The organism is Arthrobacter sp. GW460-12-1-14-TSB2 (genome assembly GCF_059423525.1).
Window position 1 is genome coordinate 29,986 of the sequence record NZ_JBWKYC010000001.1, and the last position, 56,347, is coordinate 86,332.

The 56,347-nt window shown below is 66.3% G+C and carries 54 protein-coding genes and 1 pseudogene (1 of these 55 cut by a window edge); 39 read left to right on the forward strand and 16 right to left on the reverse strand.

The genetic code is table 11. The features are described 5' to 3' along the window. Positions 1-80: 80 nt before the first annotated feature. Positions 81-752, reverse strand: a complete 672-nt coding sequence (locus tag AC07YR_RS00165) for an MSMEG_4193 family putative phosphomutase (RefSeq protein ID WP_436057528.1) — start codon at positions 750-752, stop codon at positions 81-83. 93 nt (positions 753-845) lie between these two features. Here AC07YR_RS00165 and AC07YR_RS00170 point away from each other — a divergent pair, with 93 nt between their 5' ends. The 4 genes from AC07YR_RS00170 to AC07YR_RS00185 all read left to right on the forward strand — a co-directional run bounded on the left by AC07YR_RS00170 (position 846) and on the right by AC07YR_RS00185 (position 6,204). After that, on the forward strand, positions 846-2,234 hold the full coding sequence (locus AC07YR_RS00170) for a sigma 54-interacting transcriptional regulator (RefSeq protein ID WP_494732723.1): 1,389 nt from the start codon (positions 846-848) through the stop codon (positions 2,232-2,234). A gap of 45 nt (positions 2,235-2,279) precedes the next feature. Further along, the gene (locus AC07YR_RS00175) at positions 2,280-4,283 is read left to right on the forward strand and encodes a vWA domain-containing protein (RefSeq protein ID WP_494732724.1); all 2,004 of its coding nucleotides are present in this window, start codon (positions 2,280-2,282) and stop codon (positions 4,281-4,283) included. 80 nt (positions 4,284-4,363) lie between these two features. Beyond that, positions 4,364-5,029 carry a GntR family transcriptional regulator gene (locus AC07YR_RS00180; RefSeq protein WP_494732725.1) on the forward strand — a complete coding sequence of 222 codons (666 nt, stop codon included), beginning with the start codon at positions 4,364-4,366 and terminating at the stop codon, positions 5,027-5,029. Next, positions 5,026-6,204, forward strand: a complete 1,179-nt coding sequence (locus AC07YR_RS00185) for an MFS transporter (RefSeq protein ID WP_494732726.1) — start codon at positions 5,026-5,028, stop codon at positions 6,202-6,204. The genes AC07YR_RS00180 and AC07YR_RS00185 overlap by 4 nt, the downstream gene beginning before the upstream one ends. 29 nt (positions 6,205-6,233) lie before the next feature. On the opposite strand, the gene AC07YR_RS00190 is transcribed toward AC07YR_RS00185, so the two are convergent. Then, positions 6,234-6,965 carry a GntR family transcriptional regulator gene (locus AC07YR_RS00190; protein ID WP_494732727.1) on the reverse strand — a complete coding sequence of 244 codons (732 nt, stop codon included), beginning with the start codon at positions 6,963-6,965 and terminating at the stop codon, positions 6,234-6,236. 147 nt (positions 6,966-7,112) lie between these two features. Between AC07YR_RS00190 and AC07YR_RS00195 the strand changes: the two genes are divergently transcribed. From AC07YR_RS00195 to eda, 6 genes are all read left to right on the forward strand, one after another. Further along, on the forward strand, positions 7,113-8,495 hold the full coding sequence (locus tag AC07YR_RS00195; RefSeq protein WP_494732728.1) for an MFS transporter: 1,383 nt from the start codon (positions 7,113-7,115) through the stop codon (positions 8,493-8,495). Further along, complete coding sequence (locus AC07YR_RS00200) at positions 8,492-9,526, forward strand: L-idonate 5-dehydrogenase (RefSeq protein ID WP_494732729.1); 1,035 nt, start codon at positions 8,492-8,494, stop codon at positions 9,524-9,526. Before AC07YR_RS00195 ends, AC07YR_RS00200 begins: the two co-directional genes overlap by 4 nt. Positions 9,527-9,608: 82 nt before the next feature. Then, complete coding sequence (gene manD, locus AC07YR_RS00205; RefSeq protein ID WP_055806210.1) at positions 9,609-10,820, forward strand: D-mannonate dehydratase ManD; 1,212 nt, start codon at positions 9,609-9,611, stop codon at positions 10,818-10,820. Positions 10,821-10,828: 8 nt separating this feature from the next. Further along, positions 10,829-11,797, forward strand: coding sequence for a sugar kinase (locus AC07YR_RS00210; RefSeq protein ID WP_494732730.1), 969 nt, complete (start codon positions 10,829-10,831; stop codon positions 11,795-11,797). 71 nt (positions 11,798-11,868) lie between these two features. Further along, a complete protein-coding gene (locus AC07YR_RS00215; protein ID WP_494733013.1) occupies positions 11,869-13,254 on the forward strand; it encodes a mannitol dehydrogenase family protein in 1,386 nt (461 codons plus the stop codon). Beyond that, entirely contained in the window at positions 13,247-13,882 is a 636-nt protein-coding gene (gene eda, locus AC07YR_RS00220) for a bifunctional 4-hydroxy-2-oxoglutarate aldolase/2-dehydro-3-deoxy-phosphogluconate aldolase (RefSeq protein WP_436057536.1), read from the forward strand. Before AC07YR_RS00215 ends, eda begins: the two co-directional genes overlap by 8 nt. Before the next feature lie 25 nt (positions 13,883-13,907). Here the strand turns inward: eda and AC07YR_RS00225 are convergent, their stop codons facing one another. Continuing rightward, on the reverse strand, positions 13,908-14,186 hold the full coding sequence (locus tag AC07YR_RS00225; protein WP_494732731.1) for a YciI family protein: 279 nt from the start codon (positions 14,184-14,186) through the stop codon (positions 13,908-13,910). Between the two features lie 41 nt (positions 14,187-14,227). After that, positions 14,228-14,473, reverse strand: a complete 246-nt coding sequence (locus AC07YR_RS00230) for a hypothetical protein (protein ID WP_494733027.1) — start codon at positions 14,471-14,473, stop codon at positions 14,228-14,230. Between AC07YR_RS00230 and AC07YR_RS00235 the strand changes: the two are divergent. The 5 genes and pseudogenes from AC07YR_RS00235 to AC07YR_RS00255 all read left to right on the forward strand — a co-directional run. After that, positions 14,445-14,781, forward strand: a pseudogene (locus AC07YR_RS00235) (3-oxoadipyl-CoA thiolase); the annotation flags it as partial. The gene AC07YR_RS00230 and the pseudogene AC07YR_RS00235 overlap by 29 nt on opposite strands. A gap of 185 nt (positions 14,782-14,966) precedes the next feature. Continuing rightward, complete coding sequence (locus AC07YR_RS00240; RefSeq protein ID WP_494732732.1) at positions 14,967-16,523, forward strand: Re/Si-specific NAD(P)(+) transhydrogenase subunit alpha; 1,557 nt, start codon at positions 14,967-14,969, stop codon at positions 16,521-16,523. A 32-nt stretch (positions 16,524-16,555) separates the two neighbouring features. Then, complete coding sequence (gene pntB, locus AC07YR_RS00245) at positions 16,556-17,995, forward strand: Re/Si-specific NAD(P)(+) transhydrogenase subunit beta (protein WP_494732733.1); 1,440 nt, start codon at positions 16,556-16,558, stop codon at positions 17,993-17,995. Positions 17,996-18,054: 59 nt separating this feature from the next. Next, positions 18,055-18,291, forward strand: a complete 237-nt coding sequence (locus AC07YR_RS00250; protein ID WP_436057540.1) for a hypothetical protein — start codon at positions 18,055-18,057, stop codon at positions 18,289-18,291. A gap of 225 nt (positions 18,292-18,516) precedes the next feature. After that, complete coding sequence (locus AC07YR_RS00255; protein ID WP_494733014.1) at positions 18,517-19,101, forward strand: adenylate kinase; 585 nt, start codon at positions 18,517-18,519, stop codon at positions 19,099-19,101. Between the two features lie 93 nt (positions 19,102-19,194). Here AC07YR_RS00255 and AC07YR_RS00260 read toward each other — a convergent pair whose 3' ends face one another. After that, positions 19,195-20,106: an SDR family oxidoreductase gene (locus AC07YR_RS00260; protein WP_494732734.1), complete on the reverse strand. Its 912-nt coding sequence runs from the start codon at positions 20,104-20,106 to the stop codon at positions 19,195-19,197. A gap of 182 nt (positions 20,107-20,288) precedes the next feature. On the opposite strand from AC07YR_RS00260, the gene AC07YR_RS00265 reads away from it, so the two are divergent. From AC07YR_RS00265 to AC07YR_RS00305, 9 genes are all read left to right on the forward strand, one after another. Continuing rightward, positions 20,289-21,083, forward strand: coding sequence for an IclR family transcriptional regulator (locus AC07YR_RS00265; RefSeq protein ID WP_494732735.1), 795 nt, complete (start codon positions 20,289-20,291; stop codon positions 21,081-21,083). Positions 21,084-21,235: 152 nt separating this feature from the next. Next, entirely contained in the window at positions 21,236-22,513 is a 1,278-nt protein-coding gene (locus AC07YR_RS00270) for a cytochrome P450 (RefSeq protein ID WP_494732736.1), read from the forward strand. A 5-nt stretch (positions 22,514-22,518) separates the two neighbouring features. Further along, on the forward strand, positions 22,519-23,595 hold the full coding sequence (locus tag AC07YR_RS00275) for a PEP/pyruvate-binding domain-containing protein (RefSeq protein WP_494732737.1): 1,077 nt from the start codon (positions 22,519-22,521) through the stop codon (positions 23,593-23,595). Positions 23,596-23,686: 91 nt separating this feature from the next. After that, the gene (locus AC07YR_RS00280) at positions 23,687-25,558 is read left to right on the forward strand and encodes a PEP-utilizing enzyme (RefSeq protein ID WP_494732738.1); all 1,872 of its coding nucleotides are present in this window, start codon (positions 23,687-23,689) and stop codon (positions 25,556-25,558) included. 7 nt (positions 25,559-25,565) lie between these two features. Beyond that, complete coding sequence (locus tag AC07YR_RS00285; RefSeq protein ID WP_494732739.1) at positions 25,566-26,315, forward strand: SDR family NAD(P)-dependent oxidoreductase; 750 nt, start codon at positions 25,566-25,568, stop codon at positions 26,313-26,315. Positions 26,316-26,361: 46 nt separating this feature from the next. After that, entirely contained in the window at positions 26,362-26,682 is a 321-nt protein-coding gene (locus tag AC07YR_RS00290; RefSeq protein WP_494732740.1) for a 2Fe-2S iron-sulfur cluster-binding protein, read from the forward strand. Between the two features lie 2 nt (positions 26,683-26,684). Next, positions 26,685-27,992 (forward strand): NAD(P)/FAD-dependent oxidoreductase, encoded by a 1,308-nt coding sequence (locus AC07YR_RS00295; RefSeq protein WP_494732741.1) that lies wholly within the window; start codon positions 26,685-26,687, stop codon positions 27,990-27,992. A 28-nt stretch (positions 27,993-28,020) separates the two neighbouring features. Then, the gene (locus tag AC07YR_RS00300; RefSeq protein ID WP_494732742.1) at positions 28,021-28,758 is read left to right on the forward strand and encodes an HD domain-containing protein; all 738 of its coding nucleotides are present in this window, start codon (positions 28,021-28,023) and stop codon (positions 28,756-28,758) included. Beyond that, positions 28,755-30,281 carry an aldehyde dehydrogenase family protein gene (locus AC07YR_RS00305; RefSeq protein ID WP_494732743.1) on the forward strand — a complete coding sequence of 509 codons (1,527 nt, stop codon included), beginning with the start codon at positions 28,755-28,757 and terminating at the stop codon, positions 30,279-30,281. Before AC07YR_RS00300 ends, AC07YR_RS00305 begins: the two co-directional genes overlap by 4 nt. Here AC07YR_RS00305 and AC07YR_RS00310 read toward each other — a convergent pair. Continuing rightward, a complete protein-coding gene (locus AC07YR_RS00310) occupies positions 30,278-31,258 on the reverse strand; it encodes a zinc-binding alcohol dehydrogenase family protein (protein ID WP_494732744.1) in 981 nt (326 codons plus the stop codon). The two genes, AC07YR_RS00305 and AC07YR_RS00310, sit on opposite strands and share 4 nt — an antisense overlap. Then, positions 31,255-31,755, reverse strand: a complete 501-nt coding sequence (locus tag AC07YR_RS00315; protein WP_494732745.1) for a MarR family winged helix-turn-helix transcriptional regulator — start codon at positions 31,753-31,755, stop codon at positions 31,255-31,257. The genes AC07YR_RS00310 and AC07YR_RS00315 overlap by 4 nt, the downstream gene beginning before the upstream one ends. A 145-nt stretch (positions 31,756-31,900) precedes the next feature. Between AC07YR_RS00315 and AC07YR_RS00320 the strand changes: the two genes are divergently transcribed. The 6 genes from AC07YR_RS00320 to AC07YR_RS00345 all read left to right on the forward strand — a co-directional run bounded on the left by AC07YR_RS00320 (position 31,901) and on the right by AC07YR_RS00345 (position 37,642). Beyond that, positions 31,901-33,070, forward strand: a complete 1,170-nt coding sequence (locus tag AC07YR_RS00320; protein WP_494733015.1) for an acyltransferase family protein — start codon at positions 31,901-31,903, stop codon at positions 33,068-33,070. 58 nt (positions 33,071-33,128) lie between these two features. Beyond that, complete coding sequence (locus tag AC07YR_RS00325) at positions 33,129-33,653, forward strand: hypothetical protein (RefSeq protein ID WP_494732746.1); 525 nt, start codon at positions 33,129-33,131, stop codon at positions 33,651-33,653. 110 nt (positions 33,654-33,763) lie between these two features. Beyond that, positions 33,764-35,818: a bifunctional polysaccharide deacetylase/glycosyltransferase family 2 protein gene (locus AC07YR_RS00330; protein WP_494732747.1), complete on the forward strand. Its 2,055-nt coding sequence runs from the start codon at positions 33,764-33,766 to the stop codon at positions 35,816-35,818. A gap of 64 nt (positions 35,819-35,882) precedes the next feature. Then, positions 35,883-36,086: a hypothetical protein gene (locus tag AC07YR_RS00335; RefSeq protein WP_055806157.1), complete on the forward strand. Its 204-nt coding sequence runs from the start codon at positions 35,883-35,885 to the stop codon at positions 36,084-36,086. A gap of 154 nt (positions 36,087-36,240) precedes the next feature. After that, positions 36,241-36,645 carry a GNAT family N-acetyltransferase gene (locus tag AC07YR_RS00340; protein WP_436059318.1) on the forward strand — a complete coding sequence of 135 codons (405 nt, stop codon included), beginning with the start codon at positions 36,241-36,243 and terminating at the stop codon, positions 36,643-36,645. Positions 36,646-36,703: 58 nt separating this feature from the next. Further along, entirely contained in the window at positions 36,704-37,642 is a 939-nt protein-coding gene (locus AC07YR_RS00345; RefSeq protein ID WP_494732748.1) for a 5'-3' exonuclease, read from the forward strand. Positions 37,643-37,668: 26 nt separating this feature from the next. Here the strand turns inward: AC07YR_RS00345 and AC07YR_RS00350 are convergent, their stop codons facing one another. Both AC07YR_RS00350 and AC07YR_RS00355 read right to left on the reverse strand, forming a co-directional pair. Then, positions 37,669-38,691 (reverse strand): LacI family DNA-binding transcriptional regulator, encoded by a 1,023-nt coding sequence (locus tag AC07YR_RS00350; protein WP_494732749.1) that lies wholly within the window; start codon positions 38,689-38,691, stop codon positions 37,669-37,671. Positions 38,692-38,752: 61 nt separating this feature from the next. Beyond that, positions 38,753-40,213 carry a sugar porter family MFS transporter gene (locus AC07YR_RS00355; RefSeq protein ID WP_494732750.1) on the reverse strand — a complete coding sequence of 487 codons (1,461 nt, stop codon included), beginning with the start codon at positions 40,211-40,213 and terminating at the stop codon, positions 38,753-38,755. 331 nt (positions 40,214-40,544) lie between these two features. Here AC07YR_RS00355 and AC07YR_RS00360 point away from each other — a divergent pair, with 331 nt between their 5' ends. The 6 genes from AC07YR_RS00360 to AC07YR_RS00385 all read left to right on the forward strand — a co-directional run bounded on the left by AC07YR_RS00360 (position 40,545) and on the right by AC07YR_RS00385 (position 46,410). Then, positions 40,545-41,009 carry a GatB/YqeY domain-containing protein gene (locus tag AC07YR_RS00360; protein WP_436057559.1) on the forward strand — a complete coding sequence of 155 codons (465 nt, stop codon included), beginning with the start codon at positions 40,545-40,547 and terminating at the stop codon, positions 41,007-41,009. 112 nt (positions 41,010-41,121) lie between these two features. Beyond that, positions 41,122-42,381, forward strand: a complete 1,260-nt coding sequence (locus AC07YR_RS00365; RefSeq protein WP_494733016.1) for an MFS transporter — start codon at positions 41,122-41,124, stop codon at positions 42,379-42,381. Further along, entirely contained in the window at positions 42,378-43,076 is a 699-nt protein-coding gene (locus AC07YR_RS00370; protein WP_494732751.1) for a VOC family protein, read from the forward strand. Before AC07YR_RS00365 ends, AC07YR_RS00370 begins: the two co-directional genes overlap by 4 nt. A gap of 93 nt (positions 43,077-43,169) precedes the next feature. Beyond that, positions 43,170-45,011 (forward strand): gamma-glutamyltransferase, encoded by a 1,842-nt coding sequence (gene ggt / locus AC07YR_RS00375; protein WP_494732752.1) that lies wholly within the window; start codon positions 43,170-43,172, stop codon positions 45,009-45,011. Between the two features lie 273 nt (positions 45,012-45,284). Continuing rightward, entirely contained in the window at positions 45,285-45,665 is a 381-nt protein-coding gene (locus AC07YR_RS00380; RefSeq protein ID WP_028269375.1) for a VOC family protein, read from the forward strand. Positions 45,666-45,804: 139 nt separating this feature from the next. After that, positions 45,805-46,410 carry a DUF1326 domain-containing protein gene (locus AC07YR_RS00385; protein ID WP_494732753.1) on the forward strand — a complete coding sequence of 202 codons (606 nt, stop codon included), beginning with the start codon at positions 45,805-45,807 and terminating at the stop codon, positions 46,408-46,410. Here the strand turns inward: AC07YR_RS00385 and AC07YR_RS00390 are convergent. Genes AC07YR_RS00390 through AC07YR_RS00400 form a run of 3 tightly spaced genes read right to left on the reverse strand, consistent with a single transcriptional unit; the run spans position 46,407 to position 48,432 of the window. Beyond that, a complete protein-coding gene (locus tag AC07YR_RS00390) occupies positions 46,407-47,123 on the reverse strand; it encodes a flavodoxin (protein WP_494732754.1) in 717 nt (238 codons plus the stop codon). The genes AC07YR_RS00385 and AC07YR_RS00390 overlap by 4 nt on opposite strands. A 12-nt stretch (positions 47,124-47,135) precedes the next feature. Then, complete coding sequence (locus AC07YR_RS00395; RefSeq protein ID WP_436057564.1) at positions 47,136-47,993, reverse strand: aldo/keto reductase; 858 nt, start codon at positions 47,991-47,993, stop codon at positions 47,136-47,138. A gap of 28 nt (positions 47,994-48,021) precedes the next feature. Then, entirely contained in the window at positions 48,022-48,432 is a 411-nt protein-coding gene (locus tag AC07YR_RS00400; protein ID WP_494732755.1) for a (R)-mandelonitrile lyase, read from the reverse strand. A 131-nt stretch (positions 48,433-48,563) separates the two neighbouring features. Here AC07YR_RS00400 and AC07YR_RS00405 point away from each other — a divergent pair, with 131 nt between their 5' ends. The 3 genes from AC07YR_RS00405 to AC07YR_RS00415 are packed head-to-tail and all read left to right on the forward strand — an operon-like array spanning position 48,564 to position 52,058. Next, positions 48,564-49,448, forward strand: coding sequence for a helix-turn-helix transcriptional regulator (locus AC07YR_RS00405; protein WP_494732756.1), 885 nt, complete (start codon positions 48,564-48,566; stop codon positions 49,446-49,448). A gap of 58 nt (positions 49,449-49,506) precedes the next feature. Continuing rightward, positions 49,507-50,469 (forward strand): D-2-hydroxyacid dehydrogenase family protein, encoded by a 963-nt coding sequence (locus tag AC07YR_RS00410; protein ID WP_494732757.1) that lies wholly within the window; start codon positions 49,507-49,509, stop codon positions 50,467-50,469. After that, the gene (locus tag AC07YR_RS00415; protein WP_494732758.1) at positions 50,469-52,058 is read left to right on the forward strand and encodes an SLC13 family permease; all 1,590 of its coding nucleotides are present in this window, start codon (positions 50,469-50,471) and stop codon (positions 52,056-52,058) included. Before AC07YR_RS00410 ends, AC07YR_RS00415 begins: the two co-directional genes overlap by 1 nt. Positions 52,059-52,082: 24 nt before the next feature. On the opposite strand, the gene AC07YR_RS00420 is transcribed toward AC07YR_RS00415, so the two are convergent. The 4 genes from AC07YR_RS00420 to AC07YR_RS00435 form a co-directional block, all read right to left on the reverse strand. After that, positions 52,083-53,237, reverse strand: coding sequence for a glycerate kinase (locus AC07YR_RS00420; RefSeq protein WP_494732759.1), 1,155 nt, complete (start codon positions 53,235-53,237; stop codon positions 52,083-52,085). 1 nt (position 53,238) lies between these two features. Continuing rightward, positions 53,239-54,726: a C4-dicarboxylate transporter DctA gene (gene dctA / locus AC07YR_RS00425; RefSeq protein ID WP_055806109.1), complete on the reverse strand. Its 1,488-nt coding sequence runs from the start codon at positions 54,724-54,726 to the stop codon at positions 53,239-53,241. A 145-nt stretch (positions 54,727-54,871) separates the two neighbouring features. Next, the gene (locus tag AC07YR_RS00430) at positions 54,872-55,969 is read right to left on the reverse strand and encodes a tartrate dehydrogenase (RefSeq protein WP_494732760.1); all 1,098 of its coding nucleotides are present in this window, start codon (positions 55,967-55,969) and stop codon (positions 54,872-54,874) included. Positions 55,970-56,085: 116 nt separating this feature from the next. Then, positions 56,086-56,347 carry the end of a LysR family transcriptional regulator gene (locus tag AC07YR_RS00435; RefSeq protein WP_494732761.1) on the reverse strand. 626 nt of this gene lie beyond the right edge of the window, so only the last 262 of its 888 coding nucleotides appear in the window; its start codon lies beyond the right edge, outside the window — the gene reads right to left on this strand; the stop codon is at positions 56,086-56,088.

Below are 56,347 nucleotides of genomic sequence, written 5' to 3' on the forward strand. Positions count from 1 at the left end.
TGGCCGCTCACACGAGCGGCCACGGGAAGCGCATGCCAGTGCGGGATTGTAGACCGCGCCCTGAGTCGACAGGCCCTGAGTCACGGCGCCCTCAGCCCGTTCAATGGTTCCAGGGTCGAATTCACCATGAGGACGGCAGGGGGCCGACCCTCGCCGTAGGAAATGACCGAGACCGAGCCCGGGCTGATGAGGATCCGCTGGAAGTGATCCAGTTGAGTACCCAAGGCGTGGGCCACGGCCGCCTTGATCGGGTCGGCATGCGAGAAACACACGACGACGCCCCCGGCGTGGGCGGAGCGCATCACCTCAAGTGCTCCGACTATCCGCGCCTGCATCTGCGCGAAGCTCTCGCCGTTCGGGAAACGGAAAGTTGACGGGCTGTTCTGTACGGTCTGCCAGTCCGGCAGGACCGCCAGGTCGGCGAGCGCGACGCCGGTCCACTCGCCGACGTCGCACTCGATCAAGCCGGCGTCCTGATTCACGTCACGCCCGGTGGAGGCGGCCGTGGGCTCTGCCGTCTCGCGGGCGCGTTCCAGTGGTGAGGAGTAGATGGCGTCGACGCCAAGACCCGTGAGCCGTTCCGCGACCCGTACTGCCTGGGCACGCCCGCGCTCGGAGAGATGCAGTCCCGGGGCCCTGCCCGGAAGCACCGTGCCCGTCGTCGGCGTCTCCCCGTGGCGCACCAGAAGGACGAGGGTGTCCTCCGGCCCCGGGGGTGGGGTGGACGGTGCCGAAGCCATTGCTGCAGTCATCAAAATCCAGCGTAGGCCGTGGCGCGGACCCGCAGGTGAAAAACCGGGGAAATTCCCTCGATTCCCCGGACCGTGGAGGTCTACGGTAGAGAGGTGAGTGATCGTCCCGATATCTTCACCGTTGGCGAACTGCATGCCGCCGGCCACGTCCACAAGGATTTGCGCCACGAGATCCGCGGCAACCTGCTCGCCGCCCTCGCCGCCGGACGTGATCCGTGGCCGGGGATGTACGGTTTCAGCCGGACCGTCCTTCCCCAGCTTGAGCGCGCCTTGATCGCCGGGCATGACGTCGTATTGCTCGGTGAGCGGGGACAAGGCAAGACACGGCTCCTGCGAACCCTGGTCGGGCTGCTTGACGAGTGGTCGCCGGTGATCGAGGGCTCGGAGCTGAACGAGCACCCCTTCGAACCGATCACGGAACACTCCCGCGCCCGCGTGCTCACCGAAGGCGACCGGCTGCGTGTTGCCTGGCGCCACCGCTCGGAACGTTACGTTGAGAAGCTCGCCACGCCGGATACCTCCGTTGCCGACCTCATCGGCGACGTCGACCCGATGCGGGTGGCCGAAGGCCGGCGGCTGGGGGACCCGGAAACCATCCACTACGGCCTGGTTCCGCGCTCCAACCGCGGCATCATCGCCATCAACGAACTGCCCGACCTCGCCGAGCGGATCCAGGTCGCAATGCTGAACGTCATGGAGGAACGCGACATCCAGATCCGCGGCTACGTGCTGCGGCTGCCCCTCGACGTGCTCGTCGTCGCGTCCGCGAACCCGGAGGACTACACCAACCGCGGCCGGATCATCACGCCCCTGAAGGACCGCTTCGGCGCCGAGATCCGTACCCACTACCCGATAGAGCTGGACGACGAGGTCTCCGTCATCCGGCAGGAGGGGCGGCTGGTGGCCGACGTCCCGCCCGTCATCCTCGAGATCCTTGCCCGCTACACCCGGGCGCTGCGGCTATCCCCGGCCATCAACCAGACCTCCGGAGTTTCGGCACGGTTCGCCATCGCGGGTGCCGAAACCGTCGCCGCCGCAGCGCTGCGCCGGGCGAGCGTGCGCGGTGAGGGCGAGGCGGTCGCGCGGATCATCGACCTCGAGCCCGCCGTCGAAGTCCTCACGGGCAAGATTGAGTTCGAATCGGGCGAGGAAGGGCGGGAACAAGCCGTCCTCGACCACCTCCTGCGGACTGCCACAGCTGAAGCCGTGCGGGCGCACTTTCATGGGATCGACCTCGGCCCGCTCGTTGCCGCGCTTGACGGTCACAGGACAGTGACCACGGGGGAACATGTCACCGCGCGGGAGTTCCTCGAAAACCTGCCGGCCCTTGACTCGTCCAGCCTCTACGACGAGATCAGCGGACGCCTCGACGCCAGGAACGACGGGCAGCGCGCCGCCGCAATCGAACTTGCCCTGGAAGGTCTCTACCTTGCCCGGCGGATCTCCAAGGAGTCCGACGACGAGGAGACGATTTACGGCTAGCAAGTAAGCCACAGTAAAAAATACGGCTAGGGGATAGGCGGCATCATGAACGCTCACAGCCGGTCCAAATACGGCCGGTACAGGGGAGGACCCGACCCGCTCGCACCGCCGGTCGACCTGGCTGAGGCGCTCGACGCGATAGCCGAGGACGTCATGGCAGGCTACTCGCCCCGGCACGCCCTGCAGGAGTTCCTCCGGCGAGGAGGCCGTCACCGGGAAGGCCTGGACGACCTCGCCGGCCGCGTACAACAGCGCCGGAAAGAACTCCTGAGCCGCCACCGGCTGGACGGCACCCTCAGCGAGGTCCAAAAGCTGCTCGACACCGCAGTGCTGGAGGAACGCAAGCAGCTGGCCCGCGACGCGATGATGGACAACACGGACCGCGCACTCAGGGAGATGCAGCTGCAGAACCTGCCTTCATCCACGGCGGCAGCGGTCAACGAACTCGCCTCCTATGATTGGCAGTCGAGCACCGCATGGGAAGCCTACGAGCGCATCAAGGACCTGCTGGGCCGCGAGGTCCTCGACCAGCGGTTCGCCGGCATGAAGCAGGCGCTCGAGAGCGCCACGGATGAGGACCGCGCGGCGGTGAACGAGATGCTGCGGGACCTGAACGAACTGCTGGACAAGCACCGGCACGGCGAAGACACCGACGCGGACTTTCAGGAGTTCATGGCCCGGCACGGACACTTCTTTCCGGAAAATCCACAATCCGTCGAGGAGCTGATCGACGCGCTGGCCCAGCGCGCAGCCGCGGCCCAGCGGCTCCTGCAATCCATGTCCCCGGAGCAGCGCGACGAGCTGATGCGCCTGTCCGCCCAGGCATTCGGCTCGCCCGAACTCATGGCCCAACTCGATCAGCTCGACTCCAGCCTGCGTGTACTGCGCCCGGGAGAAGACTGGAATGGCTCCGAACGGTTCGAGGGTCAGGAGGGGCTCGGGCTGGGCGACGGTACCGGCGTGCTTCAGGATATCGCCGAGCTCGACGAGCTGGCCGAACAGCTCTCCCAGTCCTACAACGGATCACGCCTTGATGATCTGGACCTTGACGCGCTGGCCCGCCAACTCGGGCAGAATGCCGCCGTGTCGGCCCGCACCCTCGCCGAAATCGAGCGGGCCATGCAGGACGGTGGCTACCTGCGGCGCGGCGCCGACGGGGACCTCCGGCTGTCCCCGCAGGCCATGAGGCGGCTCGGCAAGTCACTGTTGCGGGACACCGCCAAACAGCTGTCCGGCCGGCAGGGGCGCCGGGACACGCGTGTCGCCGGGACCGCCGGCGAGCAGACGGGCTCAAGCCGTCAGTGGGAGTTCGGCGACGCCGGGCCGTGGGACGTTACACGCACCATGACAAACGCAATCCGCCGGACCGTGGCCGACGGCGGCGACCCGGGCCGCGGATTACGGCTTCGAGCGGGTGACATCGAGGTGACGGAGACGGAGGCGCGCACGCAGGCTGCCGTCGTCCTGCTCGCCGACGTATCGTTTTCGATGGCCGCCGAAGGGCGGTGGGTGCCGATGAAGCGCACCGCACTCGCCTTGCACCATCTCGTCTCCACCCGGTTCCGCGGGGACCGGCTGCAACTGATCACGTTCGGCCGCTACGCGCGGACCATGGACATCGGCGAGCTCACGGCCCTGCCGGCCTTCCGGGAGCAGGGCACCAACCTGCACCACGGGCTGCTGCTGGCCGGCCGGTTCTTCCGCCGGCACCCGTCAATGCAGCACGTCCTCCTCGTGGTGACGGATGGCGAGCCCACCGCGCACCTGTTGCCGGACGGGGACTCGTGGTTCGACTACCCGCCGGCCCCGGAGACCATCCGCGTCACGATTGCCGAGCTCGACCGCCTTGGCCGGGCAGGAACCCAGGCCACGTTCTTCCGGCTGGGCGATGACCCGGGCCTCGAGCGGTTCGTCCAGCGCATGGCGCGCCGAATCGACGGCCGGGTGGTGGCGCCGGAAGCCGGCGACCTCGGGGCTGCCGTTGTGGGGGAGTACCTCCGTGCTCATTTCCGCGGCCGTCCCTTCGACGATGCCGACTGGGCTTCTTAGGGCAGCTTCCCGCGCCTTCACCGTCGCCAGCGATCGTACTTGTATAGTTGTATACAAGTACACGAGTTTGGAGATCGCCAGTGGTCGAATCACAGTCCCGGAATACCGGAGCGCACCTGGTCTACGGCGAGCTAAAACGCCGGATCCTCAGCCTGGAACTGAAGCCGGGGGAGCGGATCTATGAACCGGCAATGGCAACGGCGCTTCAGGTCAGCCGGACGCCGCTGCGGGAGGCAATACGGCGGCTGATCTCGGAAAGCCTGCTGGAACAGCAATCCACGGGAGGCGTGCTTGTCCCGACCCTGGACGAGGGAATGATCGCCGAGCTGTACGGCGTCCGCGCCGCCCTGGAATCCCTGATGGCCCGTGAGGCATGCGCCAAAGCGACGCCGGCCGATATCGCGAACCTGGAGGGGATCGTGGAACGCAATGCGGCCATGGTGAAGTTCGCCGACGAAGCCATGAAGTACGGAATGGCTCTGCACGCCGCCATCGCGGACATAGCCGGAAATTCCTGGGCGCAGAGGTTTCATGACCAGGTCTCCAGCCAGATGGAACGCTACCGCCACTTCACCAACAGCACACAGGAACGCCGCGACCACGCTCTCGCCGAACACCGCATCCTGGTGGAGACCCTTGCCTCGGGCAAGCCGGAAACGGCCGCCAAGATCGCTTTTGACCATGTCGTCGGCGCCCGGGACGCAGCGGTGCGCGCCGTCTCCGGCACCGCCCCCGTCATCCCGTGATCGGCGAACTGGGCCGCCGTTCGGCGCTGGCACTTCTCCTTCATTCGACGCTGATCCAGGCCGTGACGTTCCTGGTCCGGCCGGCAACCACCTACCGGGCGCTGGAACTGGATGTGCCCGGATATGCCCTCGGCGTCCTTGCGGCCAGCTACGCCGTCTTTCCCCTGCTGCTGGCCGTCCCCACCGGCGCCCTCGTGGACCGGTTGGGCGAGCGGCGGCTCATGGTGATCGGATCCGCCGTCGTGCTCGGCTGTTCCATTTTCCTGCTGTTCTGGGGAACCTCAGTCCCCGCGTTGGTTGTGGGCACGGCGCTACTGGGCGCAGGCCAGCTGGCTTGTGTTGTGGGGCAGCAGGCCGTCGTGGCGAACAATGCCGTGGCGTCAGGGCTTGACTCCGCGTTCGGATACCTGACCTTCGCGGCGTCTTTGGGGCAGGCGCTTGGCCCGCTGGCAATCTCCGTGGTGGGCGGAGCTTCCGTCCGCCCGGACACGCAGGCAATTTTATTTCTCTCTGCCGGCATGAGCCTGGTTCTCTTCCTGACCACCTTCGTGATCTCGACGAAGGCCACCGGAAGGAAGTCCGCCGTCACGGCGACGGACGGCTCGCAGGGAAGTGTTGCATCCCTGCTCAGGACGCCGGGGCTGGTCCGGGCACTGGCAACCAGCGCCACGGTGCTGGCCGTGGTGGACCTGACGGTGGTTTACCTGCCTGCGCTCGGTACGGAGCGCGGCTTCAGCGCGGCCACGGTGGGCCTCATGCTCGCGGTGCGGGCCGGGTTCTCGATGGTTTCGAGGCTGGGGCTCGGGCGCCTGTCCCGGAGATTCGGCCGGGGGCGGCTCATGGTTTCAAGCCTGGCGCTCTCCACCGTCGCGCTGGCCGTCGCCGCGATTCCGATGCCGGAGTGGCTGCTCTTCGTGGTGATGGCCGGACTGGGCCTGGGGCTGGGCATCGGCCAGCCGCTGACCATGTCCTGGCTTTCTGCCCAGGCCCCGGACGGACAGCGCGGAAAAGCTCTGGCCCTCCGGCTTGCCGGGAACCGGGTGGGGCAGGTGGTGCTGCCCAGCGCCATCGGGGTTGTGGCCGCCGGGCTCGGGGCGGCCGGAGTGTTCCTGGCGTCAGCGGTTGTTGTGGGCGGAACGCTCCTGCTGGTCCGCGGCGTCCGCCTGGACGACTAGCTATCACCCCTGTCCGACGCCGTGTGCTCTCATGCCAGCCGGGCGACACTTCGGCGTGTGGGCCGCAGGGCCGCGCCGTCGGAAAAAAGTTGCGGCGTTGCCTGCTGAATCCGCTGGACATCCTCAAAAACGCCCCGCAGGTGCAGCCGCAGGGAGCTGTCGGCGTCCGCCAGGTTCCTGGCTTCAAGCGCGTCCACCACTGCAGCGTGCTGCTGGATCAGGGTTGCTATCGGCCTGGTGTCCAGAAGGCTCAGGCGGCGTGCGCGGTCCAGATGCGCCTTGGCCGAGTTGACCGCGGCCCACGCGGATTCGTGCCCGGCAAGCCTCAGGAGCTCGCGGTGGAAATCTTCGTCCAGCCGGAAGAACTCATCCACGTCGCTGGCGGCATCAGCGTCCGTTTGGCTTTTGAGTATCACGCGTAGTCCGGCAATTCCCGCTGCGTCGACCGATAGGTCGCGCAGGGACGCGCATTCAATGGCCTCGCGGACAAACTGAGCCTCGGATACCCGCCCGAGGTCCACGAGCGAGACAAAGGAACCGATCTGCGGGTACACCTGCACCAGTCCCTCCTCCCTGAGCAGAATCAGGCTCTCCCGGACCGGCGTGCGGCTGACACCCAGTTCCTGCGCCAGCTCATTCTCGGAGAGCGGCTCACCCGGAGGCAGCTGGAGGGAAATAATGCGACGCCGCAGCGTCTCCAGGGTCTGGTCACGCACAGAGAGCCGCGGGGACTGTCCCTTGGCGGGTTTATCGGATGCCATGCCCCCAGTCTATTCTCTTGACACACTAGAATGGTAGTGCTTGTATGGTAGTAGTTAGTGAGGTGCCGCCGGTCACAACGACCAACCGCCGGCCTTCTTCCTTTCACTCACCCCCTTCATTTTTCATCGCCTGCAAAGGAGCACCAGATGACTGAGAGCATCGCGCCGCCCACCGCCCGGCCGGAGACCAAACCCACGAAGGAACTGGCAAAGGTTGCCGTTTCCGGATGGCTGGGAACCGCCATGGAATTCATGGATTTCCAGCTCTACTCCCTGGCAGCAGCCATCGTCTTCAACAAGATCTTCTTCCCCGACGTGAGCCCGGTCATTGGTTTGATCGCCGCGATGGCGACCTACGGCGTCGGCTACGTTGCCCGGCTCGCCGGCGCCGTCTACTTCGGCCGCATGGGCGACAGGATCGGCCGCAAGAAGGTCCTCTTCATCACCATCGCGCTGATGGGTGCGTCAACAACCCTGATCGGCGTTCTTCCCACCTACGCGATGATCGGGATCTGGGCCCCCATCCTGCTGGTTGCATTGCGGCTGGCACAGGGCTTTGGCGCCGGCGCCGAGATCGCCGGTGCCACCGTGATGCTGGCCGAGTTCGCCCCGGCCCGCCGCCGCGGCCTCATCTCCTCCCTCGTGTGCCTCGGCACGAACTCCGGGACGCTCGCCGCGTCGGCGCTCTGGGCGCTTCTGGTGAGCACACTTCCGGAGGACCAGCTGTTGAGCTGGGGCTGGCGCATCCCGTTCCTGTTCAGCTTCGTACTGATGATCTTCGCCGTGTGGGTCCGCCGCTCCCTCAAGGAAAGCCCGGTCTTTGAACAGCGGGCCGATGTTGTGGACGGCGTGGCACTCTCCAAGCGGGAAATCGCCGCGGCAGACGAGCTCGCCAAGACCAGCACCATCGAAGCCGCCCTGCACCAGCGCAAGGGAAAGGCCTTCCTGATCGCCCTGGGCCTGCGCTTCGGGCAGGCCGGCAACTCCGGGCTGGTGCAGACATTCCTGGTCGGCTACCTCGCCACAGTCCTGCTGGTGGACAAGAGCGTGGGCACCACCGCCATCGTGTACGGCTCGCTGCTTGGCTTCCTGACCATCCCCGTCATGGGCATGCTCGGTGACCGCTTCGGCCGGCGGCCCCTCTACCTGGTGTTGAGCACGCTGACCGCCCTGTTCGCCATCCCCATGATGCTGATGGTCACCAGCGGAAACACTGCGCTCATCACCGTTGCCATGGTGGTCGGCCTCAACCTTGGCGTGCTCAGCCTGTTCGCCATGGAAAGCGTCACGATGGCCGAGTTCTTCGGAGCCCGCACCCGCTTCACCCAGCTCGCCCTGGCCAAGGAAATCGGCGGCATCCTCGCCACCGCCATCGGCCCGCTGCTGGCTGCAACCCTCACTGCCATCACCGGGCACTGGTGGCCGCTTGCTGCGATGCTCATCGGCTACTCCCTGATCACCCTGATCTCAGCCTTCGTTGGGCCCGAGGTCCGCGGCCGCGACATGGTCCGCCTGGAAGACGCTGTATGAAAGCCGTCGTAGTCCACGGAGCGAACGACCTCCGCATCGACGACCGGCCCGAGCCCGTTGCCGGCCCCGGTGAAGTAATCATCGACGTCGAATGGGGCGGGATCTGCGGCTCGGACCTCTCCTACTGGCGACACGGCGCCTCGGGGACGGCGGCGCTGAAGTCGCCGCTCGTCCTCGGCCACGAGGTCGCCGGCCGGATCGCCCAGCTGGGCGCCGGAGTACGGAACCTCGACGTCGGCCAGCCTGTCACGGTACATCCGGCGGAACTCGTGGGGGACGGCATAATGCCGGACCGCCTGGCCGGACGCACCAACCTGTACCCGCAGATCAGGTACTTCGGATCCGCAGCCTTTGACCCGCACACCGACGGCGGGTTCAGCGAACGCAAGCTCGCCAAGGCAACCCAGATCCGGCCGCTGCCCGACGGCGTGGACACCCTGCACGGCGCGCTTGCCGAACCGCTCGCCGTCGCCATGCACGCAGTCCGGAGGGCAGGACCGCTGACCGGCAAGGACGTACTGGTCAACGGTGCCGGACCCATCGGCTCGCTGGTGGTTGCAGCAGCCAAGTTCGCCGGCGCCAGAAGCGTCATTGCCGCCGACATCAACGACTCCGCGCTGCAGATTGCAAAAGCCATGGGTGCGGACCACATTGTGAACGTGTCCGGCGGCGGCAGCCTCCCGGAGGACATGGAGCTGGTCTTCGAAGCTTCCGGCATCCCTGCGGTGCTGGGCGGTGTCCTGCGCGCCACTGCCCGCGGCGGAACGCTCGTCCAGGTCGGCAACCTGCCCGGCGCACCGGCCCCCGCAGCGCTCGGTGACCTGGTGACGCGGGAGATCACGTGGATCGGCTCGTACCGGTTCGTTGATGAGATCAGCGACGCCCTCCGGGCCATGGCCTCGGGGCTGGACCTCTCCCCGGTTATTACGCATACGTTCGGGATCGACCAGGCGGCCGAGGCCATGCGCGTCTTCGGCGATCCGGAGTCCGGAAGCAGCAAAGTCATGCTGCGGCTCAGCCCGACTGAGTAGCAGCAGGTGTCGTTTTGGCGGCTCAAAACGACACCTGCTGCGACCTACTTGCATCCATCCCACACATCTGAAGGACCAACCAGTGAAGATCACCGACGCACGGGTAGTGGTTTCGTCTCCCGGACGGAATTACGTCACGCTCGTTATTGAAACCGAGGACGGTATCACCGGCATCGGCGACGCCACCCTCAACGGCCGCGAGCTGGCCGTGGCGTCCTACCTCTCGGAGCACCTCTGCCCGCTGCTGATCGGCCGTGACGCGCGCCGGATCGAGGATGCGTGGCAGTACTTCTACAAGGGTGCCTACTGGCGCCGCGGACCGGTGACCATGACGGCGATCGCTGCCATCGACGTCGCCCTCTGGGACATCAAGGGCAAGGCCGCCGGCATGCCGGTGTACGAACTCCTCGGTGGTGCCGCCCGCGAAGGCGTCATGGTCTACGGTCACGCCAGCGGCTCAACCCTGGAGGACCTCAGCGCCGACTTCCAGCATCACCTGGACCTCGGCTACAAGGCCATCCGTGCCCAAGCTGCAGTTCCGGGGCTGGAGAAGACGTACGGAATCGCACCGGTGGACGGCAAGACGTATGAACCTGCCAGCGGCAACGTGCCGCAGGAGGATATGTGGGAGACCACGTCCTACCTCGACTTCGCACCGAAGATGATGGCGCACGTGCGCGAACAGTTCGGCTACGGCGTGCACGTCCTGCACGACGTCCACCACCGCCTGACGCCGATCGAGGCCGGCCGGCTGGGCGCGTCCTTGGAACAGTACCGCCCGTTCTGGATTGAGGACCCCACCCCTGCCGAGGACCAGTCCGCGTTCCGCCTGATCCGCCAGCACACCACCACGCCCATAGCTGTCGGTGAGGTGTTCAACTCGATCTGGGACTGCCAGCAGCTGATCACTGAGCGGCTGATCGACTACATCCGTACGTCCGTTTCGCACGCGGGCGGCATCACGCACTTGCGCCGTATCTTCTCCCTCGCGGACCTCTACGGGGTGCGCTCCGGATCGCACGGTGCCGGCGATCTCTCCCCGGCTTCGTTCGCCGCCGCCCTGCACGTGGACATGAGCATCCCGAACTTCGGCGTCCAGGAATACATGGGCCACCGGGAACCGGCCAACGAAGTGTTCACCACCTCGTTCACCTTCAACGACGGCTACATGCACCCCGGGGACGCTCCCGGCATCGGCGTAGAGTTCAACGAGGACGCGGCCGCCCGCTTCCCCTTCGACCCCAAATATCTCCCCATCAACCGGCGGCTCGACGGATCGGTGCACGACTGGTGAACAACGCAATGCCCGAAAACGAGAACCAGCCGTTCGACGTCGTCGTCATGGGTGAAATCCTGGTGGAGGTGGCTACCGACGTGGCGTTCGGCCACGGCGTGCCTGCCCGGCTCGGCATTTCCGGCGACGCCCTGAACGTCGCCGCTGCTGCCGCCGCGGCGGGAGCCCGCACCGGGCTGCTGGCAGTGCTGACCGACGACGACCTCGGCCAGGCGATCGCCGCCAGGATCGCGGAACTCGGCATCTCCACCAGCCTGCTGAAGTTCAGGACCGGACAGCAGGGCGTCTACCTGGTGCACTCCGATCCGGAAGGGCAGCGCGAGTTCTCCTACGCCCGCAACGGAAGCGTCGGGTCCAGCCTCGGCCCCGACGACGTCGACCCGGCCGTGTTCGCGTCCGCCGGCGCCGTGGTGGCCGGCGGAATCGCGTGCGCCATTTCTGACACATGCCGGGCGGCGGTCTTCAAGGCTGCCGATCTTGCCGGCCGCTTTGTGTTCGATCCCAACTTCCGCCCCCGGCTCACGTCCGTGGAGGACGCGACGGCGGCGCTCCTGCAGCTCGCGCCGCAGAGCCACCTGGTGACCCCGTCCTTTCCCGGCGAAACGTCTGCCCTGCTGGGCAGCGCTACGCCGGCCGAGGCTGCCGCCGGGCTGCGTGGCCTCGGCGCCACCAACGTGGCCGTGACCTGCGGCGCAGAAGGAATCCAGCTGGAGGGCGAGGGGCTGGACAGCACCTGGATTGACTCGATCCCTGCCCCGGCAGTGGTGGACCAGACCGGGGCCGGTGACGCGTTCGTCGGCACGTTGTCCGCCCGGATGGTGCTGGGCGATACCCTTCCCGAAGCAGCCCGGCTTGGTGCAGCGGCGGCATCCCTGGTGGTGGGCGGCAACGGCGGCACCGGCTTCATTCCCACCCTTGACCAGACCCGCGCCCATGCGGCCGGCGCCGCCAAAGGAGAACTGACATCGCACGCCTAAGCAACGCCGCGCTTGCAGCCGCCGGGACCCGGAAGGCACTGCTGCCCCGCGAAGACCTTCGTCCCGGCATCATCCACCTCGGACTCGGAGCCTTTGCCCGCGCCCACACCGCGGTATTTACCGAAAATGCCATGCTCGCATCCGGCGATTTCAGGTGGGGGATCGTGGGGGTGACCCAGCGTTCCGATACCGTCGTGCAACAGCTGGCGCCGCAGGACGGCCTGTTTACGGTCGCCGAACGGGGAAACGGCGCGTCCCCGCTCCGGGTTGTTTCCAGCATCGTTGAGGCCATTTCCGGGAGGGACCATCCGGAAACGGTGGTGGACCGGATCGCCGCCGCCTCCACCCAGGTCGTGACGCTGACGGTGACTGAGAAGGGCTACCGGATGCATCCGCAGACCGGATCACTTAACACCGACGACGAACAGGTGCAGGCGGACCTCGCCGGACTCCCGCCGCAGACATCCATCGGGCAGATCGCCCGCGGCATCCAGCAGCGGGCCCGCACCGGCGGGGGTCCGCTCACCGTCCTCTCGTGCGACAACCTCCCGGGCAATGGTGAACTCACCGGTACCCTGGTCCGAGCCTTTGCTGCCGCACTCCCGGACGCTGAATCCGGGCCGTTGGTTGCCTGGCTGGACGCCAACGTGACGTTCCCGAGCACCATGGTGGACCGGATGGTGCCCGCCACCACGGAAGGCGACCTTAACGCCGTCGAACGCGAACTGGGGCTCCGGGACGAGGCTGCCGTAGTGGCTGAACCCTTTATGCAGTGGATTATCGAGGACAGCTTCGCCGGTGACCGGCCGGCGTGGGAGGAAGCCGGCGCGGTCTTCAGCACCGACGTTGCGGCCTGGGAAGCAGCCAAACTGCGCCTGCTCAACGCCAGCCACTCCATGCTGGCCTATCTTGGGCTGGCCACCGGCAAGGCGACCATCTGCGACGCCGTAGGAGAGGACGCGTTCCGCACAGCCTGCAGCCGCATGATGGCGGAGGACGCGCTGCCCACCATCGAACTTCCGCCCGGGCTTGACGGTAAACGGTACTGCGCGCAGGTCCTGGAGCGCTTCGCCAACACGGCCCTCGGTCACACCACCGCCAAGGTGGGCAGCGACGGTTCCCAAAAAATCGGGCTGCGGCTGCTGACTACAGTCCGCGCAACCCTTGACGCCGGCCGCGAACCCCGCTGGGCTGCCCTCGCCGTCGCCGCCTGGATGCACCACGTGGCGTCCACCCCGACGACGGAACTCAACGATCCGCTCGCGGCCGGGCTCCACGCTGTATTGCCGGTGTCGCGCTCGGCGGAAACTGTGGTGCCCGCGCTGCTTGGCTTCAGCAGCATCTTCGACTGCGAACTCGCGGTCCATCCCGGATTCACTGACCTGCTCCTGCACTGGTACCGCCTTATCGACACCCACGGCCTGGAAGGCCTGAGAAATGAGATCAACCATGGCTGACGCCACCAGCGTCCTGCACGTTTCACCCGTCATTCCTGTGGTCACCATCGAGGACCCGCAACACGCTGTGCCGGTGGCCCGGGCACTGGCCGACGGCGGCGTCCGCATCATCGAACTCACCCTCCGCACAGCGAGTGCCCTGACGTCGATGAAGCTCATTGCCGAAGAAGTGCCTGAGATCCTCGTCGGGGCGGGGACCGTGCTGACTCCGGGCCAGGCCGATGCCGCCGTCGCCGCCGGCGCGCAGTTCCTGGTCAGCCCGGGCGTCACCCCGTCCCTGCTGGACCACCTTCTGACGCTCGGCGTGCCCGTCCTGCCGGGTGTTGCCACCGTGGGCGAGGTCATGGGCGTCCTGGAGCGCGGCCTGACCGCCATGAAGTTCTTCCCCGCCGGACCGGCCGGCGGCCCCGACTATCTCGCGGCCATCGGGGCACCCATCCCGCAGGTGCAGTTCTGCCCGACAGGTGGCGTCAGCCTTGGCTCCGCACCCAAATACCTTGCTTTGCCGAATGTGGCCTGCGTGGGCGGCAGCTGGCTTACCCCTCGCGGGGCAATCGAGAATGGGGACTGGCTGCAGATCACCACACTCGCGCGCGAAGCTGCCGGACTTGGGCTGAACCAGGGCTGAACCCGGCGGTAGCGGAACGGGGCACTTACTCGAAGCGCACGGCATTCCACTCGAGGATGCGTGGCTCCGCGAGGCCCTCCGTAACGAACGGATCTTCGGCGATGAACCGCTCGGCATCCCCGCGGGAGCTGAAGATGCCCATCGACCCGGCGGTCGGATCCGTCGTCTGGAACGGGCCCAGCGCGATTAGTCCGCCGCCGCCTGCGCGGAAGGCTTCGAAGTAGGCCTTGTGGCGGGGGTACGTTTCCATCAGGCGCGAGCGATCGGCCCCTGCACGCAGGCTGTACATCACGACGAATTCCATGTGAGTGATCCTACTCCGGGGCCACAGGCCGGATTTATGGCCTACCGGACCGGGGTGTCGGCGCCCAGGGCAGTGCGTGCCTGAAGGATGGCCTGTTCCACATCCTCGTTCAGGTCCCCGGTGGGCAGCGAGCCGAGCTCGCCGCGGAGCAGTCCGACGTCCTTCAGGAGCAGGTCGTACTGGACATCGATGAGGCTGTCGCTCATCCAGCTCTGGCCGGTGGAGACGCCGATGACTTCGAAGAGGCTCTTCGCCGGCACGCCGTGTTCGGCCGCGAGGTTAAGCATGCGTGCGGTGGCGGCCTGGATCGGCTCCGAGAGCGCCGCAGGGATCCTCGGGATGGACCCTTTGGCCCGGACCGCCGGGCGCGGTGCGCACGCGCATCAACGCCTGGGGCATCGACCCCTCGATCGTGAACCGGCACGGCGGCGCGATCGCGATGGGCCACCCCCTCGGTGCGTCCGGCAGCCGGATCCTGGGCACGCTGGCCCGGTCCCTGCAGGCCTCCGGTGAACGCTGGGGCGTCGCGGCGATCTGCATCGGCGTCGGCCAGGGCCTCGCCGTCGTCATAGAAAACGTTTCACACCGGCACTAAGGCATACTAAGCATGAGTTTTAGGGACCCGTCAGCTTCCGGCTGACGGGTTCCCGTCTGACAGACGGGTCCAGCTTTGATAGACGAAGCTCCGTCTGAAGGGTCCCTGAAGAAATGAACCAACGGTGGTTTGCCCGGCGGCGGAATCGCGCCCCGGGCTTTTTGTATGGATGAGGGAGAGTGAACGTGACACGTATTGGCATTGTGGCCGAACTGGGTCGCGAGACGAGGGTGGCGGCAACGCCTGCCACCGTCGTGCAGTTGTTGGGGTTGGGCTACGAGGTTGTGGTCGAGAAGGGTGCGGGGGAGTCGGCGTCGTTCCGTGACGACGCCTACGAGGAAGCGGGTGCGCTGATTGTGGGCGCCGATGAGGCGTGGGGCAGTGACGTGGTGCTGCGGATCAATCCGCCCACTGAGGAGGAGATCGGCCGCCTGGCCGACGGCGCGACGCTGATCGGGTCGCTGAGCCCGGCACTGCGTCCGGAGCTGGTGGAGGCCCTGGCGGCGCGGCCGATCACGGCGCTTGCCTTGGATGCCGTGCCCCGTATTTCGCGGGCGCAGTCGATGGATGTGCTCAGTTCAATGGCGAACATTGCCGGCTACCGGGCCGTGATCGAGGCAGCCCACGAATTCGGCCGGTTCTTCACCGGTCAGGTGACCGCGGCCGGCAAGGTTCCGCCGGCGAAGGTCCTGGTGGCCGGTGCCGGGGTTGCGGGCCTCGCAGCCATTGGCGCGGCCAGCAGCCTGGGTGCGATCGTCCGTGCGACCGACCCGCGGCCCGAAGTGGCCGATCAGGTGAAATCCATCGGCGGGACCTACCTCAAGGTTGAGGTGGAGGAGGAGATGAAGTCCGCCGACGGGTACGCCAAGGCCACGTCCGAGGCGTACAACGCCCGCGCAGCCGAGATCTACTCCGAGCAGGCCCGGGACGTGGACATCATTATCACCACGGCCCTCATTCCGGGGCGTCCCGCGCCGAAGCTGCTCACGGCCGAGGACGTGGCCGGCATGAAGTCGGGCAGCGTGATCGTTGACATGGCTGCCGGGCAGGGCGGGAACGTGGAAGGCTCGGTCGCCGGGGAACGCGTGGTCACGGAGAACGGTGTGGTGATCCTCGGTTACACGGACCTTCCGGCCCGGTTGCCGGCCCAGGCCTCCCAGCTGTACGGGACCAACATGCTGAACCTCCTCAAGCTCCTGACCAAGGACAAGGACGGCCAGCTGCGGATCGACTTCGACGACGTCGTGCAGCGCTCCGTGACCGTGGTGCGTAACGGGGAGAAGACCTGGCCGCCGCCGCCGGTCCAGGTTTCCGCCGCGCCCGCGGCCCGGACGCAGAGCCCGGCCGCGGAAAGTACTGCGCCGAAGAAGAAGGAAGGCCTCAGCGCCGCCGGTAAGGCCGGACTCTTTGCCGCGGGCATCGCTGCGTTGTTTGTGGTCAACGCGGTTGCCCCGGCGCCGCTGCCGCAGCATTTCACGGTGCTGATGCTCTCGGTCGTCGTGGGTTTCTACGTCATCGGGAAGGTCCACCATGCCCTGCACACCCCGCTGATGTCGGTCACCAACGCCATTTCAGGGATCATCGTCGTCGGTGCCCTGCTGCAGGTCACCTCCGAGAACCCGGTCATGCAGGTTCTCGCTGCGGTCGCGGTCCTGCTGGCCAGTATCAACATCTTCGGTGGCTTCGCTGTCACCCGGCGGATGCTCGCGATGTTCTCCCGCGGTGACAAGGCACGTTCATGAGCGCAGTACCCGAAGCAGCAGCAGGAATCTTAATGAGGAGCTTTACTGTGTCTGACACCGTCTCCGGTCCGTTGACCGCCGACTCCATCGCGGGGGCGGCCTACATTGTCGCGGCCCTGCTGTTCATCCTCAGCCTCGCCGGGCTGAGCAAGCATGAAAAGGCACGGGCAGGGGTCATCTACGGCATCACCGGGATGATCATCGCCCTGGCCGCGACGATCTGGCTGACCCTGCAGGGCGCCTGGGGCACCGGCCACGGCCTGACCGGACTGGTCCTGCTCCTGGCCGCGGTGCTGGTCGGCGGTGCCATCGGGCTCTGGCGCGCCCGTGTGGTGGAAATGACGGGCATGCCCGAACTCATCGCCCTGCTGCACAGCTTCGTTGGCCTGGCCGCGGTGCTGGTCGGCTGGAACGGGCACCTCGAAGCCCCCGCGCTGTCCACGGACCTGATGGCCGTCCACCATGCCGAGGTCTTCATCGGCGTCTTCATCGGCGCGGTGACCTTCACCGGCTCGATCGTGGCGTTCCTGAAACTCTCGGCCCGGATGAAGTCCTCACCGCTGATGCTGCCGGGGAAGAACGCGATCAACCTCGGCGCCCTCGCCGGGTTCATCGCCCTGACGGTCTGGTACGTCAACGACTCCCGGCTGTGGCTCCTGATTGTTGTCACCGTCCTGGCCCTGGGGCTGGGCTGGCACCTGGTCGCCTCCATCGGCGGCGGGGACATGCCGGTGGTGGTGTCCATGCTCAACAGCTACTCCGGCTGGGCCGCGGCAGCAGCGGGTTTCCTGCTCAACAACGACCTGCTCATCATCACCGGCGCCCTGGTCGGCTCCTCCGGTGCCTACCTGTCCTACATCATGTGCAAGGCCATGAACCGGTCCTTCATTTCGGTGATCGCCGGCGGCTTCGGGATCGCCGCCCCCGCGGCGGCGGACGCGGACTACGGCGAGCACCGCGAAATCACCGCCCAGGCAACCGCGGACATGTTGACCAACGCCTCGTCCGTCGTCATCACTCCCGGCTACGGCATGGCCGTCGCCCAGGCCCAGTACCCCGTTGCTGAACTGGCCCACCAGCTACGCGAACGCGGCGTGAACGTCAGGTTCGGCATCCACCCCGTTGCCGGGCGCCTGCCCGGGCACATGAACGTGCTCCTCGCCGAGGCAAAAGTTCCCTACGACATCGTCCTGGAAATGGATGAGATCAACGACGACCTTGACGGGACCTCGGTGGTCCTGGTGATCGGGGCGAACGACACCGTCAACCCCGCCGCGGCCGAAGACCCCTCCAGCCCGATCGCCGGTATGCCCGTTCTGCGGGTGTGGGAAGCGGACAACGTCGTGGTGTTCAAGAGGTCCATGGCCGCAGGCTACGCCGGCGTCCAGAACCCCCTGTTCTACCGCGACAACTCCCAGATGCTCTTCGGCGATGCCAAACAACGCGTCGAAGACATCCTCCGCGCGTTCTAGCTGGGAACCGGCTCCGCGGCACGGTCGTGCAATTGCCGCCGGAGTGGCAGACTGCGGCCATGACTATGGAGCAATGGTGGCCGCGGCTGAAACCCTCGGCCAGGGAATGGCTTATTGCGAACAACGGCGACGCGGTTCCGGCGGAGATGGTCGCTGAGATCGCCGATGCCGGAGGCGATGTTGCGGGCGATGCCTGGTGGGTCGGTCAGAGTGGTCCTTCGGGTTTCCATTTCTCAGACGAGGCCGTCGACTGGATCGAGGCGGTCGCGAACGGCGAAACGCCCGAACCCCGCTGACAACGAGCCCGGGGTCCGAAGTGTGCGGGGCGCCTCAGCGCCGCCGCTCACTGCATCATCACTACCGGTAACAGCACAAAAGGGCAGAGTACGACGGCGGGGATCCTCCGCCGTCGTACTCTGCAGTGAGGCGCCGATGCAGCCCGGCCGCAAGCGTCGGGTCAGGAGCATCGGGCCAGGACGAAGACGTCCATATAGCCAGCAAAGGAATACCGAATGACGAGAATGCTGATTATTGGTCCGCCCGGTTCCGGCAAGGGAACGCAGGCGGAACGGATTTCCGAACGCCTCGGCGTGGTGGCGATCTCAACCGGCGACATCTTCCGCGCCAACGTTAAGGGCGGCACGCCGCTCGGCGTTGAGGCCCGGAAATATATGGATAACGGTGACTTCGTGCCGGACAGCGTCACGAATGAAATGGTCCGGGACCGGCTCAGCCAGGACGACGCCAAGGAGGGCTTCCTGCTGGATGGTTATCCCCGCACTGTCGCACAGGTGGAGTACCTCGACGGGATCCTCGCGGCCTCCAGTCAGGCACTCAGCGTGGTTCTCCAGCTGACAGCGGACGACGAGGAACTGGTGACCCGCCTGCTGGGCCGGGCCAGGGAAACCGGCCGGAGCGACGACAACGAAGGCGTCATCCGCCACCGGCTGGACCTGTACCACCAGCAGACGGAGGCCGTGGTGGCCCAGTATGCGGAGCGCGGGATCCTCACGCAGGTGGACGGGATCGGCGGAATCGAGGACGTCACGGACCGGGTCCTGGGAAGCATAGACGACGTGCTCAGCGTGCCCGTCCGCGGACTGTAGAACCGCCCCCGGACTGCAGAGCAGGAGTGAAAGGGATGACGACGGCGGTCCCTCCGCCGTCGTCATCGCGCCTTTTTGACCTTGCTAAGCCAATTAGTGGCTCACCGCGTGCCCGAGGCCCTTGATGAGGCGGGTAATGGCCTCTTCGGCGGTGGGCAGCGCGCCAAAGACCTCGCGCTGCCGGCTGGTGTCAGCAACGTAGCGGCCGGACTCGAACCAAGCGGTCATGGCTCCCAAGTCCTTGACCATGGGGTTGACCGGCCCGAGGGCCGTACCGACGGCCCGGATTAGCCTGCCGGGGATGGCCCGGACCCGGATGCGCCTGCCGAGGAGCCGGCCTGAAATATCAGCAACGTCCTGCATGCTGACGGGCCGGTCCCAGCCGAGATCGATGCGCTGGCCTTCGACTCCGGACAATTCCGTGGCGGCAGCGAGGTAACCGGCCAGGTCGGATGAGAGGACGAAGGTCAACGGAACATTCGCGGACCCGAGCCAGGTGAGGCGCCCTTTGCTGAACGGATCGCCGCCAAACCGGGTGACCTGGTCCAGGAAGGCGCCCGGACGCAGCGCCACGAACGGGACGCCCAGTTGCTCGAGCCGGTCCTCGGCCAGCTTCTTATGCCAGAAGTGCGGGACGTCAGGCGTCTGGTCACACGTGAGGATGCTCGTCAGCACGAATCTGCGCACCCGGGTCCGGCTGGCGGCTTCGGCGAGGTTGCTGTTGCCTATGGTGTCGATCTCCGGGGTGTCGCCCTTGCTGTGCCGTGTATAGCCGGCAGCCGAGGTGATCACGCTATCGGCACCGTCCATCGCCCGGACCAGGGAGTCAAGGTCCATCATGTCGCCCCGGGCGATAGTGGCACCGGCGGCTTCGAGGCGCGTGGCGTCGGACCCCGGACGCACCAGGGCGCGGACCTGCTTTCCCGCTGACAAGAGCTGCCACACCACCTGGCTTCCGAGCATGCCGGTGCCGCCAACCACCAGCACAGGTCCATCGCTTGTCATGGCCGCCTCCGGTGTAGTGGAACAGGTGGAAACCCCGTGTAAGGCAAATCTACTCAGGCCGGGGGCTGCCGCAAGGCCACGGCGCAAGGATGCCCTGAACTGCAGGCTAGACTCTGATCGGGGCTGCCCGGGGGCGGCCCGCAGGATGCAGAGCAGGGGCACGGACCGGAGAAGGAGCCACGATGGCGGGCGGCAGCCGCGAACCCGGCAGGACCGTGACCTCGAAGGTCCTATCCATCCTGGAAGCCTTCGAAAAATCCCGGGGCGCCCTCAGCCTGACCGACATCGGCGAAAAATCGGGACTGCCCCTGAGCACCGCCCACCGGCTGGTCAACGAACTCACCGACTGGGGACTCCTTTCCCGTGAGCCCAACGGCCGCTACCAGCTCGGCATCCGGCTCTGGGAACTCGCCCAGAACACCGGGCGGCAGCTCCGGGACGCGGCCCGGCCCTACGTTCAGGACCTCTTCTCGCTCACCGGTGAAACCGCGCACCTGGCGGTCCGGGCGGGCCATGAGGTGCTGTACATCGACCGCGTCTACGGTTCGAAGCGGGTGCCCCGCGCCGGCCGGGTCGGCGGCAGGCTGCCCATGCACGCGACTGCTGTCGGCAAGGTCCTCCTCGCTTTTGAGGAGGACTGGGTCCGGGACGCCTACCTGAACCGGCAGCTGGAGCGGCATACCGCGCACACCCACGTGGATCCCAGGAAGCTGGCCGAGGAACTGGCCCAAATCCATGAGCAGGGCTACGCCACCACCCTGGAGGAAGTCCGGCTGGGCTCCTGCTCGATCGCCGTCCCGGTCTTCCATACCGGCAGGATCGGGGCGTCGATCGGGCTCGTGCTGCCCACCACCCAGGCCTCCACGATGACCCGGCACCTGCCTGTCCTGCGGGGCATCGCCGCCCAGATTGAGCGAGCCACAGCCCGGATCCCGCTGGAAACGCTGCTGGGCAGCCACGTCGACGGCACGGACTGAGCCTCATCCCGGCCCGCGGGCGCTGGAATTAACTGGTTTCCACTGAGTGGAAGGCGATGCTGTCCGCGGATGGAGATCGGGGCCACACTGGTGAACAAGAACCCCCGGCAGGCACTGACGCCGCCGGCGGGACCGAAAACCAAGGAGCCCAGATGTCATCGTCGACTGAAACGGCCGGCCGCTGTCCCTTTGGCCACGGCGCCGAAGCCCCCGCCGGGCACCACGGCTACGAGCCGTTCCAGATGAAGGATCCGTTCCCCGCTTACGCCGAACTCCGGGCCGAGCAGCCCGTCATGTTCGACGAACGCGTCGGCCTCTTTGTAGTCTCCCGCTATGACGACATCAAGGCCGTTTTCGAGGACTGGGAGACCTTCTCCAGCGAAAACGCCCAGGCCCCCGTCCGCGAACGGGGCGCCGCCGCGAAGAAGATCATGGAAGACGGCGGCTTCACCGCCTACTCCGGCCTGTCCGCCCGCCGCCCGCCGGAGCACACCCGCATCCGCGCCGTGGTGCAGAAGGCTTTTACGCCCCGCCGCTACAAGGCGCTGGAACCCTTCATCCGGCAGAACGTCGTCGAACTGCTCGAGAAGATGCTGGCCCGCCCGGAACACCGCGGCGACATGGTCAAGGACCTCGCCTACGACGTCCCCACCATCACCATCCTTACGCTCATCGGCGCGGACGCCTCCCAGGTGGACACCTTCAAGCGCTGGAGCGATTCCCGCGCCGCGACGACCTGGGGCGACCTCACAGATGAGGAACAGATCCCGCACGCCCACAACCTCGTGGAGTACTGGCAGGAATGCCTCCGCCTGGTCAGGGTGGCCCACGAGCAAGGCGGCGACAACCTGACCGCGGACCTGGTGAAGTCGCAGCAGGAAGGCGCAGAGATCTCCGACCACGAGATCGCCTCTGTCCTCTACAGCCTGCTCTTTGCCGGCCACGAGACCACCACCACGCTGATCTCCAACTCACTCCGCGAGATCCTGTCCCGCCCCGAACAGTGGCAGCAGCTCGTCGAGGACCCCAAAAAGATCCCCGCCGCCATCGACGAGGTCCTCCGCTACGCCGGCTCGATCGTCGGCTGGCGTCGCAAGGCCCTTAAAGACACTGAAGTGGGCGGCGTCGCGATCGAAGAAGGCGCACAGCTGCTGCTGCTGATGGGCTCCGCCAACCGCGACGAGAACAAGTTCAACGACGGTGAAGACTTCGACATCACCCGTCCGAATGCCCGCGAGCACCTTTCCTTCGGGTTTGGTATCCACTACTGCCTGGGCAACATGCTCGCCAAGCTCCAGGCCAAGATCGCACTCGAGGAAGTGGCCCGGCTCGCTCCGGAATTGCAGTTGGAGGCCCCGGAAGCCATCGCCTTCCGCGAAAACCTTTCCTTCCGCGTCCCCGAGTCCGTCCCCGTCAGCTGGAAGGCCTGAGAAATATGCAAAGCAACGAATTCGTCCAGTTCTTCGACGGCGGCATCGAGCCGAAGCTCGAAAATCTCGGCGGCAAGGGCGCCTCCCTGGTCACGATGACGGCGGCCGGCATGCCCGTCCCGCCGGGCTTCGTGGTCACCACGGCGCAGTTCGACGCCTTTATGGAGGAAGCGGGCATCACCCGGGACATCCACGAGCTCCTTGCCGGACTCGACCCCGAGGACATGGCGCAGGTGGACAAAGTCTCGGCTGCCATCCGTGAGGACATCCGCTCCCGCTCCGTGCCCCCGGCTCTGCGCGAGCTCACCATCACGGCCTACGAGTCCCTGATGTCCCGCTTCGACGTGCCGGTCCCGGTGGCCGTACGCTCGAGCGCCACGGCCGAGGACCTTCCGGATGCCTCCTTCGCCGGCCAGCAGGACACCTACCTCTGGCTCAACGGCGTCAAGGCTGTCACCGAGCACATCCGGCAGTGCTGGGCCTCGCTCTTCACCTCCCGCGCCATCATCTACCGGCTCAAGAACAACATCCCCAACGAGGGCCTCTCCATGGCTGTCGTGGTGCAGAAGATGGTCAACGCACGCGTCTCCGGCGTCGCGATCACCATGGACCCCACCAACGGCGACCGCTCCAAGATCACCATTGACTCCTCCTACGGGGTGGGGGAGATGGTGGTCTCCGGCCAGGTCACCCCGGACAACATCATGCTGGACAAGGTCACCCTGGCCGTCATCTCCGAACACCTCGGCGACAAGCACGCCGAGCTCGTCCCGGACGCCGCGGCCGGCCGCTTGGTGGAACGGGAGGTCGACGCCGAGCGCCGCGGCCGCCGCAGCCTCACCGACGCCGAACTCACCGCCGTCGCTCAGATGGCCAAGCGTGCGGAGAAACACTACAAGTGCCCGCAGGACATCGAATGGGCCCTGGACACGGACCTGCCCGACGGCGAAAACCTGCTCCTGCTGCAGTCCCGCCCGGAAACGGTCCACTCCTCCAAACCGGCCGCGCACACCGCCCCGCAGCCGGTCGTCGCCGGCTACTTCAGCGGATTCAGTGCCGGCACACTCAAGCCGTCCGCCTAGAACTTCACGACCGGAACTCCACGCCCACAGCTGCACGCACCAGGCTCCACCCAACCAAGGCTCACCGTCGAGCCCACCTGAAAGGACCGCCATGTCCCTGAAGTCCTTCCCCAAACCGTCCGAGCTCCCGGTCCCCGCCGGCGCAGAGGGCTGGGAAAAGATCTACCCGTACTACCTGGTCTTCCAGGACAAGCTCAAGGAACAGGAAGACGCCAAGTTCTGGTTCTGCGACAGCCAGCACTGGCCCACCGTGTTCAAGCCCTTCGAGACGATCGGCGGCGAATTCGCGGTCAAGTGCCTGGGCCAGTACAACGCCCGGCACCTGATGATCCCCAACGCCAACGGCATCGAGTTCCGCATCCACCTGGGCTACCTCTACATGTCGCCCATCCCGGTGCCGGAGGACCAGATCGCCGCGCGGGTGCCCCTGTTCGAACAGCGGGTGGGCCACTACTTCCAGAACTGGGACCAGCTGCTCAAGGAGTGGCACGTCAAGGTCAAGGGCACCATCGAGGAGATGGAAACCATCTCCTTCCCCAAGCTCCCGGACATGGTCCCGATGGAGGATATCCTCTCCGGCAAGGGCAAAGACGGGTCCGAGAAGCTGCTGGAAAGCTACGACCGCCTCATCCAGCTCGCGTACCAGAACTGGCAGTACCACTTCGAGTTCCTGAACCTAGGGTACATCGCCTACCTGGACTTCTTCAACTTCTGCAAGCAGGTCTTCCCCAACATCCCGGACCAGTCCATCGCCACCATGGTGCAGGGCGTGGACATGGAGCTCTTCCGCCCGGACGACGAACTCAAGCAGCTAGCGAAGCTCGCCGTCGAACTTCAGCTGCAGGGACACTTCACGGACACGGACGACGTCGAGTCCACCCTGGCGGCCGTCGCCGCCGCACCGGGCGGGGAACGCTGGATCAAGCAGTATGAAGGTGCCAAAGACCCGTGGTTCAACTTCACCGTGGGCAACGGCTTCTACGGCCACGACAAGTACTGGAACGAACACCAGGAAATCCCGCTCGGCTACATCGCTGACTACATCCGCCGCGTGGACGAGGGCCAGGAAATCATGCGGCCGGTGGAGGCCCTGATCATCGAACGCGACCGCATCATCGAGGAATACCGGGACCTGCTGGAAGGCGAAAACCAGGCGCTCTTCGACGCCAAGCGAGGGCTTGCCGCCACCGCCTACCCGTACGTGGAGAACCACAACTTCTACATCGAGCACTGGACCATGGGCGTCTTCTGGCGCAAGATCCGCGAGCTCAGCCGCATGATGCAGGCCGAGGGTTTCTGGACCGAACCGGACGACCTGCTGTACCTGGGCCGCAACGAGGTCCGCGACGCGCTCTTTGACCTGGTCACCGGCTGGGGCGTCGGAGCCAGGCCCATCGGCCCGGACTTCTGGCCGGAGGAAATCGAACGCAGGCGCGGCATCGTGGATGCGCTTAAGACCGCCCGGCCGGCCCCCGCGCTGAACACGCCGCCGGAGTCCATCACCGAACCCTTCACCCGGATGCTCTGGGGCATCACCACCGAGCAGGTCCAGCAGTGGCTGGGTGCCGGCGAAGCGGTGGAAGGCGGCGGACTGCGCGGCATGGCGGCCTCGCCCGGCGTCGTTGAGGGACTGGCCCGCGTCGTCACCTATGCCGACCAGCTCTCCGAGGTGCAACAGGGCGAGATCCTTGTGGCCACCGTTACGGCCCCGTCCTGGGGCCCGATCTTCGGCAAGATCAAGGCCACGGTGACGGACATCGGCGGCATGATGAGCCACGCGGCGATCGTCTGCCGCGAGTACGGTCTTCCGGCCGTCACCGGGACCGGCTCGGCGTCCACCACCATCAAGACCGGCCAGCGGCTGCGGGTCGACGGCACCAAGGGCACAGTCCAGATCCTCGACGCGCTGGAACCGGAACTCCTGGCCGCGGGTCCCGGCGCGCACGCCCACAGCCATGTCTGACGTGACCATGCCTGAAGCAGGGAAAACCGTCCTGATCACCGGTGCCGCCGGCGGGCTGGGCCGGGCGTTCGCGCTCGGCTTTGCCGGCCGCGGCTACCGGGTGGCGGTGGCCGACATCAACGTCGAAGGCGCCGAACAGACGGCGAAACTGGTCCGCGAAGCCGGCGGCGAGGCAGCCGCCTTCTCAGCGGATGTCACCAGCGTGGAGTCCACCGAGGACCTCGCCAAAAGCTGCGCGGACTTCGGCAACGGAAGCATCGACGTCGTACTCAACAACGCCGCGGTGTACGCGGGGGTGACCCGGAGCCCGTTCGAGGACATCGACCCGGCCGAATGGGACCTGGTCATGAACGTGAACCTCAAGGGCCCGTGGCTGGTCACCCGGGCGGCGAGCCCGTTCCTGCCCGAGGGCGGGCGCGTCATTAACCTCTCCAGCGCCACGATCTTCAGCGGCTCGGAGCAGTGGCTGCACTACGTCGCCTCCAAGGGCGGCGTGGTGGCCCTGACCCGGGTGATGGCCAAGGAACTGGGCCGGCGCGGGATCACGGTCAACGCGATCGCCCCCGGCTTCACCCTCACCGAGGCCAGCTACGGGCTGATGGAGAACGCCGAAAACTACGGCGTGGACCGCGGTGCCATCAAACGCGCCAGCCGGCCGGAGGACATTGTGGGCGCCGCGCTGTTCCTGGCCGGGCCGGACAGTTCCTACTACACGGGGCAGACCATGGTGGTCGACGGCGGCCGCCAGTTCATCTGACTCTGCCCCTTTACCAACTTTCCGCTTTCAACCCCAAGGAGAACCAATGCCAACGGTTCATTTCACCGACGCCGAGGGCGATGTCCGCGATGTCCAGGGCAATCCCGGCGACTCCGTCATGGAAACCGCGGTGCGCAACGGCGTCCCCGGCATCGTGGCCGAATGCGGCGGATCACTGTCCTGCGCCACCTGCCACGTTTTTGTCCGCGAGGACTGCCTGTCGAAGCTTCCCCCGATGGAGGACATGGAGGACGAGATGCTCTACGGCACCGCCGTGGACCGCGAAGACAATTCGCGGCTGTCCTGCCAGCTCCGGCTGACGGATGAGCTCGACTTGTTTGTCACCACCCCGGAAACCCAGGTGTAGCGATGGGTACCCACACTGCCGAGCAGCCGGCCCCCGTCGCGGACCTAAGCGTTCCCACGCGCACCGGCCTGCTGATCATCGGCGCGAGCCAGTCCGGTGTCCAGCTGGCAGTCTCCCTCCGCGCGCTCGGTTTCGACGAGCACATCACCCTGCTCGGCGACGAGGACCACCGCCCCTACCAGCGCCCGGCACTGTCCAAGGAGTTCCTGCAGGGGACGGTGGAGAGCGAATCCCTGATCTTCCGCTCCAACGAGTACTGGGCTGAGCACAACGTGGACCTCGTCAAAGGCGAATATATCGTCCGGATCGACAGGGACGCGGACGGCTCGGGAATCGCGCACGCTTCCTCGGGGAGGCACTTCCCGTTCAAACGGCTCGCCCTCACCGTGGGCGCCCGCGCCCGCAAGCTGGACATCGACGGCGGCGACCTCGACGGCGTGCTGTACCTTCGCAACGCCGACGACGCCCTGGCGCTCAAGGCCCGGGTGGGGGACGCGGAGGACGTCGTGGTGATCGGCGGCGGGTTCATCGGCCTCGAAGCCGCGTCCAGCCTGCAGAAGATGGGCAAGAACGTCACCGTGCTGGAATTCGGCCCGCGGCTGGTGGGCCGCGCCGTCGGCGAGGAAACTGCCGAGTACTTCCTCCAAGCCCACCGCGCCCGAGGCCTGGACATCCGGCTCAACACGAGTGCTGCGCGCTTGACCGCGGCCGACGGCGGGAGGTCAGTCGCCGGCGTCGAACTTCAGGACGGCACGTTGCTGCCCGCTCAGATCGTTCTGGTGGGCATCGGGGTCATCCCCAACACCCAACTGGCCGAACAGCTGGGCCTGACCGTGGACAACGGCATCGTCGTGGACCGCTACGCGTTGGCCTCGGACGGCACCACGGTGGCCATCGGCGACTGCGCCAACATGCCCAACCCGGTGCCCGGCGCGGAACCCGGCGAGCGCATCCGGCTCGAAAGCGTCAACAACGCGATCGAACACGCCAAGGTTGCCGCTTACTCGCTCACCGGGAGGCGCGAGGAATATGCCGGCATCCCGTGGTTCTGGTCCAACCAGGCTGACCTCAAACTCCAGATCGCCGGGCTCTGCAACGGCTACGACCGTACCGTGCTGCGGAGCGACGAGGAACGCGGAAAATTCAGCGTCCTCTACTACCGCCAGGGCCAGGTCATCGCCGCGGACTGCGTCAACGCCCCGCTGGACTTCATGGCCGTCAAGAACGCACTCGCCAAAGGCCGGAATATCCCCGCCGATGCCGCCGCGGACCCGGCCACACCCCTCAAGACGATCACCACGGACAGCTAGCCAGCCGGCCGGCCCCCGAAGGAGCATTATGACCACCCCCAAGACCCCGGTTGCCGAGGCCGTCACCGACGCCGGCACCAACCGCGCTGCTGCGGACTTCGCCGCCGCGTACCCGGTCCGGCCGGTGCCAGCACCCGGGCCGGTGGACACCGCCCCGATTGCCACCACCCCGGCGGCTCTCGAGGAACTCGACCAGCTCTGGCGGTCCGTGGTGCACGAGACCCGTACCCGCGGCAACGACATCCACCTGCCGATCTCGCTTGCCTTCGCCGAGCGGCTCTGCCGGGCCTATCCCGACGCCGACGCCGAACTGGTCCGTGTTGCCACCCTGCTGCACGACACCGGATGGGCCCACGTGGACGAGTCCCGCATCATTTCCGAGGGCTTCGCGGGGGATTGGCGCAAGGCCGCTATTCGCTACGAACATGAGAAGCAGGGCTGCGACGTGGCCCGCCGGGTGCTCCCGGACCTGGGCTACGCACCGGAATTCATCGAGCGCGTCTGCGCGATCATCGACGGCCACGACACCCGCCCGATGGCCCACTCCCTGGAAGACGCGTTGATGCGCGACGCAGACCGGCTGTGGCGTTTCGACCAGGCCGGAATAGCCCTGGCCTCCACCTGGTTCAAGATGGACCCGGCCACCTACACCGACCGGCTGGCCGCGGAAATCGTGCCGGAACTCATCACGCAGGCCGCCCACGACATGGCCGCAGCCGACCTGAACCGGTCCACCGCCCTACTCAAGACGGCAGTCATCCGATGACCGCGGCAACGCAGCACGTTCCGGCCCTGGCCGCCCGTGCCGCGCTGAACCTGCCGTACACGCATGTGGACGATATTTTCATCGACGGCGCCTGGACGCCGGCACGCGGCACCGGCCGCAACCCGGTCACCGATCCGGCCACGGGCGAAGTCTGGGGATCCGTCCCGGACGGAACCCCCGAAGACCTGGACGCCGCCGTCGGATCTGCCCGCAGGGCTTTCGACGACGGTGAGTGGCCGCGGCTGACGCCCTCCGAACGGGCGGCGTACCTCCTGCGCGTGGCCGAGGAAGTGGAGAAGCGGGCCGAGGAGCTCTCGCTGACCAACACCCGCGAGAACGGATCTCCGGTCTCCGAATCCGCCGGAGCCGCCGCCAACGCCGCGGGCATCTTCCGCTACTTCGCGACCCTCGCCGGGTACCTGGAGCGCGAGGACGTCCGGGCCTTCCCGAAAGGCGGCGGCGAATCCGTGGTCCGGCGCGAACCGATCGGCGTGTGCGCCCTGATCGCGCCCTGGAACTTTCCGATCAACCTCGTGGTGATCAAGCTGGCGCCGGCGCTGCTGGCCGGCTGCACGGTGGTCATCAAACCGGCGTCGCCCACGCCGCTGTCCCTCCGCGTGATCATCGACGCGGTGGCCGCGGCCGGCGTCCCGGCCGGCGTGGTCAACCTCGTCACCGGCTCCGGCCGGCTGGGGGATTCTCTTGTGAAGCACCCTGCCGTGGACAAGGTGGCGTTCACGGGTTCGACGCCGGTGGGCCGAAAGATCGCGGCGGCCTGCGGCGAGCTGCTGCGCCCCGTCACCCTCGAACTCGGCGGCAAATCCAGCGCGATTGTGCTGCCTGACGCGGATCTGGACGCGATGTCCGAGGTCCTGATCCGTTCCTCCATGCGCAACACCGGGCAGACCTGCTACATTTCGACCCGGATCCTGGCCCCGGCCAGCCGCTATGAGGATGTCGTGGACATGGTCACCCGGACCATCGCCGCGGGCAAGCAGGGCGACCCGTTGGACCCGGACACAGTGTTCGGGCCCTGCGCCACGGAGTCCCAGTACAAGACCGTCCTGGAGTACGTGGAGTCGGGGCTGGCGGAAGGCGCCCGCGCCACTACCGGCGGGCGGGCCGCAGCGCTGGGCGGCGGGCTCGAAGGCGGGTACTTCGTGGAACCCACCGTGTTCGCCGACGTCACGCCGGACATGCGCATTTCCCGCGAGGAGATCTTCGGCCCGGTCATCTGCATCCTGAAGTACGACGACGCCGGCGGCAGTGTTGAGGAGGCCGTCGCGCTGGCGAACAATACGGAGTTCGGCCTCGGCGGCCTGGTGTTCGGGGGCGACCCTGAGGCGGCGCTGGCCGTGGCGGACCGGATGGACACAGGCTCAGTGGGCATCAACTTCTTCGCCTCCAACCATGCGGCACCCTTCGGCGGCCGGCACGACTCCGGACTGGGCACCGAATACGGGATCGAGGGACTCAACGCATACCTGAGCTACAAGTCGATTCACCGCCGTGCCAAAGCCTAGGTGGTGACGACGAGTTTTCCGCTGACCCGGTTTTCCTCCATATCGGTGTGCGCCTGGACGATGCCATCCAGCGTGTACACCTTGCCAACGGGCACGGCCGCGGTGCCGCTGCTGACCGCAGCCAGGAATTCCCGGAGCACACCCGCCGGAAGGTCCGCGGCTCCGCCCGTGTAGGCGGTCAGCCGGACGCCCCGCGGGATGTAGTCGATGGGATAGAAGTCGGGAACGACCCACTGGTTGGAAAGCATCCCGGTAAAGCAGACGACGCCGTGCATCCGGGTGGCCTGCAGCGTGTCTGGAAGCGTCGGGGCGCCCACGAGCTCCAGCGCGGCATCCACGCCGTCGGGGAAGAAGCGGCGCACCGCGGCGGCCAGGCCGCCGTCGTCGATCAGGACATGGTCGACGCCGATCCCGGTGAGTGCCTCCCGTTTGGACTCGTCGCGGGTCGAGGCCAATACGGTGAGTCCGCGGCGCTTGGCGAGTATTGCTGCTGCCATGCCGACCGAAGAGGTCCCGCCGCGGATGAGCAAGCTCTGGCCGGGCTTGATATCGAGCCCGATAGTGAGGGAACCGTGGGCGGTCTGGAGCATCTCCGGGATGGCGCCGATAGTTGACCAGGGCAGCCCCGACTCGAACGCAATGACCTGGCCGGCGGGCACACAGGTGTACTCGGCGTAGCCGCCGTCGAAAACGCGGCCCATCCCGCCCATCAGGGTCACCACCTTCTGCCCGGCGCGGAACTCACCGCCGGGGGAGTCCGCCACTTCTCCGACCGCTTCGATACCGGGCACGCGCGGGAACGTGACGCCCTGGGCGAGGCCCAGGCGGGTATGCAGTTCCGAGCGGTTGAGGCCGAATGCGCGGACCCGGATGAGCACCTGCCCGGGCTTGGGGACAGGGATGGGCCGTTCCCGGATGACCAGCGCTTCGGCAGGCCCCGGACCGTCCAAAACAACAGCCCGCATGGTGCCGGTCATTCTCCAGCCGCCTTGGCGCCGAGTGCCGGCCGCTTTGCGGCGCGCACACGTGTCAGGAGGTCCAGCAGCGTGCCCGCGTCCTGCATGGTCAGGGCCGGAGTAAACCAGCGGGCAAGTTCGGTTTCCACCACTTTGCGGCCCTGATCAAGAACCGTAGTCCCGGCCGGGGAGAGTACCAGGAGCGACGAACGCCGGTCGCCGGGGTTCATGTTCCGCGAGCAGTATCCCGCAGCCTCCACCCGGTCGATGAGCTTGCTGGCGCCGCCCACGGTGATGGCCAGGGCCGTTGCAACCTCGAAGACCCGGCAGGTGCCGAAGGACGCAATGACCGCCATCGCCTCGTACCGGCCTAGGGGCAGGTCACACTCCGAGCGCAGGCGGACGTCAACGGCGTCCCACAGTTCGGTTTCAAGCCGGGTTAACGCACTAAACAGGGGATAGAGGTCGGCGGTGTCGTCTCCGGTTTCCATGCCTACAGCGTAACAAGTAGCTTCCATGGAAGCTACTTCCTTGGATTGCATATGGCCGGAATCAGGTTTCATCCAGCTGGACCGGGGATAATGGGATGAGGTGCGGCGCCAGGAATCAGGTCCGGCGGCCGGAAGAATCCATCAAAATCGAAACCGCGGAGGTCATTTGGCGTTGCTAGCTGAAGAAACGGTAGGGACTGCCGCGAAGCCGGCTGCCGGGAAGGCCAGTAGGCAGGCCGGTGGGCAAGAACCCGGGCAAAATAGGCAGAGCCAGAGGCTGGACGGCCTGGATGTCCTTCGCGGAGCCGCCGTTGGTGCGGTTCTCCTCGGTCACTCCTGGCCCGGGCTTTTCCAGGGCGCCGGCATTGTCGGCGTCATTGTCTTCTTCGTGCTGAGCGGCTACCTGATCACGGGCGTGCTGCTGCGGGATATCGAACGGCACCGGAAAGTCCGCTACGGCCGTTTCTATGCGCACCGGGCCTTCCGGCTGCTGCCCGCACTCATTTCCTTCCTTGGCGTCTATGCCATCGTTGAACTGACGGCCGACGTCCTGGGGGACCGTTCCAAGGGAATCATCGGCTACACACTCCTTGCCGGTTTCGGCTATCTCAAAGACCTGCCCCTGCCGTTCGATGTCAGCATGGCCATTGGACCGCTCTGGACGCTGGCGGTGGAGGAACAGTTCTACCTGGTCTGGCCGGCGCTGCTGGTGGTCGCCCTGCGGAAAAACCGACAGTGGCGGCTGATCAGCTGGTCTGCCGCCGTCATCTTCTCGCTGATGACGGCCAGTGTGCTGGGGATGCTGATCCTGGCCCCGCACCTGCACTCCCTGGTCTACGCCCTTCCCACGACGTGGGGCCTCGGGCTGATCGCCGGTTCGGCACTGCGCCTCTACAGGGTCCGGGTGTTCCGCTGGTTCTCTCGTCCCCGGCTCAGGAAGGCGGGTCTCTTCGGGTCGATCGTCGTCCTGGCAGCGTTGGTGTTCTTCCCCAAGGCCAACGAATCGCCGGCTTTCTTTTTCGTGGGAGGCCCGCTGGCCATGGCTGCCGCGGCTGTACTGGTGGTGCTGGCCGCTTCCCGTTCGCAGGCGATGCCTTCCTGGACGCGACCGCTGCAGCTGCTGGGCACCGTTTCCTACGCCGCGTACCTCTGGAACTATGTGGTCATTCTCTGGCTGAACGGCGGGTCCACGGCCGACTTGCCGCCGCTCGTGTCAGTAGCGGCCATCCTGCTGACCCTGCTGGTGGCGGTCATCAGCTGGCATACCGTCGAAAAGCTCGGACGCATCGGGCGGGATCGATTCGACACGGCTTATCAGGCCAAAGCCGGCTCCCGGCCCTGATGATGCCCCGGTCATACTTTTGGGATGCGGATCGCGGATCCTCTAAGGTTGATGCCCGATGCTAGCTTTTGATGAAACGTCCGATCAGTCGGGGTCCGCGCAACAGCGCGGGCCGGTCTTTGTTGATGAATCAGGACGGCGCCTGCGGCTGGTGAAGCTCCTCGGCCTCGGGTCCCTCGGGCTCGTGGCGGGATACGTCGTTCTCCTGGTGGTGGCGTTCGTCGGCGGCCCCAATGTCGCCGCGCCATACCTGCCGCTGCCTCCCGCCGCAGCAGCTCCCGCGGCCCATGACGTTCCCTCTTCGCCTCCGGCACCGGCTTCCAGCGACCCCGCGCCACCAGCCCCCCAGGTTGTGCCGGCCGAGCCTGCAGCACAGTCCGCTTTTCAGGCACCTGTAACCGGGCCGTCGGCCGCTCCGGTGACGCCACCGACTGGTGGTACGGCCACTGGTTCTGAAGTCCACAAGGCGCCCCCCTCCGACCCCGTGACGGAACCTGCACCGGGCACAGAGCCGACGGCGCCAGGCAAGAGCGGGACGGCGCCGGGCCAGGCCACGCGTCCGTCTGCGCCGCCGCAGCCGTGAGTGTGAGTCGCCCCGTCAAGTCCGCAGGTCCCGTCAGCGTAAGGTCTCACTGGTTCGTCCTTATCGCAGTCCTGTTTGCGTTGGGAGTCGCCCTCGCGGTACAGGGATACATGCATCACCTCGCCGGGATTGGCGATGACTCCGTTACATCGGGCACGTCCGCGGCAAGCGTGCCGGCTACGGTCTCCGGTGGCGGCCCGGTGGTCGACTCCCGTGGCGGAGCGGTCCGCACCGTGAGTCCGCCGGACCATACGCTCGCGCTGACGTTCGACGACGGACCAGACCCCGTCTGGACACCGCAGATCCTCGACGTCCTGCGGAAGCACCGCGTTCGGGCGACCTTCTTTGTGGTTGGCTCGGCGGCGATCGACAACCCCGACCTCATGCGCCGCATCATTGCCGACGGTCACGAGATCGGTGTCCACACGCTCACCCACACAGACCTCGGCACTGCTCCGTCGTGGCGGCGCGACCTCGAAGTCCAAGGTGCCCAGGAAGCCATCGCCGGCATCACCGGCCATGCGACCTCGCTTCTGCGTCCGCCGTACAGCTCCGGGAACGATGCGATCACCGACAGCACCTGGTCAGCAATGCGAACGGCGGCGGACGAGGGCTACATCACGGTGCTGAGCACCGTCGACAGCGAGGATTGGCGGCGGCCGGGCGCCACGGCCATCGAACGGAATCTTGCCCTGTCCGGCCCGAAGGGGCAGGTGCTGCTGATGCACGACGGCGGTGGTGACAGGGAACAGACCGTTGCCGCGCTCGATTCCACGTTGTCGCGTTACGCCGGGCAGGGCTATCGGATCACAAGCATCGGTGACGCCATCGGTATTGACAGCATGCGGGAGGCCTCCGCCCCGGAGCGGATGACAGGAACGGCCTTCGTGCGGGGCATCCAGCTGAGCGACTTTGTCGTCACCGCCATATCGTGGGGGCTGGTCGCGGCAGGCATAGTGACACTTGTCCGCGCTTTCCTCGTGGTCGGGTTCGCGGCCCGCCACAGCCGGGCTGCACGGCGTCTGCAGACGGTCAGCCGGGGCAGGCGACGGATGGACGTGCCGGTCAGGCCGGAGATCACTGAGCCGGTCAGTGTGATCGTCCCCGCTTACAACGAGGCCGTCGGCATCGAAGCCGCGGTCCGGTCCATCGTCGCCTCGACCCATCCCGTTGAGATCATCGTGGTCGACGACGGCTCAACCGATGGGACCGCGGGCATCGTGGAAGCTCTTGGCCTGCCGGGAGTCACCGTCATCCGGAAGGAGAACGGGGGCAAGCCGTCCGCCCTCAATGCCGGGCTTGACGCCGCCAGCCACGAACTTGTGGTGATGGTCGACGGCGACACTGTCTTCGAGCCGGACACGGTTCGTGCCCTTATCCAGCCTTTCGCCGACCCGCGCGTGGGGGCAATTTCGGGGAACACGAAAGTGGCCAACCGCGGCGGCATCCTCGGCGCGTGGCAGCACATCGAGTACGTCGTCGGCTTCAATCTGGACCGCCGGCTGTTCGACGTCGCGGAGTGCATGCCAACTGTCCCCGGGGCCATTGGTGCCTTCCGCCGGGACGCCCTCCTGCGGGTCGGCGGAGTCAGCGACGACACGCTCGCCGAAGACACGGACCTCACCATGTCGCTGTGCCGCGACGGCTGGCGCGTCGTGTACCAGGATGACGCGCGTGCCTGGACCGAGGCCCCGGCTACCCTTGGCGCCTTGTGGCGCCAGCGGTACCGCTGGTGCTACGGCACGCTGCAGGCAATGTGGAAGCACCGCGGCGCGGTGGTGCAGCGGGGAGCGGCCGGCAAGCTCGGCCGGCGCGGGCTCGGCTACCTGCTTGTCCTCCAGGTGCTGCTTCCCCTGTTCGCTCCTGTGGTCGATGTCTTTGCCGTCTACGGACTGATCTTCCTCGATCCGCTCCGGATCGGGGCACTCTGGATCGTCTTCCTTGTCGTTCAGTTGCTCATGGCCACCTACGCGTTCCGGCTCGACAAGGAACGGCTCGGGCCGCTGTGGACGCTTCCACTCCAGCAGTTCGTCTATCGGCAGCTGATGTATCTCGTGGTCATCCAGTCCGTGGTCACGGCGCTGGCGGGTGTGCACCTGGGCTGGCATCGAATGGAGAGGTACGGCAGCCTGCGTGTCCCGCCCGCCGCTGAGGGCCAATCGTAGCCGGAGCCGGACTCGGAGACCGGCCTAGGGAGTAGGGTGTGCCTTAGTCGACGAAGGAGTCAGCATGAGCTACAAATATCGAACCGTCCGGGTTCGCGGCACCGAACTGGTTGGAACAATTGCCCGGAAGCATGGCGGTGCGCCGGAAATTTACGAAACATCCAAGGATGCGAGCACGTCTGTGGTTCCGGTGTTCTTTGAGGCAACAGGCGAGATCCGGTTTTTCGACAGAACAGTGCTGGAGGACGTCGCGGCGCCCGCCCACTAGCACGCACGGCTGGCACCCCGAGCCGCCAGACGGATAAGCCAGGGTGGACGCCGGCCGGTTCGCCGAGCATGATGAAGCCGTGACTGCTGATGACCCGGCCAACCTTCAAGCGCCCCGCCGGGCGAGTCCGGCCGACGCCGCAACCGTTGCCCGGATGCTCCACGATTTCAACACCGAGTTCGACACACCGAGCCCCGGCATCGACGTCTTGACGTCGCGGGTGGCCGAACTGTTGGCGGGGGAGGACGTAGTAGTGCTGCTCGTCGGCACACCGCCAGGCGGACTTGCGGTGCTGAGCTTCCGCTCCAATGTCTGGTACCCGGGTCCGGTAGCCATCCTGGACGAACTGTACGTCCGTCCGGGCCTGCGGGGCCGTCGACTGGGCAGCGCACTGCTCGCCGCCTCGTGCGAGCTGGTACGAGGCCGCGGCGGCGCATTGCTTGAAATCAACGTCGACGGCGAGGACACGGACGCGCGCCGGTTCTATGAGGCTCGCGGGTTCGCCAACACCGAACCCGGCGGCACAGAGCCGATGCTTTACTACTACCGGGAGCTCTGAAAGGCGGCCTGTACGCCAACCGGATTTTCAACGGAGCGTTTCCGTGTGAGGATCAGGTATGCCCCACCGCCTGATGCTGCTGGACACTGCCTCCCTGTACTTCCGCGCGTTCTACGGTGTGCCGGACACGATACGCCGCGCCGACGGCACGCCGGTGAACGCGGTTCGCGGTTTGCTGGACATGATCGCCCGGCTCACCACCGACTTCGAAGCGACGCATCTCATTGCGTGCTGGGACGATGATTGGCGGCCGCAGTGGCGTGTCGACCTCATTCCCAGCTATAAGTCGCATCGGGTGGCAGTGGTGGTGGCGGGCGGTCCCGACATCGAAGTGGTGCCGGACGCGCTGGAGGCGCAGATCCCGATGATCCGGCGGGTGCTGGAGCTGGCCGGTGTCGCCGTCGTGGGAGCTGCTGAACATGAGGCCGACGACGTCGTCGGCACCTACGCCAGCCATGCCGGCTTGCCGGTGGACGTGGTCACGGGCGACCGGGACCTCTTCCAGGTCGTCGATGACGACCGCAACGTGCGCGTGATCTACACCGCGCGCGGCATGAAGAACCTCGAAGTCGTCACCGACGCGGTCATCGTCGGCAAGTACCGCGTGCTGCCCGAGCAGTATGCGGACTACGCAATCCTCCGGGGTGACAGCTCCGACGGGCTGCCGGGCGTGGCCGGAATCGGTGAGAAGACCGCCGCGTCCCTGCTCGGGGAGTACGGCACGCTCGAACTGCTGCTCGAGGCGGCGACGGGTGCGGAAAGCAGGCTGTCCGCGTCCGTAAGGGCCAAGCTCGCAGCGGCGACGGACTATCTCAAGGTCGCACCCGCCGTCGTGAACGTGGTGCGCGACCTCGGGCTGCCGACCCTCGACGAGGCGGGCGCCCGGTTGCACCCCGTTGTAGGCGATCCGCGGGCAGAGCTTGAGCGCCTGGCCACCGAATGGAACCTCGGAGGTTCGGTCAGGCGGCTCCTCGAAGCGCTCGACCAGCGGGACTGAGCTGCGGGGCACCCCGGCATTACGCGTCAGCCCGCCGGAGCGGGCGCGGTGCTGTTCCGCACTACCAGGCGCGGGGTCAGTACTTCGGTGCGCTGGGGCAGGGCCGGGTCTGCCATGCGCTCGAGGAGCAGGCGGGCGGCGCGGATGCCGACCTCCCGGCTTACAGGGTCCACGCTGGTCAGCGAAAGATGCCGGATTCCGGCCAGGTAGGTGTTGTCATAGCCGACGAGTGACAGCTGGGAGGGGACGTTGATGCCGTGGTCGTCGGCGGCAGAGAGAGCCCCGACGGCGAGGACGTCGTTGGTGGCCAGGACTGCCGTGGGGGGCCGCCCGCTGTCAATCAGGCTGTTCATTGCCTCGAAGCCGGAATGTTCGCTGAGGTCTGTCTGCACCAAGCGGATATGGTCCTGCAGGCCGTGGCGGGCCATCGTGTCCCGGTAGGAGCCCGCCCGCAACGCGGCTGATCCGGTCGGGGCCGTGAGGTAGGCGATGTCGCGGTGGCCGAGGCCGATCAGGTGTTCGACGGCGGAACATGCTCCGGCGACGTCGTCGTTGGTGACGAGGTCCGCAGAGGGAAGCTCGAAGGTGCGGGCGCCGACCACGACGGTCGGTGTGTGCGCGGTGGCCCGCAGCAGATCGTCATCCGGCTGGACGTCGCCGGCAATGACGAGCCCGTCCACGCGGAGCTCCATGAACGCTGAAACCGGGCCCTCCCCGGGCCGGGCCAGGTACGTGGGGTCGCTGAGGACCATCCGCAGGTTCTGTTCCCCGAGCACGCTCTGCAGGCCGTCGAGCAGTTCCACGAACCAGGGATTCGCCAGGTCGTCCAGCAGCACCCCGACAATCCGGGTGCGCCCGCTGGCGAGCCAGCGGGCGGCGTTGCTTGGCCGGTAATCGAGCTCGGCGATTGCTTCGGTAACCGCCTGCCGCTTTTCCGGGCTGACTTTGGGGGAGTCCCGCAGCACCAGCGAGACAAGGGCGCGGGAGACGCCTGCCACCCGCGCGACGTCGTAAATTGTGGGGCGTTTGGCCACTTCCTGGTGCTTCAATTCACTCCCCGACGATCGGCCGCGTCGCCACACTGGCCTGGCTAGGGAAACAGACGAACTATTACTGGGCTCCGGCCTTCGCGCCGGACGCTTCCGCCGGCGTGATGACGGGAAGGCTGCCGGTGCGGAAGTGCACCTCCAGTTCTTCCAGCGACTGGCCCATGGTCTCGGGAACGCACTTGGACACGAACACCAGGGATGCGACGTTCACCAGGACAAAGACCGCGAAGGTTCCCGTGGAGCCCAATGCCACAACGAGGATCGGGAACAGGAAGGAGATGCCGGCATTGACAGTCCAGAGGGCAAAGACGGCGATACCCATGGCAAAGCCGCGGATGGCCATCGGGAAGATTTCCGAAAGGAGGAGCCAGACGCAGGTGCCGATGAAACACTGCACGAACGCGACGAACAGCATCATGGCGGCCAAGATGGTGTAGCTGACGAAATCCGACTGCGGCAGCATGAAGACGACGGCGAGGATCGCCTGGGAGGCGACGACGCCGGAGAAGCCGATGACCAGCATGCGGCGCCGGCCGATGAAGCCGAGCAGGTAGATGCCAAGTACGGTCATCAGCACCGAGGTCACGCCCACCGCCACGGTGGCTACCAGTGATGCGCTGACGCCCAGTCCGCTGCGTTCCAGGATGGTGGGCGCGTAGTAGTTGACCGTGTTGATGCCGGTTGCCTGCTGAACCACGGCCAGGCCGATGCCGATCCACAGCAGCTTGCGCATCCACGGATTGTTCTTCAAATCACGCCATGCGTGCGAGCGCTCAGTCTTGGCAGTGGTGGCCGATTCGACAATTTCCTTGTATTCGAAATCGGCTTCCTCGGGGCTGCGGCTAAGGTCTAGGATGCGACGGCTGTCCGCAAACCGTTCCCGGATGGCGAACCAGCGGGGCGACTCAGGCAGGATGAGCATCCCGATCAGCAGGGCGATCGCGGGGATGGATGCCACTCCAAGCATGAGGCGCCAGACCTCAGGATCGTGGATCAGCGTGTCAAGAAGGGCGTTGATGGCGAAGGCAAGCATCTGGCCGGTCACGATCATCAGTTCGTTGATCGTCACCATGCGGCCGCGCAGGTGTGCCGGCGCCATTTCTGCCAGGTAAAGGGGGCAGGTGACGGCTGCGGCTCCAACGCCGAGGCCCAGGATCACTCGGGCCACCACCATGAAGCCGACGTTCGGTGCAATCGCACAGCCCAGGGCACCGACCAGGAAGAGCAGCGCGCAAATGAGGAGCGTGCCGCGGCGGCCGAGCGTATCGGCCAGCCGGCCGCCGCTCAGCGCGCCGACCGCCGCGCCCGGGAACAGCAGGGCGCTGACCACGGTGGCTTCTTCGACCGGGCTCATGCTCAGTGAATCCTGCATGTAGAGCAGTGCGCCGGAGATCACGCCGGTGTCGTAGCCGAACAGAAGGCCGCCGAGAGTGGAGATGACAGTAAGGCGGGTCAGATACCCGCGATGTTTGGAGCCGGGTTTGTTTCCCGGTGCGGTGGGGTGTGCTGCGTGCAACGACATTGTTGACTTCCTCGAATCGTTTGGCCCGTCCAACTGGACCGTCGGTGGGGTCCCGGCGAGTGCGCCAGGTCACGTGCTGCCACCAACGTTAGAGCGCTCTAACGGAAGAGTCAAGAGTTTGTACTGACATGAGGTCAAACTCCTAGACGGTATCGGCCATTTGCTGAATAATCACGTCGCGCGAAGCCATGTCAGCGAGCCGCAGCTCGAGGAAGCTGCGGCACGTCTGGGCCGTGCCCTGGGGAAGCAGGTGAAGTAGGGCCCCGCAGAACGCAGCGAAGGTGGCGGCGAGCGGGGACAATGGAGGCAAAGCCAACGAAACGAGAACACCATGAGCACGCTCAAAGAACGCCTCCACGGCGACGTTGTGATCCACATGAAAGACCGGAACAAGGTAGCGCTGACCACGGTGCGCAACGTCCTCGGCGAGATCGAGACACGCGAGAAGTCGGGAAAGACCCCGATCGAACTGGACGATGCCCAGGTCACCGGGCTGCTCCAGAAGGAAGCCGCCAAACGCCGCGACACCGCGAAGATCTACACGGAAGCCGGCGAGGCTGAGCGTGCTGCCGCGGAAATCGCCGAGGCCGAGATCATTGAGGCGTACCTGCCTCAAGCCCTGACCCGTGACGAGGTCGAAGCGATTGTGGACGAAGCAATCGCAGCGCTGAAGGCCGACGGCCAGGAACCGTCCATGCGGCAGATGGGCGCCGTGATGAAGCCGGTCACCGCCAAGGTTGCAGGGCGGTATGACGGCAAGACTGTCAGCGAGATCGTCCGGAGCCGCCTCGCCTGATGCAGTAGCGTAGCGTGCCGGGGATCCGCCCGCATTTGCACTGGTGCGCGCACGCTAACCGGACGAGAATGGGCTCGTGCTCCTACCTCGCCCCAGCGGGGACGTCAACGCGATGAGCGCCGGCGCCCAAAAGATTCAGCGCATCTACCTGACGTTGACGCTGGGCAATACCGTTGCTGCGTCGTTTATCTGGGGCATCAACACGCTCTTCCTGCTGGATGCCGGGCTCAGCAACCTCGAGGCCTTTGCCGCCAATGCCTTCTTCACGGTGGGCATGGTGCTGTTCGAGGTGCCCACCGGAGTGGTTGCGGACGGTTGGGGGCGCCGCGTCTCATTCCTCCTCGGCACGGTGACCCTCGCCGTCTCCACCTACTTCTACTATCTGCTCTGGCAGCTGTCGGCTCCTTTCTGGTGGTGGGCTCTGGTGTCGGTCTTGCTCGGCCTGGGTTTCACCTTCTTCTCGGGGGCCGTGGAGGCCTGGCTAGTCGACGCCTTGCGCTTCGAGGGCTACGAAGGAGGCATGGAAGCGGTGCTGGGCCGCGGGGTGATGGTTTCCGGGGTCGCGATGCTCGTCGGCTCGGTCGCCGGAGGCGTCATCGCCCAGGTCACCAACCTTGGCGTCCCGTTCCTGATCCGCGTGGGCGTGCTGTTGGCCATGTTCCTGGTGGCGTTCCGCCTGATGCACGACGTCGGGTTCACGCCCGAGCGCTCGGCCCGCCCGCTGCGGGCCGTCCGCACCGTACTCGCGGCCTCCATCGAGAACGGTTTGAAGAACCCGCCCGTGCGCTACGTGATGCTGGCCGGGCCGTTCAGTGCCGGCGTCGGGATCTATGTGTTCTATGCACTGCAGCCGTACCTGCTGGAGCTCTTCGGGGACCCGCGCGCCTACTCCGTGGCGGGGCTCGCGGCGGCAGTTGTGGCGGGGGCCGAAGTGCTTGGCGGCTGGCTGGCGCCCCGGATCCGGCGCCTTGTCCGCAAGCGCACCACCGTGCTGATCATCAGCGTCGGACTCGCCGCCGTGATTTTGGTGGTGCTCGGGTTCACCAGGGTGTTCTGGGCGGCCCTGGCGCTACTGACCCTCTGGGCAGTAGTGGACGCCGCGGGCGTCCCCGTGCGGCAGGCCTACCTGAACGACATGATCGCCTCGAAGCAGCGGGCAACGGTGCTTAGTTTCGATTCACTCATTGGTTCAAGCGGCGGCGTGGTGGTCCAGCCGCTGCTCGGCCGGGCGGCCGACGCCTATGGATACGCGGCCTCGCTGGCAATCGGCGGCGTGATCCAGCTGATTGCAGTGCCGTTCCTGATAGCGAGCCGCCGGCAGGGATCGCCTGCCGATTCAGCCAACGCCCCCAGCGGTAAAGCTGAGTTGTGAACGCCCGCATCGACCACCTGGTCATCGCCGCAGATTCGCTGGAACAAGGCGCGGCGTGGTGCGTAGCCACGTTCGGCGTCCGGCCCGCGGGCGGCGGCAAGCACGCGTTTATGGGCACGCACAACCAAGTGATGGCCATCAGCAGCGGGAGCTTCCCCGATTGCTACCTCGAGGTCATCGCGATCGATCCCGATGCTCCGGCGCCGGGGAGGGCGCGCTGGTTCGGGTTCGACCACCCGGCACTGCGCGACGCCCTCCGCGACTCACCCCGGCTGGTGCACGCAGTAGCTCGAACACAGAAGATCGAGACGCTATGCCGGGAGCTCAACAGCCTCGCCCTCAACCCGGGCGAGCTGCTCGCAGCACAGCGGGAGACGCCCTATGGATTGTTGAAGTGGCGCATCACGGTCCGCCAGGACGGTCGCCTGGAATGCTCCGGTGCACTGCCCAGTTTGATCCACTGGCAAGGGGAACATCCGTGCGCCCACCTGCCACCAACGGATCTGGCCCTGCGGCAGCTGGCGCTGCGCGGCATCCCGCGGCAGGCGGTCGACGTGCTCCAGCTTCCGGCCGTTGACACTGACCCGATTGACCGGAACGGCCCGCTGGACGCCGTGCAGCAGGCGCCGCTCACCGCGACGCTGGAATCGCCCCGTGGCCGGGTGGTCCTCGACTCGTGGCACATCGGGGGCTGAACGCCGTGCAATCCATTCAGTGTTGAGTGTCACTCCGGGCGGGAGTAACGTGACGATCACCCCACTCCGCACCACCCTGACTCGGGAGTCATCATGCCTAAGGTGAGACGTCGAATTGCCGCCCTCACGGCGGCCCTGGCCATGAGCGTGACGGGCGGCGCCGTCATGAACCCTGCGTTCGCTGATCCGCGGGAAATTAAGAAGGAGCCCACCGCCACCGGCTACGGCGGCGCGGTCAGCACCGTTGACCCGGACGCCTCCGCGGCGGCAATCGAGGTGCTCAGCAAGGGCGGCAATGCCGCGGATGCCGCCGTCGCCGCGGCCGCGACGCTGGGCGTGACCGAGCCCTACAGTGCAGGAATCGGCGGGGGCGGCTACTTCGTCTTCTATGACGCGAAGACGGGTGAAGTAGGCACCATCGACGGCCGGGAAACCGCACCGGCGACGATGCCCAACGACGCGTTCATCGACCCCGCGACCGGCAAGCCTTACCCCTTCACCCCCGAGCTCGTCACCAGCGGCGTCTCCGTCGGAGTCCCCGGCACGCCCGCCACCTGGGAGCGCGCCCTCGAACGCTGGGGCACCCTGGACCTTGGCGACGCTCTCGAGCCGGCCATCGATGTCGCCACCCGCGGCTTCGTGGTGGACGAGACCTTCCGCCAGCAGACCCTCGACAACGAGAAGCGCTTTGCGGCGTTTACGTCCACGAGCAGCCTCTTCCTCCCTGGCGGCGACGCGCCCGCCGTCGGCAGTGTCTTCCAGAACCCGGACCTGGCCGCGACGTATGAGCTCCTTGCGGAGGAGGGCACGGATGGCTTCTACGAAGGCCCGGTGGCGGACGAGATCGTCGCTGCAGTGAAGGCACCGCCGAAGACCGCCACCACGACGCTGCCCGTCCCGGTCGGCCACATGACGACAAAGGACCTGGCCGCCTACGAAGCCCTGGACCAGGATCCTACGCACGTGGAGTACCGGGACCTGGACGTGTACGGCATGGCGCCCTCGAGCAGCGGCGGCACCACCGTGGGCGAGGCGTTGAACATCCTGGAGCCCTTCAACCTTGCGGAGCCGGGCAACGCCAACGGCAAGAATACGGCTGCCCTGCACCACTACCTTGAGGCAAGTGCCCTCGCCTTTGCCGACCGGGCCAAGTACGTGGGCGACCCCGCCTTTGTGGACGTCCCCACCGACGAGCTCACGGACCCGGTGTTCGGCAAGGAGCGCGCGTGCCGGATCAACCCGGCGAAGGCGGCTTTGAAGCCCGTCGACCCGGGGGACATCTCTTCGTACGACGGCGCGTGCCCGGCCGCTGCTGCGGCGCCCGCCGCTGAGACGGATACGGAGAACATCTCCACGACCAACCTGACGGTCGCGGACCAGTGGGGCAACGTGGTGGAATACACTCTCACCATCGAGCAGACCGGGGGATCCGGCATCGTGGTGCCGGGGCGCGGGTTCCTGCTCAACAACGAGCTGACGGACTTCTCCACCGTGTACAAAGAGGACGATCCGAACCGCATCCAGCCGGGGAAGCGGCCCCGTTCCTCGATGTCTCCCACCATCATCCTGAAGGACGGAGATCCGTTCCTGGCGCTCGGTTCGCCCGGCGGATCGACCATCATCACCACCGTCCTGCAGACCATGCTGAACCGGGTGGACCTGGGAATGGACATCTCGAAGGCCATCGCGGCGCCGCGCGCTGCCCAGCGGAACACGGCAAAGGTCACTGCCGAGCCCGGATTTATTGAGGCATACGGTGAGCAGCTAAAAGAGTTCGGCCACGAATTCACGCCATCCGGTGACGCCTTCACGTCGGCAGCGGAAATCGGTGCTGCGACTGCAATCGAGTTCAAGCCGAACGGGCGCATGGTGGCCGCTGCTGAACCGGTGAGGCGCGGCGGCGGCTCCGCGATGGTGGTCCAACCTTCCCGGTGAGTACGGCCGTTCCGGAGGCCGACGACGGGAGTGATGCCCGCCGTCGGCCTCCCTTTTCCTGGCTATATCCGTGAACGCGATCCGAGGCCATAATGGCGGTATGAACGCTGGGATGACCCAGGGCCGGCTGCCTATTTAGCCGCGACGCAGGCCTCCCGGCACCGTCCCGGAGCATTGAATACAGCCGGGAGCCGGCGGGAGCCGGCACAGCCGCCCCGCAGGCACCGCCTTCGGGGCGGGCATCTCGATCGCATCAAACTAGGAGAATTCGACATGCTCAAGGACAGTGAAGTCGCTGCGGTCCTCCCTGCCAAGGACATCGCCCGGGCACGTGACTTCTATCGGGACGTCGTGGGACTGGACGATCCGGAGGTCATGGACGCCGAAAATTTGATGTTCCGCTGCGGCAAGGGAACAGCTTTCCTGCTGTACCAATCCGACAACGCGGGCACCGCAAAGAACACCCAGCTGGGCTGGATGACGGACAACCTCGAAGCCGAGGTCGAAGAGCTGCGGGGCCGCGGAGCCACCTTCGAGGAGTACGACTTCCCGGGCCTGAAGACTGAGAACGGCATCGCTACCTTGCCGACAGGCAAGGGGGCCTGGTTCTTGGATACGGAGGGCAACATTCTCAACATCTTCCAGCGCACATAGTCGAACCTGTGGCCCCCGGCATCACACCCGGGGGCCGCCCGGGGTCTTTGAAGAGTCATCTGAAGCCGTTGACCGTGGTTTTGGGCGGGAGGAGACTTTGTCTTGGGGGGGTAGGTGCCACGTCGAAGGGAGCCGCAAAATGCCGTGGCGTGTAGAGGGTACGTATTTCGAGAACTGCAACTGCGATATGGTCTGCCCGTGCGCGACGTCCGGGCTGACCGCACCGGCCGATAACGAACGTTGCCAGGTGGCCCTGGCCTTCCACGTTGACACCGGTGACGTTAATGGTGTCGACGTCGGTGGCCTCACCGTCTGCGTCGTCGCCGACACACCCGCCCTGATGGGTGGCGGTGGCTGGAAGGTCGGGCTCCTGATGGATGCTGCCGCTTCAGCTGAGCAGGCCGAGGCGCTCGGTGCAGTCTTCGGCGGCCAGCTTGGCGGACCAATGGAGAATCTGGCCGCCCTGATCGGTGAAATGGCTGGCATGGAGTCCTTGGAGATGGCCTACGCCAACGATGGGCGCCGGCATCAGGTCAGGATCGGCAGTGCTGTGGACATGGCGGTCGAGGACTTCGTGTCTCCCATGGACCGTACGGAACTTGGGGTGAAAGTCAGCGGGATCGGATTTCCTGCCGACACCTTGGCAGCCGGCACTGCGAGCACCGGCCGCGTCGATGTATTCGGGATGACCTGGGACAACGCCGGGAAGAATTCGTTCTCGGCCCCCTTCGCATGGTCGGCCTAGGTGCCGGCCCCGGAGCTATCTGACCATGTAAGGAGGCCCGTGGCGTGTAGCCAGGCCTTGATGTCTGTTGCTGCGCCGCGCACTTCCTCGCCTTTCACCGCGAGGCCTTCGGCAATCGTTGCACCCGGGCAGGACTCCCTGTAGTCACGGGGCGCCGTGCCGAGTCCGCTCATGGCATGGGTGGTGACGGGGAAAACAGTCTTGCCGGTGAAGTCGTAGCTTTCGGTGAACGTGGCCATGATCATCGGTGCCCTGACGTTCCAGATCCCGCTGGCCAGGATGACCGAGCCGTACTGGTCGATGGCGGGCAGGGGGTTGGCGATGGCGGGACGGGCGTCCCCATTTTGTTCGCGGACGTTCCGGGCCACGGTGGCGTCGTACCCGTCCGGGTAGGGCTCTGCCGCCTCGATGCGGTGCACGTCGCAGGGAACCAGCGCGCTGATCATGCCGGCGAGCACTTCGGTGTTGCCGACGTCGAGGTTGGTACGGCCTCCGTAGTAGTAGTTCTCGCCTGCCCGGGAGAAGTAAGCCAGCAGTATGCGCCGGCTGCTCTGTGGGGGACCGGCTGGCGCCGGAGAAGGCGTGGAGGCCACGGTGTTGTCTCTTCCTGGTGTGCAGCCTGCTGCTCCAGCAGTCAGCAGGGCACCGGTCAGGCCGGCGGCCGCCCCGCGAAGGGCGGACCGCCGGCTGATGCTCAACAGAGGGGTGGTCAAGGGTGTCCTGCGCTAGCTGTACCGGCGGCCGCCGAGCCAACTGACCATGGCGGGGTCCCGGTGGTCGAAGAAGAGGCTGGCGCCGGTATCCAGGGCGGTGATCCGGCTCATCTGCTCATCGGTAAGGGTGAAGCCGAAGACGTCGAAGTTCTGGGCCATGCGCTCCGGCCGGACGGATTTGGGGATGACGACGACGTCGCGTTGGATGAGCCAGCGCAGCACCACTTGCGCGACGGACTTGCCGTGGTCGGCGGCGACGGCGCTGAGGACAGGATCGGTGAAGAGGTTGTTCCTGCCTTCGGCGAACGGCCCCCAGGATTCGATCTGCACGCCGCGTTCGCGCATCAGCTCCTGATCGGCGGCCCGCTGGTGGAACGGGTGGGTTTCGATCTGGTTCACGGCCGGAACGATCTCGTTGTGGTCGATCAGGTCCACCAGCCGGTCGGAATGGAAATTTGAGACACCAATGGCCCGGGCCAGGCCTTCCTTGTTCAGGTCCTGCATGGCGCGCCATTCGCTGTAGTAGTCCCCAAAGGGCTGGTGGATCAGGTAGAGGTCCAAGTAATCCACGCCCAGCCGATGAAGCGAGTTATCAAAGGAGCGCTTGCTGTCCTCATAGACGCTGCCCGTAGGTGCGTGCTGGATCCAGAGTTTAGTAGTGATGAACAGTTCCTCGCGGGCGATGCCGCTGGCTTTGATGGCAGCTCCGACGGATGCTTCGTTACCGTAGGACGCGGCGGTGTCCAGATGCCGGTATCCGGCGGCCAGGGCCGCTTCGACCGCGGTCTGGGTTTCCTCTTCGGGGATTTGGAAGACACCAAAGCCCAGGATCGGCATTTCGACGCCGTTGTTGAGGGTGACACTTTTCACTGAGATTCCTTAGCGTTGTTCGGTGGAGTTAGCGGGTGTGTTTGGAGTGGGCGGCCTGGTATTCGAGCTCCGTGACGGGTTCCAACCACGTCGCGGTTTGACCGGATTCGTGCTCCACCAGGGCCAGGTGGCACATCAGGCTGTCCTGCGTCGCGCCGTGCCAGTGTTCCTCCCCGGCCGGGGTGTGCACGGTGTCTCCGGCACGCAGGAGGATGACCTCACCGTCTCGGTTCGCCACCAGTCCCGTGCCGTCTGTGCAGTGCAGGGTCTGGCCGACGGGGTGCGAATGCCAGTGTGTGCGGGCTCCGGGAGAAAACCGCACCATGGCCGATCTCAGGCGGGAGGGTTGTTCGCCGGCGTGCAGCGCGTTGAGGTACACGTCGCCGATGAATTTATCGGCGGGCCCCTTGGACGTGGGACCGGGAACTGCGAGATGCACGGTGTGCTCCTTGGATAGGCGTGAAGCTGCTGATTCAAGAAAACCAGTCCCGTTGCCAGGGTGGGAGTCTCTGCTGTGCGGTGTACTGGCAGTTCCTGTTAGGGCGGCCCTTCCCGCCGTAGCGTAGAGGCATGGACACTACGAAAGACGTCCGCGAGTTCCTCAGGAGCCGGCGGTCGCACATCACCCCTGCCCAGGCAGGGCTGCCCGCCTACGGAGGAACCCGGAGGGTGGCCGGACTCAAGCGCGAGGAAGTGGCCATGCTCGCCGGAGTGAGCACCGAGTACTACGCCCGCCTCGAACGCGGAAACCTGCGTGGAGTGTCCGAGTCCGTTCTCGACTCCCTCTCCCGCGCCCTGCAGCTCGACGAGGCGGAGCGCGCCCACCTGTTCGACCTCGCCAAAGCCGCCGCTCCGGCCGCGTCCTCCGGTGTCCGGCGGGCGCGGACTGAACTGCGCCCCAGCATCGGACGGCTCCTGGCCGGGATGACCGGAACACCTGCCTATGTCCGAAATTCCCGCATGGACGTCGTGGCCGCCAACAACCTCTGCTACGCCCTCTACACGGACATCCTCAGCCCCACCACACTGCCGCTGAACCTGGCGCGGTTCATGTTCCTGGACCCGCGTTCCCGCGATTTCTTCGTCGACTGGGAAACCCTCGCCGACGACTTCGCCGCGGCCATGCGCGCCGAATCCGGCCGGAGCCCGCGTGACCGGGCTCTTAACCACCTCATCGGGGACCTCGCCGCCGGCAGCACCGAGTTCTCCACACGATGGGCCCGGCACAACGTCCGCTTCCACCGCACGGCCCGCAAGACCATGCACAACCCGCTGGTCGGCGACATCGAACTCACCGGCGACGCCCTCGAGCTCCCCGGCGAAGGGCTGACACTGATCGCTTACACCGCGGAGGCCGGCAGCCATGCTCAGGATCAACTGGACTTTCTCGCCAGCTGGAGCACCACCAACAGCAACACCAGTGAACCCTCGCCAGCCAAACCGCCGGCCGGATGATCAGAAACGGTAGCCTGACAGCAGTGACTGCACGCTGCCTACACCGAAGGATTCCCCCATGCGCCTCGCCATCCTGGACGATTACCAGTCTGTGGCCCGGGATTACGCGCCGTGGGAGCAGCTTGCCGCCGACGGCGTCAGCGTCACCTTCTTCGACCGGCACCTGAAGGACGACGCCGACGTTGTCGCCAGCCTGCGCGGGTTCGACATCATCATCGCCATGCGGGAACGGACCGCCTTCGGTCGTGATCGGCTGGCGCAACTATCCGGACTCAAACTGCTGGTGACCACCGGGATGGCCAATCAGTCCATTGACGTTCCGGCGGCGGAGGAGCTGGGCATTGCCGTGTGCGGGACCGGCGGCTCTCCCACCGCGGCCCCGGAACTGACGTGGGGCCTGTTGCTCGCGCTTGCCCGCAGCATACCGTTTGAGGACCGGCGCCTGCGGGACGGTCACTGGCAGTCCACCGTCGGTTTTGAGCTCGCAGGCAAGACCCTGGGGGTTCTGGGCCTGGGCAAGATCGGTCGCCGCGTCGCCGCCTATGGACAGGCATTCGGCATGGACGTCATCGCTTGGAGCCCCAACCTCACGGCCGACGCGGCCGCCGAGGCGGGAGCCAGGAGGGTCAGCAAAGACGCACTTTTCCGGGAGGCGGATGTGGTGTCGGTGCATGTGCGGCTTTCGGAACGCTCGCGCGGCGTCGTCGGGGAAGAGGAACTCCGTCTCCTGGGGGCCCGGGGCGTGCTGGTCAACACCTCCCGCGGGCCCCTGGTCGACGAAGACGCCCTCATCCGGGGACTGCACGAAGGCTGGCTCGCCGGAGCGGCCCTTGATGTCTACGACCTCGAACCGCTGCCCGCGGACCACCGGCTCCTATCCGCACCACGGACTGTCCTGACGCCGCATTTGGGCTACGTCACGGAGCAAAGCTACCGGGAGTTCTACGGCGGCGCGTTCGAAGACGTCAAGGCGTGGCTCCGGGGGAGCCCCGCCCGGCTGCTTACTGCCCTGCACCGCTGATGACCGAACGAACCGACGTCCGCGCCGCCCTGCTCGGCGGAAAGACGTTCCGAAGCCTAAGCGAGCAGAAGCTTTCCCCAAAGGAAGAGAAGTTTGAGCGGGCACGGCAAACCCTGGGATTCTTCCTCGCCCCTGCTGCCGCGATCACCTTCGCGATCCTTCCCATGACGATGGACCGGACACAGCAGCTTCTGGCTGCGGTTCTGCTCGGTGTGATCGTCCTCTGGATCTGTGAACCCGTCCCCATCCCGGTGGGAGGTCTGCTGGGAGTGGCCGCCGTGGTGATACTCGGCGTTGCTCCGGCTGCTGAAGTCCTGGCCCCGTTCGGTTCGACGACGATCTTCACCTTCATCGGTGCGTTCATCCTCGCCCAGGCGATGCTCAAACACGGCATCGCGCAGCGGCTTGCCTTCGCTGTGCTCTCCCTTCCCGGCGTGGCCACGTCCACCTACCGCGTGATCATCGCCTTCGGGGTCATCACCTGCCTGCTGTCGGCGTTCGTGTCCAACACGGCGACTGTCGCAATGCTGATGCCCACGGCCCTCGGCATCCTCGCGGTCATCGGCCAACTGATGCAGGACCGCGGCATCGTCAGCGCGGACTTTGATCCGCTGCGCCTGCGGGTCGGTGCGGCATTGATGCTGATGCTGGCCTACGGCGCCAGCGTCGGGGGCCTGCTCACACCGGTCGGTTCGCCGCCCAACCTCATCGGCCGGGGACTCATCGAGGAGGCCACCGGGGAACGCATTTCCTTCGCCCAGTGGACTGCCGCCGCGGCCCCGCTCTGCCTGGCCATGTTCGTGGTCCTGGCCCTGGTCATGTTCCTGCTCAACAGGCCAGAGGTCCGCCGCATCGAGGGCGTCGAGGAGTACATCCGCGAACAGCGGACCGCCCACGGCAGGAATTCCAGGGCTGAAGTAAACACCCTGATCGCCTTCGGTTTCACGGTCTCGCTCTGGCTGCTTCCGGCCGCAGCCGGGCTTGTCACAGGGACGGACTCCGATATCTACGTTCTGCTGGACGACCGGCTGGACGAAGGCATAGTGGCCGTTCTGGGGGCGTCCCTGCTCTTCATCCTGCCCACGAACTGGAAAGAACGCCGGGCCACGCTTAACTGGTCGGACGCCGCCCGGATCGACTGGGGCACCATCATCCTCTTCGGCACCGGCATCATTTTCGGCTCGCTCCTCGCCGCCACCGGGCTGGCGGAGACCATCGGCACCGCAGCCTCCCGGAACCTGAACGTCACCAACGTGGTCGCGGTTACGGCCTTCTCCGCCGTTTTGGCCGTCCTCATTTCGGAGACGACCAGCAACACAGCATCCGCGGCGGTGGTGGTGCCCATCGTCATTCCGTTGTGCACCGCCATGGGGCTCGATCCGTTCGTGCCTGCACTGGCCGCCACCTTCGCCGCCTCCTTCGGATTTATGCTGCCTGTCTCAACACCGCAAAACGCGATCGTCTACGGTTCCGGCGCGGTGCCCATCATCAGGATGATCCGCACGGGGCTGGTCTTCGACGTCGCTGGAGCGCTCCTCATCATCGGCATCGTCCCGGTGATGGTGGCCATCACCGGGATCGGCCGGTAACCCGCCGCACCGGTCGGAACGGCGTTACAGCAGCGTCGCGCCGATGTCCTGTCCGATCCGGCGGAGCAGCGCTGCCGAAAGCCCGGGGTCCTTCGAAGAGTCCTGGTCGGTGTAGTCGGCCAGCGTGTAGACCCGGGCCAGGGCCAATTCCGGCCACCGCTCCGGCGGGAGGAGCGAGCGTCCTGCGACGGCGATGATCGGCCGGGTTCCCGAGCGGCGGGCGACGGCGGCGGGCAGCTTCCCGGCCAGGGTCTGTTCGTCGATGCTTCCCTCGCCGGTGATGACGACGTCGCAGTGCTCCTTGCGGGAGTTGAAGTCCAGCAGATCCAGGAAGTAGTCCGCCCCGGACACCTGCTTTGCTCCCAGAAGCAGGCAGGCGTAGCCGATTCCTCCGGCACTTCCGGCCCCTTCATGCGTGGCCTGGGACGCGGCGTCCTCGAATCCGGCGTCGGCCATCTTGCGGACGAAGTGCGCCAGGCCCTTGTCGAGCAAAGCGACGTCGTCAGGTCCGGCACCCTTCTGGGGGCCGAAGACTGCCGGCGCGCCCTGGGCGCCGAGCAACGGATTGTGGACATCGCTGGCGACGATGAGCTCGGTGTCCGCCAGTTCGGGGAGTGCGGTCCGGTGGACGGAATGGATGCGGTCCAGCGCCCGGCCGCTGCCGTAAAGCAGCCGGCCCTCCGCGTCACGGAAGCTGAATCCGAGGGCAGTGAGCATTCCCATGCCGCCGTCGGTGCTGGCGCTGCCGCCCAGGGCCAGCACGATTCTGGCCGGGTTCAGGCTGAGGGCAAACAGGATTGCTTCGCCGAAGCCCCTGCTGGAAGCATCCAGCGGCTCCAGCCTGCCGTCGGGCAGGAGCCCGAGGCCGCAGGTGTTGGCGACCTCGACGACGGCGGTGACGCCGTCGAACGCGATGCTGGCCGGAACGTGCTGGCCGGTGGGCCCCGCCACCGTGTACTGGCGCCGGGTGAAGCCGGAGGCGACGGCGGCGTCAACACTGCCGTCACCTCCGTCAGCCAGCGGGAGCAGGTCGCAGTGGACCGTCCCGGCCCCCGCCCCGGCCGAGGCACGTAGCCCGGCCGCCAGGGCGTCGGCCACCTCGCCGGCAGTGAGGCTGCCTTTGAACTTGTCGGGAGCGATAAGCGTTCGCACGGTCTTCGGGGCGGTTGCGTTGGTCATGTCAGATGGATTCCGAGTAGGCGGGACGGCGGTCGGCAGCATTCACGTCGGCGGCGTTCACGTCGCCAGTGTGCCTGGGCGCATGGTGGCCGTATTCGGTGAGGTCGTCGTCGAGGTCCGTGACTTCATCGAGGTGGATGGGGTCCTCGGCGGGCATAGGCTCAACGGTTTCGCCGGCGAAGACCCGGCGGGCGCGGTCCGCATCCAGGGTACGGTCCCACCAGGCGATGAAGAGGGTGGCGACGGCGTTGCCGGTGAAGTTCACGAGGGCCCGGCATTCGGACATGAACTTGTCGATGCCGAAGATGAGCATGATGCCGGCCGCCGGGATGGTGCCGATGGTGGTGAGGGTGGCGGTCAGGGCGATGAAGCCGCCACCGGCGACGCCCGCCGCGCCCTTGGAGGTCAGCAGCATGACTGCAAGGAGCCCGAGCTGCTGGCCGATGGTCAGGTCGGTGTTGGTGGCCTGGGCGATGTAGAGGGCGGCGAGGGAGAGGTAGATCGCGGCGCCGTCGAGGTTGAAGCTGTAGCCGGTGGGGACAACCAGCCCGACCGTTTCCTTCTTGACGCCGGCGTGCTCGAGCTTGCGCATCAGTCCCGGGAGGGCCGGTTCGGCGGTGGAGGTGCCCAGGATGAGCATGTATTCCTCTTTGAGGTGGCGGATCATCGTGAAGATGTTCAGCTTCAGGAAGGCCATGACGGATCCCAGAATCACGACCACGAAAAGGATGGACGTGACGTAGAAGAGGGCGATCAGGCCGCCCATGCTGGTCAGGGAGGAGACGCCGTACTTACCCACGGCGTAGGCCATCGCACCGAAGGCTCCGATCGGGGCGGCTTTCATGATGAAGCCCAGGATCTTGAACATGACCCCGGTCAGGCGCTGCACGCCGTCCAGGACCGGGGCGCCGACCTTGCCCATGGCGTTCAGGGCGATGCCGAAGACGACGGCGATGAAGATGATCTGGAGGATGTCGCCTTCAACGAAGGGCCCGATGATGCTGTTGGGAATGATGTGGGTGAGGAACTGCCACCATTCCTGGTGGGCGCCGGCGTCGATGAGTTTGGCTGCGGAGTCCGAGGTCTTGATGCTGCTGGCGTCCGCGTTGACGCCGTCGCCGAGCCGGAAGATGTTGATGGCGACCAGGCCGAAGATCATCGCGAAGATGGTGCCGACCTGGAAGTACGTGAGGGCCTTCAGCCCTGTCATGCCGACTTTTTTGAGGTCCGCGACGCTGGCGATGCCGCCGACGATGGTCAGGAACACGATCGGGCCGATGAGCATCTTCATCGAGTTCACGAAGGTGGTGCCGATGGGTTCCATGGCGATGCCGACGGTGGGTGCGAGCCAGCCGACGAGGATGCCGATGAGGATGGCTGTCAGTACCCAGAAGTACAGCTGCCGGTACCAGCGGGTCTTTTGTGGCTTTTCCTTCGCTGACTGCTTCTTGGCTGGGGCCGCAGCGCCGGCGGTGGTGATGTGTTCCATGATTCCTACCTCGTTGTGGAATGTAGCTGGAGGGTGCTTGATGTTGGGGGGCACGACGGAATGGACGGCGGCGGTGTGTTGAACCGCCGTCCATTCCGGGCCGTGTTTGACCGCCGGGACTGGGCCGGCTGGTCGCGCGTTCTGGCTAGACGGCAGCCAGGGTGTGGGTGAGGGCTTCGATGATTGCCTCGGTGACGTCGTCGGTGTTGGCGTCGCCGCCGACGTCGCGGGTCAGGTGTCCGGCGGCCGTGGTCTGCTCAATGGCGGCTTCGACCAAACGGGCTTCCTCGTGCAGGCCGAAGTGGTCCAGCATCAGGGCAGCGCTGGCGATTGCGCCGATCGGGTTGCTGATGCCCTTGCCGGCGATGTCCGGTGCGGAACCGTGGACCGGTTCGAACATGGACGGGAAGCGGCGCTCCGGGTTCAGGTTCGCGCTGGCCGCCAGTCCCAGGCTGCCCGCGAGTGCCGAGCCGAGATCCGAGAGGATGTCAGCGTTCAGGTTCGATGCGACCACGACGGAGAGGTCCTCGGGGTGCAGGATGAACTTGGCGCTCATGGCATCGACCAGTACGCTTTCGGTGGCCACGTCCGGGTAGTCCAGGGCCACGCGCTGGAAGGTTTCGTCCCAGAGGACCATGCCGTACTGCTGTGCATTGGACTTGGTTACAGAGGAGACCTTCTTGACCGTGCGGGTCCGGGCGAGGTCAAAGGCGAAGCGCATGATGCGCTCGCAGCCCTTTTCGGTGAACAGGGCAGTCTGCAGGGCCACCTCGTTGCCGGGGCCGCGGCCGCTGAGGTTGCGTCCGCCGAGGCCGGCGTATTCGCCTTCGCTGTTCTCGCGGACGACGATCCAGTCGAGTTCGGTGTTGTCGGCCTTGCGGAGCGGGGACTGGATGCCCGGCAGGAACTTCACCGGGCGGACGTTGGCCCACTGGTCAAAGTTCTGGGTGATGTTCAGGCGCAGGCCCCAGAGGCTGATGTGGTCCGGAACGTTCTCCCAACCCACGGCGCCGAAGTAGATGGCATCGAAGTCCTTGAGGGCTTCCAGGCCTTTAGGGTCCATCATCTGGCCGGTCTTTTCGTAGTAGCCGCAGCCCCAGGGGAACTCGGTCCATTCGAAAGCGAACTTGCCGTTGGAGCTGGCTGCCAGGGCGTCCAGGACGCGGCGGCCGGCGGAGACAACTTCCTTGCCGACTCCGTCTGCGGGGATTGAAGCGATGCTGAATTTCTGGGTGGCGCTCATGTGCCTACCTCCTCGTTGAGTCTGTTAGCAGCGTCACACTGCCTTCCTCTTCAAGTAGAAGGCCTGGGCACATTGGGCGTCCAAGACCAAGATTCGATACGGCAAATAGGCTCAGCCTATTGATCGGCGTGCAACTCCGCGACCTTCAGGAAAGCGCGGGCGGCGGGCGTCAGGTCTTCCTTCCGGCTCAGGATGGCAACATCGAGGTGGGAGACAGGCTCGATGAGCAGGGTCCGCAGTCCGGCCTTGTGGGCCGTCGGCGCCCAGGACGAGGGCATCACCGCATGGCCCACTCCGGCAAGTACCAGCGGCAGGATCGAGGTCCGATGGGCCACCTCGACGACGATCTCCACGTTAACGCCTTGCGCCAGCGCGTCG

Bases quoted from the DNA above. Each gene is read 5' to 3' on its own strand.
- AC07YR_RS00165 (WP_436057528.1), bottom strand. From the start codon at position 752: ATGACTGCAGCAATGGCTTCGGCACCGTCCACCCCACCCCCGGGGCCG.
- AC07YR_RS00175 (WP_494732724.1), top strand. From the start codon at position 2,280: ATGAACGCTCACAGCCGGTCCAAATACGGCCGGTACAGGGGAGGACCC.
- AC07YR_RS00190 (WP_494732727.1), bottom strand. From the start codon at position 6,965: ATGGCATCCGATAAACCCGCCAAGGGACAGTCCCCGCGGCTCTCTGTG.
- AC07YR_RS00195 (WP_494732728.1), top strand. From the start codon at position 7,113: ATGACTGAGAGCATCGCGCCGCCCACCGCCCGGCCGGAGACCAAACCC.
- AC07YR_RS00200 (WP_494732729.1), top strand. From the start codon at position 8,492: ATGAAAGCCGTCGTAGTCCACGGAGCGAACGACCTCCGCATCGACGAC.
- AC07YR_RS00210 (WP_494732730.1), top strand. From the start codon at position 10,829: ATGCCCGAAAACGAGAACCAGCCGTTCGACGTCGTCGTCATGGGTGAA.
- eda (WP_436057536.1), top strand. From the start codon at position 13,247: ATGGCTGACGCCACCAGCGTCCTGCACGTTTCACCCGTCATTCCTGTG.
- AC07YR_RS00225 (WP_494732731.1), bottom strand. From the start codon at position 14,186: ATGGAATTCGTCGTGATGTACAGCCTGCGTGCAGGGGCCGATCGCTCG.
- AC07YR_RS00230 (WP_494733027.1), bottom strand. From the start codon at position 14,473: ATGCTTAACCTCGCGGCCGAACACGGCGTGCCGGCGAAGAGCCTCTTC.
- pntB (WP_494732733.1), top strand. From the start codon at position 16,556: ATGAGGAGCTTTACTGTGTCTGACACCGTCTCCGGTCCGTTGACCGCC.
- AC07YR_RS00250 (WP_436057540.1), top strand. From the start codon at position 18,055: ATGACTATGGAGCAATGGTGGCCGCGGCTGAAACCCTCGGCCAGGGAA.
- AC07YR_RS00255 (WP_494733014.1), top strand. From the start codon at position 18,517: ATGCTGATTATTGGTCCGCCCGGTTCCGGCAAGGGAACGCAGGCGGAA.
- AC07YR_RS00260 (WP_494732734.1), bottom strand. From the start codon at position 20,106: ATGACAAGCGATGGACCTGTGCTGGTGGTTGGCGGCACCGGCATGCTC.
- AC07YR_RS00265 (WP_494732735.1), top strand. From the start codon at position 20,289: ATGGCGGGCGGCAGCCGCGAACCCGGCAGGACCGTGACCTCGAAGGTC.
- AC07YR_RS00270 (WP_494732736.1), top strand. From the start codon at position 21,236: ATGTCATCGTCGACTGAAACGGCCGGCCGCTGTCCCTTTGGCCACGGC.
- AC07YR_RS00275 (WP_494732737.1), top strand. From the start codon at position 22,519: ATGCAAAGCAACGAATTCGTCCAGTTCTTCGACGGCGGCATCGAGCCG.
- AC07YR_RS00280 (WP_494732738.1), top strand. From the start codon at position 23,687: ATGTCCCTGAAGTCCTTCCCCAAACCGTCCGAGCTCCCGGTCCCCGCC.
- AC07YR_RS00285 (WP_494732739.1), top strand. From the start codon at position 25,566: ATGCCTGAAGCAGGGAAAACCGTCCTGATCACCGGTGCCGCCGGCGGG.
- AC07YR_RS00290 (WP_494732740.1), top strand. From the start codon at position 26,362: ATGCCAACGGTTCATTTCACCGACGCCGAGGGCGATGTCCGCGATGTC.
- AC07YR_RS00295 (WP_494732741.1), top strand. From the start codon at position 26,685: ATGGGTACCCACACTGCCGAGCAGCCGGCCCCCGTCGCGGACCTAAGC.
- AC07YR_RS00300 (WP_494732742.1), top strand. From the start codon at position 28,021: ATGACCACCCCCAAGACCCCGGTTGCCGAGGCCGTCACCGACGCCGGC.
- AC07YR_RS00305 (WP_494732743.1), top strand. From the start codon at position 28,755: ATGACCGCGGCAACGCAGCACGTTCCGGCCCTGGCCGCCCGTGCCGCG.
- AC07YR_RS00310 (WP_494732744.1), bottom strand. From the start codon at position 31,258: ATGACCGGCACCATGCGGGCTGTTGTTTTGGACGGTCCGGGGCCTGCC.
- AC07YR_RS00315 (WP_494732745.1), bottom strand. From the start codon at position 31,755: ATGGAAGCTACTTGTTACGCTGTAGGCATGGAAACCGGAGACGACACC.
- AC07YR_RS00325 (WP_494732746.1), top strand. From the start codon at position 33,129: ATGCTAGCTTTTGATGAAACGTCCGATCAGTCGGGGTCCGCGCAACAG.
- AC07YR_RS00330 (WP_494732747.1), top strand. From the start codon at position 33,764: ATGCATCACCTCGCCGGGATTGGCGATGACTCCGTTACATCGGGCACG.
- AC07YR_RS00335 (WP_055806157.1), top strand. From the start codon at position 35,883: ATGAGCTACAAATATCGAACCGTCCGGGTTCGCGGCACCGAACTGGTT.
- AC07YR_RS00340 (WP_436059318.1), top strand. From the start codon at position 36,241: ATGCTCCACGATTTCAACACCGAGTTCGACACACCGAGCCCCGGCATC.
- AC07YR_RS00345 (WP_494732748.1), top strand. From the start codon at position 36,704: ATGCCCCACCGCCTGATGCTGCTGGACACTGCCTCCCTGTACTTCCGC.
- AC07YR_RS00355 (WP_494732750.1), bottom strand. From the start codon at position 40,213: ATGTCGTTGCACGCAGCACACCCCACCGCACCGGGAAACAAACCCGGC.
- AC07YR_RS00360 (WP_436057559.1), top strand. From the start codon at position 40,545: ATGAGCACGCTCAAAGAACGCCTCCACGGCGACGTTGTGATCCACATG.
- AC07YR_RS00365 (WP_494733016.1), top strand. From the start codon at position 41,122: ATGAGCGCCGGCGCCCAAAAGATTCAGCGCATCTACCTGACGTTGACG.
- ggt (WP_494732752.1), top strand. From the start codon at position 43,170: ATGCCTAAGGTGAGACGTCGAATTGCCGCCCTCACGGCGGCCCTGGCC.
- AC07YR_RS00380 (WP_028269375.1), top strand. From the start codon at position 45,285: ATGCTCAAGGACAGTGAAGTCGCTGCGGTCCTCCCTGCCAAGGACATC.
- AC07YR_RS00385 (WP_494732753.1), top strand. From the start codon at position 45,805: ATGCCGTGGCGTGTAGAGGGTACGTATTTCGAGAACTGCAACTGCGAT.
- AC07YR_RS00405 (WP_494732756.1), top strand. From the start codon at position 48,564: ATGGACACTACGAAAGACGTCCGCGAGTTCCTCAGGAGCCGGCGGTCG.
- AC07YR_RS00410 (WP_494732757.1), top strand. From the start codon at position 49,507: ATGCGCCTCGCCATCCTGGACGATTACCAGTCTGTGGCCCGGGATTAC.
- AC07YR_RS00415 (WP_494732758.1), top strand. From the start codon at position 50,469: ATGACCGAACGAACCGACGTCCGCGCCGCCCTGCTCGGCGGAAAGACG.
- AC07YR_RS00420 (WP_494732759.1), bottom strand. From the start codon at position 53,237: ATGACCAACGCAACCGCCCCGAAGACCGTGCGAACGCTTATCGCTCCC.
- dctA (WP_055806109.1), bottom strand. From the start codon at position 54,726: ATGGAACACATCACCACCGCCGGCGCTGCGGCCCCAGCCAAGAAGCAG.
- AC07YR_RS00430 (WP_494732760.1), bottom strand. From the start codon at position 55,969: ATGAGCGCCACCCAGAAATTCAGCATCGCTTCAATCCCCGCAGACGGA.